54 protein-coding genes, 1 tRNA gene and 1 pseudogene (2 of these 56 cut by a window edge) are annotated in these 57,671 nt (G+C 53.6%); 31 read left to right on the forward strand and 25 right to left on the reverse strand.

Annotated elements, in window-relative coordinates:
- The 4 genes from WFK85_RS13210 to lnt form a co-directional block, all read left to right on the forward strand.
- Positions 1 to 686 carry the 3' portion of a PhoH family protein gene (locus WFK85_RS13210; protein ID WP_008456082.1) on the forward strand. Its footprint begins 376 nt before the window's first position, so only the last 686 of its 1,062 coding nucleotides appear in the window; its start codon lies off the left edge, out of view; the stop codon is at positions 684 to 686.
- A complete protein-coding gene (gene ybeY / locus WFK85_RS13215) occupies positions 683 to 1,150 on the forward strand; it encodes an rRNA maturation RNase YbeY (RefSeq protein WP_008456081.1) in 468 nt (155 codons plus the stop codon). Before WFK85_RS13210 ends, ybeY begins: the two co-directional genes overlap by 4 nt.
- Positions 1,151 to 1,249: 99 nt before the next feature.
- Positions 1,250 to 2,128: a CNNM family magnesium/cobalt transport protein CorC gene (gene corC, locus WFK85_RS13220; RefSeq protein ID WP_008456079.1), complete on the forward strand. Its 879-nt coding sequence runs from the start codon at positions 1,250 to 1,252 to the stop codon at positions 2,126 to 2,128.
- A gap of 7 nt (positions 2,129 to 2,135) precedes the next feature.
- A complete protein-coding gene (gene lnt, locus WFK85_RS13225) occupies positions 2,136 to 3,677 on the forward strand; it encodes an apolipoprotein N-acyltransferase (RefSeq protein WP_336708418.1) in 1,542 nt (513 codons plus the stop codon).
- Positions 3,678 to 3,763: 86 nt separating this feature from the next.
- On the opposite strand, the gene WFK85_RS13230 is transcribed toward lnt, so the two are convergent.
- Positions 3,764 to 4,015: a hypothetical protein gene (locus tag WFK85_RS13230; RefSeq protein ID WP_166866189.1), complete on the reverse strand. Its 252-nt coding sequence runs from the start codon at positions 4,013 to 4,015 to the stop codon at positions 3,764 to 3,766.
- Between the two features lie 46 nt (positions 4,016 to 4,061).
- Between WFK85_RS13230 and WFK85_RS13235 the strand changes: the two genes are divergently transcribed.
- The 4 genes from WFK85_RS13235 to WFK85_RS13250 all read left to right on the forward strand — a co-directional run bounded on the left by WFK85_RS13235 (position 4,062) and on the right by WFK85_RS13250 (position 7,306).
- Positions 4,062 to 4,967, forward strand: coding sequence for an amino acid ABC transporter substrate-binding protein (locus WFK85_RS13235; protein ID WP_008456075.1), 906 nt, complete (start codon positions 4,062 to 4,064; stop codon positions 4,965 to 4,967).
- Positions 4,968 to 5,166: 199 nt separating this feature from the next.
- Positions 5,167 to 5,907, forward strand: a complete 741-nt coding sequence (locus tag WFK85_RS13240; RefSeq protein ID WP_008456073.1) for an amino acid ABC transporter permease — start codon at positions 5,167 to 5,169, stop codon at positions 5,905 to 5,907.
- Positions 5,907 to 6,581: a glutamate/aspartate ABC transporter permease GltK gene (gene gltK / locus WFK85_RS13245; RefSeq protein ID WP_166994531.1), complete on the forward strand. Its 675-nt coding sequence runs from the start codon at positions 5,907 to 5,909 to the stop codon at positions 6,579 to 6,581. Before WFK85_RS13240 ends, gltK begins: the two co-directional genes overlap by 1 nt.
- Positions 6,581 to 7,306, forward strand: a complete 726-nt coding sequence (locus WFK85_RS13250; RefSeq protein ID WP_008456069.1) for an amino acid ABC transporter ATP-binding protein — start codon at positions 6,581 to 6,583, stop codon at positions 7,304 to 7,306. Before gltK ends, WFK85_RS13250 begins: the two co-directional genes overlap by 1 nt.
- A 207-nt stretch (positions 7,307 to 7,513) precedes the next feature.
- Here WFK85_RS13250 and WFK85_RS13255 read toward each other — a convergent pair whose 3' ends face one another.
- The gene (locus tag WFK85_RS13255) at positions 7,514 to 7,996 is read right to left on the reverse strand and encodes a zinc ribbon-containing protein (protein WP_008456066.1); all 483 of its coding nucleotides are present in this window, start codon (positions 7,994 to 7,996) and stop codon (positions 7,514 to 7,516) included.
- Positions 7,997 to 8,260: 264 nt separating this feature from the next.
- On the opposite strand from WFK85_RS13255, the gene leuS reads away from it, so the two are divergent.
- The 14 genes from leuS (at position 8,261) to lipA (ending at position 23,386) form a co-directional block, all read left to right on the forward strand.
- A complete protein-coding gene (gene leuS / locus WFK85_RS13260; RefSeq protein WP_336708414.1) occupies positions 8,261 to 10,843 on the forward strand; it encodes a leucine--tRNA ligase in 2,583 nt (860 codons plus the stop codon).
- A 14-nt stretch (positions 10,844 to 10,857) separates the two neighbouring features.
- Positions 10,858 to 11,469 carry an LPS assembly lipoprotein LptE gene (gene lptE, locus WFK85_RS13265; RefSeq protein WP_008456062.1) on the forward strand — a complete coding sequence of 204 codons (612 nt, stop codon included), beginning with the start codon at positions 10,858 to 10,860 and terminating at the stop codon, positions 11,467 to 11,469.
- Positions 11,466 to 12,497: a DNA polymerase III subunit delta gene (holA, locus tag WFK85_RS13270; RefSeq protein WP_336708412.1), complete on the forward strand. Its 1,032-nt coding sequence runs from the start codon at positions 11,466 to 11,468 to the stop codon at positions 12,495 to 12,497. Before lptE ends, holA begins: the two co-directional genes overlap by 4 nt.
- On the forward strand, positions 12,490 to 13,137 hold the full coding sequence (nadD, locus tag WFK85_RS13275) for a nicotinate-nucleotide adenylyltransferase (protein ID WP_166994529.1): 648 nt from the start codon (positions 12,490 to 12,492) through the stop codon (positions 13,135 to 13,137). Before holA ends, nadD begins: the two co-directional genes overlap by 8 nt.
- A 312-nt stretch (positions 13,138 to 13,449) precedes the next feature.
- Positions 13,450 to 13,767, forward strand: coding sequence for a ribosome silencing factor (rsfS, locus tag WFK85_RS13280; protein WP_008456058.1), 318 nt, complete (start codon positions 13,450 to 13,452; stop codon positions 13,765 to 13,767).
- Between the two features lie 3 nt (positions 13,768 to 13,770).
- Positions 13,771 to 14,241, forward strand: coding sequence for a 23S rRNA (pseudouridine(1915)-N(3))-methyltransferase RlmH (gene rlmH / locus WFK85_RS13285; protein WP_008456055.1), 471 nt, complete (start codon positions 13,771 to 13,773; stop codon positions 14,239 to 14,241).
- Positions 14,242 to 14,268: 27 nt separating this feature from the next.
- Entirely contained in the window at positions 14,269 to 16,170 is a 1,902-nt protein-coding gene (gene mrdA / locus WFK85_RS13290; RefSeq protein ID WP_336708410.1) for a peptidoglycan DD-transpeptidase MrdA, read from the forward strand.
- 2 nt (positions 16,171 to 16,172) lie between these two features.
- Positions 16,173 to 17,285, forward strand: a complete 1,113-nt coding sequence (gene mrdB, locus WFK85_RS13295; RefSeq protein WP_008456051.1) for a peptidoglycan glycosyltransferase MrdB — start codon at positions 16,173 to 16,175, stop codon at positions 17,283 to 17,285.
- A gap of 16 nt (positions 17,286 to 17,301) precedes the next feature.
- On the forward strand, positions 17,302 to 18,531 hold the full coding sequence (gene rlpA, locus WFK85_RS13300; RefSeq protein WP_336708408.1) for an endolytic peptidoglycan transglycosylase RlpA: 1,230 nt from the start codon (positions 17,302 to 17,304) through the stop codon (positions 18,529 to 18,531).
- A 144-nt stretch (positions 18,532 to 18,675) separates the two neighbouring features.
- The gene (gene dacA / locus WFK85_RS13305) at positions 18,676 to 19,887 is read left to right on the forward strand and encodes a D-alanyl-D-alanine carboxypeptidase DacA (RefSeq protein ID WP_008456045.1); all 1,212 of its coding nucleotides are present in this window, start codon (positions 18,676 to 18,678) and stop codon (positions 19,885 to 19,887) included.
- 109 nt (positions 19,888 to 19,996) lie between these two features.
- Positions 19,997 to 20,260, forward strand: a complete 264-nt coding sequence (gene ybeD / locus WFK85_RS13310; RefSeq protein ID WP_008456041.1) for a DUF493 family protein YbeD — start codon at positions 19,997 to 19,999, stop codon at positions 20,258 to 20,260.
- Positions 20,261 to 20,334: 74 nt separating this feature from the next.
- Positions 20,335 to 20,979 carry a lipoyl(octanoyl) transferase LipB gene (gene lipB, locus WFK85_RS13315; RefSeq protein WP_008456039.1) on the forward strand — a complete coding sequence of 215 codons (645 nt, stop codon included), beginning with the start codon at positions 20,335 to 20,337 and terminating at the stop codon, positions 20,977 to 20,979.
- Positions 20,980 to 21,224: 245 nt separating this feature from the next.
- A complete protein-coding gene (locus tag WFK85_RS13320; protein WP_008456036.1) occupies positions 21,225 to 22,181 on the forward strand; it encodes a YbeF family transcriptional regulator in 957 nt (318 codons plus the stop codon).
- A gap of 239 nt (positions 22,182 to 22,420) precedes the next feature.
- The gene (gene lipA, locus WFK85_RS13325; RefSeq protein WP_008456035.1) at positions 22,421 to 23,386 is read left to right on the forward strand and encodes a lipoyl synthase; all 966 of its coding nucleotides are present in this window, start codon (positions 22,421 to 22,423) and stop codon (positions 23,384 to 23,386) included.
- A gap of 86 nt (positions 23,387 to 23,472) precedes the next feature.
- Here lipA and tatE read toward each other — a convergent pair whose 3' ends face one another.
- Positions 23,473 to 23,679: a twin-arginine translocase subunit TatE gene (tatE, locus tag WFK85_RS13330; protein ID WP_008456034.1), complete on the reverse strand. Its 207-nt coding sequence runs from the start codon at positions 23,677 to 23,679 to the stop codon at positions 23,473 to 23,475.
- A 129-nt stretch (positions 23,680 to 23,808) separates the two neighbouring features.
- Positions 23,809 to 24,597 carry a deaminated glutathione amidase gene (locus tag WFK85_RS13335; RefSeq protein WP_008456033.1) on the reverse strand — a complete coding sequence of 263 codons (789 nt, stop codon included), beginning with the start codon at positions 24,595 to 24,597 and terminating at the stop codon, positions 23,809 to 23,811.
- Between the two features lie 103 nt (positions 24,598 to 24,700).
- Here WFK85_RS13335 and crcB point away from each other — a divergent pair, with 103 nt between their 5' ends.
- Positions 24,701 to 25,084, forward strand: coding sequence for a fluoride efflux transporter CrcB (gene crcB, locus WFK85_RS13340; RefSeq protein WP_336708405.1), 384 nt, complete (start codon positions 24,701 to 24,703; stop codon positions 25,082 to 25,084).
- A 215-nt stretch (positions 25,085 to 25,299) separates the two neighbouring features.
- On the opposite strand, the gene cspE is transcribed toward crcB, so the two are convergent.
- The 7 genes from cspE to WFK85_RS13375 all read right to left on the reverse strand — a co-directional run bounded on the left by cspE (position 25,300) and on the right by WFK85_RS13375 (position 33,176).
- A complete protein-coding gene (gene cspE, locus WFK85_RS13345) occupies positions 25,300 to 25,509 on the reverse strand; it encodes a transcription antiterminator/RNA stability regulator CspE (protein WP_004100146.1) in 210 nt (69 codons plus the stop codon).
- Between the two features lie 195 nt (positions 25,510 to 25,704).
- Positions 25,705 to 26,274 carry a lipid IV(A) palmitoyltransferase PagP gene (gene pagP, locus WFK85_RS13350; RefSeq protein ID WP_008456022.1) on the reverse strand — a complete coding sequence of 190 codons (570 nt, stop codon included), beginning with the start codon at positions 26,272 to 26,274 and terminating at the stop codon, positions 25,705 to 25,707.
- Between the two features lie 197 nt (positions 26,275 to 26,471).
- The gene (locus tag WFK85_RS13355; RefSeq protein WP_008456020.1) at positions 26,472 to 29,591 is read right to left on the reverse strand and encodes an efflux RND transporter permease subunit; all 3,120 of its coding nucleotides are present in this window, start codon (positions 29,589 to 29,591) and stop codon (positions 26,472 to 26,474) included.
- A complete protein-coding gene (locus tag WFK85_RS13360) occupies positions 29,588 to 31,054 on the reverse strand; it encodes an efflux RND transporter periplasmic adaptor subunit (protein WP_336708402.1) in 1,467 nt (488 codons plus the stop codon). The genes WFK85_RS13355 and WFK85_RS13360 overlap by 4 nt, the downstream gene beginning before the upstream one ends.
- On the reverse strand, positions 31,051 to 32,307 hold the full coding sequence (locus WFK85_RS13365; RefSeq protein ID WP_336708399.1) for a TolC family protein: 1,257 nt from the start codon (positions 32,305 to 32,307) through the stop codon (positions 31,051 to 31,053). Before WFK85_RS13365 ends, WFK85_RS13360 begins: the two co-directional genes overlap by 4 nt.
- A gap of 11 nt (positions 32,308 to 32,318) precedes the next feature.
- Positions 32,319 to 32,696: a copper-binding protein gene (locus WFK85_RS13370; RefSeq protein ID WP_166994523.1), complete on the reverse strand. Its 378-nt coding sequence runs from the start codon at positions 32,694 to 32,696 to the stop codon at positions 32,319 to 32,321.
- A 66-nt stretch (positions 32,697 to 32,762) separates the two neighbouring features.
- On the reverse strand, positions 32,763 to 33,176 hold the full coding sequence (locus WFK85_RS13375; RefSeq protein WP_336708397.1) for a DUF2946 domain-containing protein: 414 nt from the start codon (positions 33,174 to 33,176) through the stop codon (positions 32,763 to 32,765).
- A gap of 407 nt (positions 33,177 to 33,583) precedes the next feature.
- On the opposite strand from WFK85_RS13375, the gene dcuC reads away from it, so the two are divergent.
- From dcuC to rnk, 5 genes are all read left to right on the forward strand, one after another.
- The gene (gene dcuC, locus WFK85_RS13380) at positions 33,584 to 34,960 is read left to right on the forward strand and encodes an anaerobic C4-dicarboxylate transporter DcuC (RefSeq protein WP_008456010.1); all 1,377 of its coding nucleotides are present in this window, start codon (positions 33,584 to 33,586) and stop codon (positions 34,958 to 34,960) included.
- 87 nt (positions 34,961 to 35,047) lie between these two features.
- Complete coding sequence (gene rna, locus WFK85_RS13385; protein WP_008456009.1) at positions 35,048 to 35,854, forward strand: ribonuclease I; 807 nt, start codon at positions 35,048 to 35,050, stop codon at positions 35,852 to 35,854.
- Positions 35,855 to 35,945: 91 nt separating this feature from the next.
- Positions 35,946 to 36,104, forward strand: coding sequence for a hypothetical protein (locus tag WFK85_RS13390; RefSeq protein WP_157141387.1), 159 nt, complete (start codon positions 35,946 to 35,948; stop codon positions 36,102 to 36,104).
- A 281-nt stretch (positions 36,105 to 36,385) separates the two neighbouring features.
- The gene (locus WFK85_RS13395) at positions 36,386 to 37,762 is read left to right on the forward strand and encodes a GntP family permease (RefSeq protein WP_008456007.1); all 1,377 of its coding nucleotides are present in this window, start codon (positions 36,386 to 36,388) and stop codon (positions 37,760 to 37,762) included.
- 161 nt (positions 37,763 to 37,923) lie between these two features.
- A complete protein-coding gene (rnk, locus tag WFK85_RS13400) occupies positions 37,924 to 38,334 on the forward strand; it encodes a nucleoside diphosphate kinase regulator (protein ID WP_336708394.1) in 411 nt (136 codons plus the stop codon).
- 99 nt (positions 38,335 to 38,433) lie between these two features.
- On the opposite strand, the gene WFK85_RS13405 is transcribed toward rnk, so the two are convergent.
- Both WFK85_RS13405 and WFK85_RS13410 read right to left on the reverse strand, forming a co-directional pair.
- Complete coding sequence (locus WFK85_RS13405) at positions 38,434 to 39,270, reverse strand: NlpC/P60 family protein (RefSeq protein WP_166994522.1); 837 nt, start codon at positions 39,268 to 39,270, stop codon at positions 38,434 to 38,436.
- Between the two features lie 17 nt (positions 39,271 to 39,287).
- Complete coding sequence (locus WFK85_RS13410) at positions 39,288 to 40,091, reverse strand: OmpA family protein (RefSeq protein ID WP_336708392.1); 804 nt, start codon at positions 40,089 to 40,091, stop codon at positions 39,288 to 39,290.
- On the opposite strand from WFK85_RS13410, the pseudogene WFK85_RS13415 reads away from it, so the two are divergent.
- Positions 40,090 to 41,799 (forward strand): annotated as a pseudogene (locus tag WFK85_RS13415) (flagellar biosynthesis protein FlhA); the annotation flags it as partial. The gene WFK85_RS13410 and the pseudogene WFK85_RS13415 overlap by 2 nt on opposite strands.
- Positions 41,800 to 41,890: 91 nt before the next feature.
- On the opposite strand, the gene WFK85_RS13420 reads toward WFK85_RS13415, so the two are convergent.
- The 5 genes from WFK85_RS13420 to folD all read right to left on the reverse strand — a co-directional run bounded on the left by WFK85_RS13420 (position 41,891) and on the right by folD (position 47,032).
- Positions 41,891 to 42,883, reverse strand: coding sequence for a lysozyme inhibitor LprI family protein (locus WFK85_RS13420; RefSeq protein WP_336708390.1), 993 nt, complete (start codon positions 42,881 to 42,883; stop codon positions 41,891 to 41,893).
- Positions 42,884 to 43,065: 182 nt separating this feature from the next.
- Complete coding sequence (gene malI, locus WFK85_RS13425; protein WP_008455994.1) at positions 43,066 to 44,082, reverse strand: Mal regulon transcriptional regulator MalI; 1,017 nt, start codon at positions 44,080 to 44,082, stop codon at positions 43,066 to 43,068.
- A 70-nt stretch (positions 44,083 to 44,152) separates the two neighbouring features.
- Entirely contained in the window at positions 44,153 to 45,652 is a 1,500-nt protein-coding gene (locus tag WFK85_RS13430) for a PTS transporter subunit EIIC (protein WP_008455993.1), read from the reverse strand.
- 298 nt (positions 45,653 to 45,950) lie between these two features.
- Positions 45,951 to 46,163, reverse strand: coding sequence for a ribosome-associated protein YbcJ (ybcJ, locus tag WFK85_RS13435; protein WP_008455991.1), 213 nt, complete (start codon positions 46,161 to 46,163; stop codon positions 45,951 to 45,953).
- A 2-nt stretch (positions 46,164 to 46,165) separates the two neighbouring features.
- Positions 46,166 to 47,032, reverse strand: a complete 867-nt coding sequence (folD, locus tag WFK85_RS13440; protein ID WP_008455989.1) for a bifunctional methylenetetrahydrofolate dehydrogenase/methenyltetrahydrofolate cyclohydrolase FolD — start codon at positions 47,030 to 47,032, stop codon at positions 46,166 to 46,168.
- 196 nt (positions 47,033 to 47,228) lie between these two features.
- Here folD and WFK85_RS13445 point away from each other — a divergent pair.
- Positions 47,229 to 47,305 (forward strand) — tRNA-Arg (locus tag WFK85_RS13445).
- Positions 47,306 to 47,909: 604 nt separating this feature from the next.
- Here WFK85_RS13445 and WFK85_RS13450 read toward each other — a convergent pair.
- The 5 genes from WFK85_RS13450 to ebgR form a co-directional block, all read right to left on the reverse strand.
- Complete coding sequence (locus WFK85_RS13450) at positions 47,910 to 49,343, reverse strand: amino acid permease (protein WP_336708386.1); 1,434 nt, start codon at positions 49,341 to 49,343, stop codon at positions 47,910 to 47,912.
- A 182-nt stretch (positions 49,344 to 49,525) separates the two neighbouring features.
- The gene (locus WFK85_RS13455; protein WP_008455984.1) at positions 49,526 to 50,959 is read right to left on the reverse strand and encodes an amino acid permease; all 1,434 of its coding nucleotides are present in this window, start codon (positions 50,957 to 50,959) and stop codon (positions 49,526 to 49,528) included.
- A 93-nt stretch (positions 50,960 to 51,052) separates the two neighbouring features.
- Positions 51,053 to 51,502 carry a beta-galactosidase subunit beta gene (locus WFK85_RS13460; RefSeq protein ID WP_336708384.1) on the reverse strand — a complete coding sequence of 150 codons (450 nt, stop codon included), beginning with the start codon at positions 51,500 to 51,502 and terminating at the stop codon, positions 51,053 to 51,055.
- Positions 51,499 to 54,591: a beta-galactosidase subunit alpha gene (gene ebgA / locus WFK85_RS13465; protein ID WP_336708383.1), complete on the reverse strand. Its 3,093-nt coding sequence runs from the start codon at positions 54,589 to 54,591 to the stop codon at positions 51,499 to 51,501. Before ebgA ends, WFK85_RS13460 begins: the two co-directional genes overlap by 4 nt.
- Positions 54,592 to 54,767: 176 nt before the next feature.
- The gene (gene ebgR / locus WFK85_RS13470) at positions 54,768 to 55,751 is read right to left on the reverse strand and encodes a transcriptional regulator EbgR (protein WP_336708381.1); all 984 of its coding nucleotides are present in this window, start codon (positions 55,749 to 55,751) and stop codon (positions 54,768 to 54,770) included.
- 493 nt (positions 55,752 to 56,244) lie between these two features.
- Here ebgR and WFK85_RS13475 point away from each other — a divergent pair, with 493 nt between their 5' ends.
- Positions 56,245 to 56,946 (forward strand): EAL domain-containing protein, encoded by a 702-nt coding sequence (locus WFK85_RS13475; protein WP_336708379.1) that lies wholly within the window; start codon positions 56,245 to 56,247, stop codon positions 56,944 to 56,946.
- 213 nt (positions 56,947 to 57,159) lie between these two features.
- Here the strand turns inward: WFK85_RS13475 and WFK85_RS13480 are convergent, their stop codons facing one another.
- On the reverse strand, positions 57,160 to 57,621 hold the full coding sequence (locus WFK85_RS13480) for a hypothetical protein (protein WP_157141386.1): 462 nt from the start codon (positions 57,619 to 57,621) through the stop codon (positions 57,160 to 57,162).
- 3 nt (positions 57,622 to 57,624) lie between these two features.
- A protein-coding gene (locus WFK85_RS13485; protein WP_336708376.1) for a winged helix-turn-helix domain-containing protein crosses the window boundary here: on the reverse strand, positions 57,625 to 57,671 show its 3' end. The gene runs 760 nt beyond the window's last position; only the last 47 of its 807 coding nucleotides appear in the window; its start codon lies off the right edge, out of view — the gene reads right to left on this strand; it ends in the stop codon at positions 57,625 to 57,627.

Raw genomic sequence — 57,671 nt, forward strand, 5'->3', positions numbered from 1 at the left:
CGCAGTACATCGCGAATATTCTCGACCACGACATCACATTCGGCATAGGGCCGGCAGGGACAGGGAAAACCTATCTTGCCGTTGCCGCCGCGGTTGATGCGCTGGAGCGCCAGGAGATCCGCCGCATTCTGCTGACCCGCCCGGCGGTTGAAGCGGGTGAAAAACTGGGCTTCCTGCCCGGCGATTTAAGCCAGAAGGTTGACCCATACCTGCGCCCGCTGTACGACGCGCTGTTTGAAATGCTGGGCTTCGAGAAAGTCGAAAAGCTGATTGAGCGCAACGTTATCGAAGTGGCCCCTCTCGCCTACATGCGTGGCCGTACCCTGAACGATGCCTTTGTCATTCTCGATGAAAGCCAGAACACCACCACCGAACAGATGAAAATGTTCCTGACCCGCATTGGCTTCAACTCCAAAGCGGTGATTACCGGCGACGTGACGCAAATTGACCTGCCGCGTAACCTGAAATCAGGCTTACGTCATGCTATCGACGTCCTGTCCGAGGTGGATGAAATCAGCTTCAACTTCCTTAACAGCGAAGATGTGGTACGCCACCCGGTTGTGGCCCGCATTGTTAACGCCTATGAAGCCTGGGAAGCCGCCGATCAAAAACGCAAAGACGAGCTTGCCGCCGAGCGTAAACGCGAAGCCCTTGCCCTGCAGGCTACCGCTCAGGAGAGCAAATGAGTCAGGTTATTTTAGATTTACAGGTTGCCTGCGAAGCAGAAAGCGGCCTGCCGGATGAAGCACAAATTCAGCGCTGGCTGGATGCGGTTATTCCTCAGTTTCAGCCAGAGTCTGAGGTCACCGTTCGTCTGGTAGACGAAGCCGAAAGCCACGACCTGAACCTGACCTATCGCGGAAAAGATAAGTCCACCAACGTGCTTTCTTTTCCGTTTGAAGCCCCACCTGGGATCGAGCTTCCGCTGCTCGGCGATCTGATCATCTGCCGTCAGGTGGTTGAGCAGGAAGCCAAAGAACAAGAGAAGCCGCTGGAGGCCCACTGGGCACATATGGTTGTACACGGCAGCCTGCATCTGCTCGGTTACGACCACATCGAAGACGATGAAGCCGAAGAGATGGAAGCGCTGGAAACAGAGATAATGCTTGCTCTTGGGTATGCCGATCCGTACATTGCCGAGAAAGAGTAGTCGGCTCAGGGCTTTCCCTTTGCCGCCGTCACGCGCAGGCAGTGCACCATCAGGCTGCCTGTTAGTTTTTGATTTATATGAGGCCTAAAACCTAACGCCATGAGCGACGACAATTCACAGAATAGTGACACGCCGGAAGCCAAAAAGGGATTCTTCTCCCTCATTCTCAACCAGCTGTTTCACGGTGAACCGAAAAACCGTGACGATCTGCTGACGCTTATTCGTGATTCTGAGCAAAACTCTCTGATAGACCAGGACACCCGCGACATGCTCGAAGGGGTGATGGATATCGCCGACCAGCGCGTCCGCGATATCATGATCCCGCGTTCGCAGATGGTGACGCTCAAACACAACCAGACGCTGGACGAGTGCCTCGATGTCATTATCGATTCCGCTCACTCCCGTTTCCCGGTGATAAGCGAAGACAAAGATCACATCGAAGGGATTCTGATGGCGAAAGATCTGCTGCCGTTCATGCGCAGCGACTCTGAGCCTTTCAGCATGGAAAAAGTGTTACGTCAGGTGGTTGTCGTGCCTGAAAGCAAGCGGGTTGACCGCATGCTAAAAGAGTTTCGTCAGCAGCGCTATCATATGGCGATTGTCATTGATGAATTTGGCGGCGTTTCAGGTCTCGTGACGATCGAAGATATTCTCGAACTGATTGTCGGGGAAATTGAAGATGAGTACGACGACGAGGAAGACGGTGATTTCCGTCAGCTGAGCCGCCATACGTGGACGGTGCGCGCCCTCGCCTCTATTGAAGACTTCAACGAAACCTTCGACACGCACTTTAGCGATGAAGAAGTCGACACCATCGGTGGTCTGGTGATGCAAGCCTTTGGGCACCTGCCAGCCCGTGGCGAAACCATTGAAATAGATGGTTACCAGTTCAAAGTCGCCATGGCCGATAGCCGTCGTATTATTCAGGTTCATGTCAGAATTCCGGACGACTCGCCGCAACCTAAACTGGACGAATAACTCAGCTATGGCTATAGCTCAACTTCTTCAACGCCAGCGCGTTCGCCTGCTGCTGGCGCTTTTCTTTGGGGCCTGCGGAACGCTGGCTTTTTCCCCTTATGATTTCTGGCCTGCAGCTATTGTTTCTCTTGCTGGCTTGCAGGGCCTGACGCTTAACCGTCGCCCGGTACAAAGCGCCGCGATTGGCTTCTTCTGGGGGCTTGGGCTGTTCGGCAGCGGGGTCAACTGGGTCTATGTCAGCATCGCACAGTTTGGCGGCATGCCGGGCCCGGTGAACGTGTTCCTGGTGGTTCTGCTGGCCGCTTATTTGTCGCTCTACACAGGTTTGTTCGCCGGTATTCTCAGCAGGTTGTGGCCAAAAACAACGTGGTGGCGCGTAGCTATTGCCGCGCCGGTCGTCTGGCAAATTACCGAATTCCTGCGTGGCTGGGTGCTGACCGGCTTCCCCTGGCTGCAGTTTGGCTACAGCCAGATCGATGGCCCACTAAAAGGCATCGCGCCGATTTTGGGCGTCGACACCATTACCTTCCTACTGATGATTATCAGTGGCCTTCTGGTGTACGCCCTGCAGGCACGGAAATGGGCTCCTGCGGTGGTTTCTGCGGCTTTACTGTTATTACCCTGGCCACTGCGCAACATTCAATGGTTCCAGCCTCTGCCAGAGCGTTCCGTTGACGTAGCGATGGTACAAGGCAACATTCCCCAGTCTCTGAAGTGGAATGAAAGCCAGCTGCTGGACACGCTGAAAATTTATCTGGATAAAACAGAGCCGGAGATGGGCAAAGCCAAGCTTATCATCTGGCCGGAATCGGCTATCTCCGATCTGGAAATTAATCAGCAGCAGTTCCTCACCATGATGGATGACCTGCTGCGGGCAAAACACAGCTCATTAATCACCGGTATCGTCGATGCGCGTCTGAATAAGCAAAACAGGTACGATACCTACAACACCATTATCACGCTCGGTGAAGGTAGCCCTTACAGCTACACCAGCAGTAATCGCTACAACAAAAACCACCTTGTGCCATTCGGTGAGTTTGTGCCGCTTGAATCGATTCTGCGCCCACTGGCCCCGTTCTTCGATCTGCCCATGTCATCGTTCAGCCGTGGGCCCTATGTTCAGCCGCAATTGCTCTCTAACGGCGTCAAGCTGACGGCGGCAATCTGCTACGAAATTATCCTGGGTGAACAAGTTCGGGACAATTTCCGGCCAGACACTGACTTCCTGCTGACTATCTCCAACGATGCCTGGTTCGGTAAATCCATCGGCCCATGGCAGCACCTGCAAATGGCGCGTATGCGCTCGCTGGAGCTGGGGCGGCCTTTGCTGCGCAGCACTAACAATGGCGTAACTGCCGTGGTCAACGCCGAAGGTGAGATCACTAACATCATCCCGCAGTTCACTCGCGAAGTGCTGGAAGCGAAAGTCACACCGACCACTGGCTTAACGCCTTATGCACGCTTCGGCTTCTGGCCGCTGTGGGTGGTGACCGCTTTATTCGGTTTCACCGCACTGGTGATAAGCCTGCGTAACCGCAGCAAAAAGTAGCACACCCTTCTCGCTCATAGAGGCCGGCAAATTTGCTGGCCTTTTTCATTTCTGGCACAAGCTTTGCTAGATATAAACAGTTGAAATCAAATAGCTGGCGCAAAGACGCCCTGTGGCCTGGCTGTATCGGGCAGTGAAAAATGCATGCACCAAAAAGCGACATCGCAAGCACCGTTATAGTGCACTGGCATATCTTTGCCTTTAAATGGTGCGGCGCGCTTCGCAAAAATAAACATCTTATTAGCAATTTCTTTACATTCAGCTAGGTTAGATGCTAACAAAAGGGCATTGCATGACGCTTTTAGCAGCATGAAAAAACAACAAAACACAACACTCACATCGGATACCGGTGCCTCCTCTGGCACTAAGATTAAGGAGTTGGATATGCAACTACGTAAACTGGCCACGGCAATGCTGGTGATGGGCATGAGCGCCACAATGGTTCATGCAGAAGACGCGACGCCTCAGCAGTCAACGCTGGATAAAATCAAAGCCAACGGCGTTATCGTGGTCGGCCACCGTGAATCATCTGTACCTTTCTCTTACTACGACAATCAGCAAAAAGTGGTTGGCTACTCTCAGGACTACTCTAATGCCATCGTAGAAGCGGTGAAAAAGCAGCTGAATAAGCCCGATCTGCAGGTAAAACTCATTCCTATCACCTCTCAGAACCGTATTCCGCTGCTGCAAAACGGCACTTTCGATTTTGAATGTGGTTCCACCACCAACAACGTAGAACGTCAAAAGCAAGCCGCATTCTCCGACACCATCTTCGTTGTCGGCACCCGTTTGCTGGTGAAAAAAGGCGGCCCAATTAAAGACTTCCCTGACCTGAAAGGGAAAACCGTTGTTGTGACCTCTGGCACCACTTCCGAAATCCTGCTCAACAAGCTGAACGACGAGCAGAAAATGGGCATGCGTATTATCAGCGCCAAAGACCACGGTGACTCCTTCCGTACCCTGGAAAGCGGCCGTGCCGTTGCCTTTATGATGGATGATGCCCTGCTGGCCGGTGAACGTGCGAAAGCTAAACAGCCGGATAACTGGGAGATCGTCGGCAAGCCACAGTCCCAGGAAGCCTACGGCTGTATGCTGCGTAAAAATGACCCAGAGTTTAAAAAGCTGATGGATACCACCATTGCGCAGGCACAAACCTCCGGTGAAGCCGCGAAATGGTTCGATAAATGGTTTAAACAGCCAATTCCACCGAAAAACCTCAACATGAACTTCGACCTTTCTGACGAAATGAAAGCGCTGTTCAAGGAACCAAACGACAAAGCTCTCAACTAATTAGAAACACAGGGGCCGGAAAAATCCGCCCTCCCGATTGACGAACTGAAGCCAGGACAGACTATGCGTTGGTGGGTCGTTCCCCCACCAGCGTGAAGGTGCCCAAAAATGCAGACAAAGATCTGCTTCAGGGCACCGGCTTCTCATCAATCTTCGAGGGTAGCCTGCGCTACCCTCTTTTTTTATCTCGGAGTAAGTTATGTCTATAGACTGGAACTGGGGAATCTTTTTACAGCCCGCCCCGTTCGGCAACACAACCTATCTGGGCTGGATTTGGAATGGCTTCCAGGTCACCGTCGCCCTGTCAATAACCGCATGGATCATTGCTTTTCTGGTGGGGTCTCTGTTTGGTATTTTGCGTACGGTCCCTAACAAATTCCTGTCCGGGCTAGGTACGCTCTACGTTGAACTCTTTCGCAACGTTCCCCTGATCGTCCAATTCTTTACCTGGTATCTGGTGGTGCCTGAACTGCTGCCGGAAAACATTGGCATGTGGTTTAAGTCCGAGCTGGATCCCAATATTCAGTTCTTCCTCTCGTCAATGATTTGCCTCGGGCTGTTTACCGCCGCTCGCGTTTGTGAACAGGTACGAGCCGCCATTCAATCCCTGCCTCGCGGCCAGAAGAACGCGGCTCTGGCAATGGGACTGACGCTGCCTCAGGCCTATCGCTACGTGCTGTTGCCTAATGCCTATCGCGTTATTGTGCCGCCGATGACCTCCGAAATGATGAACCTGGTGAAGAACTCGGCCATCGCTTCAACCATTGGTCTGGTGGATATGGCGGCGCAGGCTGGCAAGCTGCTGGATTACTCGGCACACGCCTATGAATCCTTTACGGCGATTACCCTTGCCTATGTACTGATCAACGCCGTCATCATGGGCGTGATGTATGTGGTAGAACGTAAAATTCGCCTGCCTGGCAATATGGGGGGCAAATAATGCTCAATCTTGACTGGAGTTCTATTCTTCCTGCCCTGCCTTACTTAATGCAGGGGCTGGTCATTACGCTCAAAATCACCGTTACCGCCGTGGTGATCGGTATTGTCTGGGGTACGCTGCTGGCCGTCATGCGCCTGTCGAGCTTCAAGCCGATCGCGTGGTTTGCTACCGCTTACGTGAACGTTTTCCGCTCCGTGCCGTTAGTGATGGTACTGCTGTGGTTCTATCTGGTGGTGCCTGGCTTCCTGCAGTCGGTGCTTGGCCTGTCGCCAAAAACCGATATCCGCCTGATTTCCGCGATGGTCGCCTTCTCCATGTTTGAAGCCGCCTACTATTCGGAAATCATTCGCGCCGGTATTCAGAGTATTTCCAGAGGGCAGTCAAATGCCGCCCTGGCGCTGGGTATGACCCACTGGCAGTCGATGAAACTCATCATCCTGCCGCAGGCCTTCCGCGCGATGGTGCCGCTGCTGTTAACCCAGGGCATCGTTTTGTTCCAGGATACCTCGCTGGTGTACGTTTTAAGCCTGGCAGACTTCTTCCGCACCGCCTCCACCATTGGCGAGCGTGACGGTACACAGGTCGAGATGATCCTGTTTGCCGGCCTGGTCTATTTTGTGATTAGCCTCAGTGCATCGCTGTTGGTCAGCTACTTGAAGAAAAGGACTGTGTAATGATTACCCTGAAAAATGTTTCTAAATGGTATGGTCACTTTCAGGTGCTGACCGAGTGCTCCACCGAAGTGAAGAAAGGCGAAGTTGTCGTCGTGTGCGGGCCTTCTGGTTCTGGCAAATCCACGCTGATTAAAACCGTCAACGGCCTTGAGCCCGTACAGAAAGGCGAAATCCTGGTGAACGGCACCCAGGTGAACGACAAGAAAACCAATCTGGCGCAGCTCCGCTCCCACGTTGGCATGGTGTTCCAGCACTTCGAGCTGTTCCCTCACCTGTCGATTATCGAAAACCTGACGCTTGCCCAGGTCAAAGTGCTGAAACGTGATAAAGCCGCTTCCCGCGCCAAAGGGTTAAAATTACTTGAGCGCGTAGGGCTGGCCGCACACGCCGATAAATATCCGGCGCAGCTTTCCGGCGGCCAGCAGCAGCGTGTGGCGATTGCCCGCGCCCTGTGCATGGATCCGATTGCAATGCTGTTTGACGAACCAACCTCAGCGCTCGATCCGGAAATGATCAACGAAGTACTGGACGTTATGGTTGAGCTGGCCAATGAGGGCATGACCATGATGGTGGTGACCCACGAAATGGGCTTTGCCCGCAAAGTGGCAAACCGCGTGATCTTTATGGATGAGGGGAAAATTGTCGAAGACTCAAACAAAGACGACTTCTTCAATAACCCTCAGTCTGAACGTGCCAAAGACTTCCTGGCGAAAATCCTGCACTAAACGTAACGCACCACAGTCAAAAGCCTTCCTTGCGGAAGGCTTTAATGTTGATGACAAAGAGGAAAAAAGCGTGGTTTTTCCCTCTTTGTGGTTATCAGCCGAAAATCAATGAATTGATTTTCCAGTTGGTTAACGAGCCGCCGGACTTTTCTTTTCTCGCCAGAAGTTGGTATCCGTCTGAAAGCCTTCCTTACGGAAGGCTTTTTTTTAAGGCTCAAACGGCCGACGATGAAACTGATTATGGCCGCATTTCGGGCAAACCGGCAGCACATCAGGCGTGTAAATCGCAATGTGGTGGTGACAGTTTTCACACACCAGATTGCCTAACCCAACAACTTCCCCGCTGTGATACACCCCGTGATGGCTGAGATCTTTAAACACTTCCCGCCACTCAAGCTGCGTTTTGTCGGTAATGTCCGCCAGCTCCTGCCATAAACTCTCTTTAATCACCCGCATAAAAACGCTGTCGGTGAACTCTTCCTGACTTTCCCCGTAGCTACGAGCAAACTCTTCAAGGTCACGGCGCACCGCACGCGTTACCTCTTCTATCTCCGTTCGGGTCAGTTCGCCTGTATCATTCATCTGCTTACGGGCGCTGGCAACCAGCGCATCAATATCGCGCTCACCCTTGCGTAGCCGTTCACTTAGCGATTCGACCAGTTCCCGATAAAATTGAGCAACCTTGTTCATCGTTAGCCTGCCTCCTTGAAGGATTCCCGCGTTTGCGGCGTGGTAACTGACTCTAATAGTAGACGTTAATCCGGCAACGCTTTGTTAGATTAGCCACACCCTGGGTAAAAAACTGCAAGCGTTACGGAACGGTGAAATGGTTACTGAGGGCGTTGAAAGGCTGTTTTGCCGCTGTCGAATCGGCTATGCTATGGCGATCTAAACTCGAATTCATTAAAGGCTACGTTTCGTAGCCGTCTTTCATACACAGGACTACTGGCTGCCATGCAAGAGCAATACCGCCCGGAAGAGATAGAATCCAATGTCCAGCAACACTGGCAAGAGAACCGTACTTTTGAAGTGACCGAAGACGAAGGCAAAGAGAAATACTACTGCCTCTCCATGTTGCCCTATCCTTCCGGCCGACTACATATGGGCCATGTCCGTAACTACACCATCGGCGACGTTATCGCACGCTACCAGCGTATGCTGGGTAAAAACGTCCTGCAGCCGATCGGCTGGGATGCCTTCGGCCTGCCGGCTGAAGGCGCCGCGGTAAAAAACAACACCGCGCCAGCCCCGTGGACCTACGACAACATCAATTACATGAAGAACCAGCTGAAAACGCTGGGCTTCGGTTACGACTGGAGCCGTGAACTGGCTACCTGTACGCCTGAATACTATCGCTGGGAACAACAGTTCTTCACTCAGCTGTACAACAAAGGTCTGGTTTACAAAAAAACCTCCGCGGTTAACTGGTGCCCGAACGATCAGACCGTGCTGGCGAATGAGCAGGTTATCGACGGCTGCTGCTGGCGCTGCGACACCAAAGTTGAGCGCAAAGAGATCCCGCAGTGGTTCATCAAAATCACCGCCTACGCCGACGAACTGCTGAACGACCTGGATACCCTCGATCACTGGCCGGATCAGGTTAAAACCATGCAGCGCAACTGGATTGGCCGTTCCGAAGGCGTGGAAATCACCTTCGACGTACAAAACAGCGCCGAGAAGCTGACCGTTTACACAACTCGCCCTGATACCTTTATGGGTGTGACTTATCTGGCCGTTGCCGCCGGTCACCCTCTGGCGCAGCAGGCTGCAGTCAATAACCCTACCCTTACCGAATTCATTGAAGAATGCCGTAACACCAAAGTGGCCGAAGCCGACATGGCGACCATGGAGAAGAAAGGCGTCGCCACCGGCATTAACGCCATTCATCCGCTGACCGGCGAAAGCGTTCCGGTTTGGGTGGCCAACTTCGTGCTGATGGAATATGGCACAGGTGCCGTGATGGCCGTTCCAGGCCACGATCAGCGTGACTGGGAATTCGCCACAAAATACAGCCTGCCAATCAAGCCGGTAATTCTGAATGCCGACGGCAGCGAGCCGGATCTTTCCGCCTCCGCAATGACCGAAAAAGGCGCGCTGTTTAACTCTGGCGAGTTCGACGGTCTGGACTTCCAGCAGGCGTTTAACGCCATTGCCGATAAGCTGGCCGCTAAAGGCGTGGGCGAGCGTAAAGTGAACTTCCGTCTGCGCGACTGGGGCGTTTCCCGTCAGCGTTACTGGGGCGCCCCCATCCCAATGGTCACCCTGGAAGACGGCACAGTGATGCCAACCCCGGAAGATCAACTGCCGGTTATTCTGCCGGAAGATGTGGTCATGGACGGTATCACCAGTCCGATTAAAGCCGATCCTGAGTGGGCGAAAACCACCGTCAACGGCATGCCTGCGCTGCGTGAAACCGACACCTTCGACACCTTTATGGAGTCCTCCTGGTACTACGCGCGCTACACCTGCCCTCAGTACGACAAAGGCATGCTGGATTCCAAAGCTGCTAACTACTGGCTGCCGGTGGATATCTACATCGGCGGGATTGAACACGCCATCATGCACCTGCTTTACTTCCGCTTCTTCCACAAGCTGATGCGCGATGCGGGCATGGTGACGTCCAACGAACCAGCCAAACAGCTGCTTTGCCAGGGCATGGTGCTGGCGGACGCCTTCTATTACACCGGCGTTAACGGCGAGCGTAACTGGGTTTCCCCAGTCGACGCTATCGTTGAGCGCGATGATAAAGGCCGCATTGTCAAAGCCCGTGACGCAGAAGGCCGTGAACTGGTCTATGCTGGCATGAGCAAAATGTCGAAGTCGAAAAACAACGGCATCGACCCACAGGTCATGGTTGAACGCTACGGCGCGGATACCGTGCGTCTGTTTATGATGTTTGCTTCACCTGCAGACATGACGCTTGAGTGGCAAGAATCCGGCGTTGAAGGCGCCAACCGCTTCCTGAAACGCGTCTGGAAACTGGTCTACGAACACACCAACCGTGGTGCTGCGCCAGCGCTGGACATTGCTGCCCTGGGCGAAGATCAAAAAGCCCTGCGTCGCGATGTGCATAAAACCATTGCTAAAGTGACCGACGATATCGGCCGCCGTCAGACCTTCAACACCGCCATCGCTGCCATCATGGAGCTGATGAACAAACTGGCAAAAGCACCGCAGGACGGCGAACAGGATCGTGCGTTGCTGAACGAAGCGCTGCTGGCCGTTGTACGTATGCTGTATCCGTTCACCCCGCACGTTTGTTTCGATATGTGGCAGTCGCTGGGCGGTGAAGGTGATGTGGATAACGCACCGTGGCCGCAGGCTGACGAAAAGGCAATGGTCGAAGACTCTCGCCTGGTGGTCGTTCAGGTTAACGGTAAAGTACGCGGTAAAGTCACGGTGCCTGCCGATGCCACTGAAGAACAAGTGCGCGAGCGCGCCGGTCAGGAACATCTGGTCGCGAAATATCTTGAGGGTGTAACCGTACGTAAAGTGATTTACGTTCCGGGTAAACTGCTCAACCTGGTTGTGGGCTAAGCGCAGGAGGAAGCGTGCGACATCCCTTTATCACCCTGTTAGTAACCCTGGCGGTGCTGGTCACCGCTGGATGTGGTTTTCACCTGCGTGGCAACACGCAGGTCCCCTCAGAGATGAAGACGCTGATCCTCAACTCTGGCGATCCTAACGGTCCGCTAACGCGTGAAATTCGTAAACAGTTGCGCTTAAACGGCGTCACGATTGTTGACGATACCGGCACTGGCGTGCGTAAGGATATTCCGTCCCTGCGCGTGGGCGCCTACGGTCTTAGCCAGGACACCGCTTCAGTATTCCAGAACGGCCAGACCGCGGAATACCAGATGGTGATGGTTGTTAATGCTCAGGTCCTGATCCCAGGGCACGACATTTATCCGATCAGCGCGAAGACCTACCGTTCGTTCTTTGATAACCCACTGACTGCCTTGGCAAAAGACGCCGAGCAGGATTTGATTATCAAAGAGATGTACACCAACGTTGCCCAACAGCTGATCCGTAAACTGATGGCAGTACACGCGGCCGATCTTGCAGCAACGAAAGACGAAGTAAAGCCCGTTAGCGCAGAGAAACCAGCCGTACCTGCAGGCCGGGTGTCCACCACTCTGCCGGCAACCTCTGGTAGCAAATGATCCGAGTGTATCCGGAACAACTCCACGCGCAGCTCAATGAAGGGCTGCGCGCGGCGTATCTGCTGTTAGGTAACGATCCTCTCTTATTACAGGAAAGCCAGGATGCGGTGCGCAAACACGCCCAGCAAAACGGCTTTGAAGAACATCACGCCGTTCAGATAGATGCCTCCACTGACTGGCAGGCTCTGTTTGCTATTTGCCAGGCGCTCAGTCTGTTTGCCAGCCGCCAGACGCTGCTCTTATTGCTGCCGGAAAACGGCCCAAATGCCGCCATTAACGCTCAGCTAGAAACGCTGGTGAGCCTGCTCCACGACGATATTTTGCTCCTGGTTCGCGGCAACAAACTGACCAAAGCGCAGGAAAATGCCGCCTGGTTTACCCAACTGGCAAACCGCTCCGTGCTGGTGACCTGCCAGACGCCAGAACAGGCCAATCTGCCCCGCTGGGTATCTCAGCGCGCAAAACAGATGAATCTGACGCTGGACGAGGCTGCTAACCAGCTGCTCTGCTACTGCTATGAGGGCAATTTGCTGGCGCTTTCTCAGGCATTAGAGAGGCTGTCGCTCATCTGGACAGACGGTAAATTGACGCTACCGCGCGTTGAGCAAGCCGTAAACGATGCCGCCCATTTCACGCCTTTTCACTGGGGAGATGCGCTGCTTGCCGGAAAGAGCAAACGAGCACTGCACATATTGCAGCAGCTTCGTCTGGAAGCCAGCGAGCCGGTCATTCTGCTGCGAACCCTGCAGCGGGAACTGCTGCAACTGGTCAATCTCAAACGTCAGTCGGCAACGACGCCCTTACGGACGCTGTTCGATCAGCAACGCGTGTGGCAAAACCGCCGCCAGTTGGTTACTGAAGCGCTCAATCGCGTTTCTTCGGAACAGCTTTATCAGGCCGTTCGTTTACTGACGCGTATCGAACTGACGCTGAAGCAGGACTACGGGCAGTCAGTCTGGGACGAACTCGAAGGCCTTTCTCTTCTGATCTGCCATAAAGCCTTACCGGAAATCTTTATTGATGCCTGATTCATCTCTTCTGGCGCTGTATGGCGGCACCTTTGATCCTATCCACTATGGTCATCTGAAATCCGTTGAAGCCCTTGCCAGGCTGGTGAAGCTGAAAAGCGTCACCATCATGCCCAATAATGTGCCGCCGCATCGCCCACAGCCGGAAGCGAGCAGCGCGCAGCGCAAAGAGATGATTGAGCTAGCAATAGCAGGCAACCCGCTTTTCACGCTGGATGACCGGGAGCTGAGCCGGTCGACACCGTCATGGACCGTGGAAACGCTGGAGCAGCTTCGCGCCGAGCTGGGGCCAAAACAGCCGCTGGCCTTTATTATTGGCCAGGACTCATTGCTCAGCCTGCACCGCTGGCACCGCTGGGAAACGCTGCTCACGCTGTGCCACCTGTTGGTCACCCAGCGGCCCGGCTATCCGCTAACCATGGAAACACCCGAACAGCAAACGTGGCTCGCGCAAAACGTCACTGATTCAGTCGTAACGCTGCACCAGCAGCCCGCCGGGAAAGTCTTTCTAGCCCCAACCCCGCTCTACGATATCTCCGCAACCACCATTCGCCATCGGCTTGAGAGCAATCAGCCCTGCGACGATCTGCTCCCGCCTGATGTACTGGCTTTTATTCTCCAGCACGGGCTTTATCGCTAAGCGTTGGGGCTCGTCTAAATTACGGGAGGAGAACAGTGAAGCGCACTGGATTACGCTATTATGATTCACCGGGAAAGCCAGCCATTGACACCACTTCTCAGGCTGTTATGCTCCGCTGCCATAATTTCCTGCCCGTAATCCGGCTTTTCTGAAATAGTTTTACAAAAATGGCAATGCAAACTCCGGCGCGCAATGGGATGATAGCCCGCGATTCGCGCTGGTCGGCCAATTTTTCAGCCAAAGCCGCCTGCCCTGCTGGTCCAGGGTTATTACGGGTTAAACCAAACACTCTCATTCTCTCAGGGGGAACACTTGCAGGGTAAAGCACTTCAGGATTTCATTGTCGATAAAATCGACGACCTCAAAGCCCAGGACATCATCGCAATTGATGTTAAAGGCAAATCCAGCATCACCGATTGCATGGTTATCTGCACCGGGACATCTAACCGCCACGTCATGTCAATTGCTGAACACGTTGTGCAGTCCTCCCGCGAAGTTGGCCTGTCGCCGATGGGCGTGAAAGGCATCAACGCTTCCGACTGGGTTGTTGTCGATCTTGGCGAAATTATCGTTCACGTCATGCAGGAAGAGAGCCGCCAGCTGTACGAACTGGAAAAACTCTGGAGCTAACGGGTGAAGCTGCAACTGGTGGCCGTTGGAACCAAAATGCCTGACTGGGTGCAGACAGGCTTTACCGAGTACCTGCGTCGCTTCCCGAAAGATATGCCTTTTGAGCTGGTAGAAATTCCGGCTGGAAAACGCGGCAAAAATGCCGATATCAAACGTATCCTCGAAAAAGAGGGTGAAATGATGCTGGCCGCCGCGGGCAAAGGTAATCGAATCGTGACGCTGGATATTCCCGGTCAACCGTGGGATACCCCCCAGCTTGCCACGCAGCTCGAGCGCTGGAAGCAGGATGGCCGCGATGTCAGCCTGTTAATCGGTGGCCCCGAAGGATTAGCACCAGCCTGTAAGGCCGCTGCCGAGCAAAGCTGGTCGCTCTCCACGCTAACCATGCCTCATCCGCTGGTCAGAGTGCTGGTGGCGGAAAGTCTCTATCGGGCGTGGAGCATTACCACCAACCACCCTTACCATCGTGAGTAAACCTGAGCGGGTAATACTAAGCAGCGAATGAAATTACAGAATTCTTTTCGCGACTATACTGCTGAGTCTGCGCTCTTTGTGCGCCGGGCGCTGGTCGCTTTTATCGGCATTTTGCTGCTTACCGGCGTGCTGATCGCCAACCTTTATAATCTGCAAATCGTTCGCTTTAACGACTATCAGACGCGGTCCAATGAAAACCGCATTAAGCTGGTGCCCATCCCGCCCAGCCGCGGCATTATTTACGATCGTAACGGCACCCCGCTGGCGCTAAACCGCACCATCTATCAAATCGAGATGATGCCGGAGAAAGTCGATAACGTTCAGGATACGCTGGAGGCGCTGCGCCCGGTGGTTGACCTGACCGATGACGACATCGCGAATTTCAAGAAAGAGCGTGCCCGCTCGCACCGCTTCACCTCCATTGCGGTAAAAACTAACCTGACGGAAGTTCAGGTTGCCCGCTTTGCCGTAAACCAGTACCGCTTCCCGGGTGTGGAAGTGAAAGGCTACAAACGCCGCTTCTATCCTTATGGCTCCGCGCTAACCCACGTCATTGGCTATGTTTCTAAAATCAACGACAAAGACGTTGAGCGCCTGGATAAAGAAGGCAAGCTGGCCAACTACGCCTCGACCCACGACATCGGCAAGCTCGGTATCGAGCGCTATTACGAAGATGTCCTGCACGGGCAAACGGGCTACGAAGAGGTTGAGGTTAACAACCGTGGCCGCGTCATCCGCCAGCTTAAAGAAGTGCCGCCTCAGGCCGGGCATGACATTTATCTGACCCTCGATCTGAAGCTGCAAACCTACATCGAAACCCTGCTCGCAGGGAGTCGTGCTGCGGTGGTCGTTACCGATCCGCGTACGGGCGGCATTCTGGCGCTGGTTTCTATGCCAAGCTATAACCCGAACCTGTTCGTCGACGGTATCTCCAGCAAAGACTACTCTGGCCTGCTAAACGACCCGAACACGCCGTTAATTAACCGTGCGACTCAGGGTGTGTATCCACCGGCCTCTACCGTGAAGCCTTATATGGCAGTTTCTGCATTGAGCACCGGAGTGATCACCCGCAACACCTCGCTGTTTGACCCCGGCTGGTGGCAACTGCCCGGCTCGGAAAAACGCTACCGCGACTGGAAAAAATGGGGCCACGGCCGCCTGAACGTCACAAAATCCCTGGAAGAATCGGCGGATACCTTCTTCTACCAGGTCGCCTATGACATGGGGATCGACCGCATCGGCGAATGGATGAGTAAGTTTGGCTACGGTCACCTGACGGGCATCGACCTTTCAGAAGAGCGCGCGGGCAACATGCCGACGCGCGAGTGGAAGCTGAAGCGCTTTAAAAAACCGTGGTATCAGGGTGACACCATTCCGGTCGGTATCGGCCAGGGTTACTGGACGGCCACGCCAATCCAGATGAGCAAGGCGATGATGATCCTGATCAACGACGGCATCGTTCGCGTTCCGCACCTGCTGATGAGCACCACCGAAAACGGTAAACAGGTTCCCTGGCAGCAGCCGACTGAAGCGCCGGTGGGCGACATCCACTCGGGCTATTGGGAAATTGCCAAAGACGGGATGTATGGCGTAGCCAACAGGCCTAACGGTACTGCACATAAATACTTCGCGAATGCGCCTTATAAAGTGGCAGCAAAATCAGGTACTGCGCAAGTCTTTGGCCTGAAAGCCAACGAAACGTATAACGCGCATAAAATTGCCGAACGCCTACGTGACCACAAGCTGATGACAGCATTTGCGCCGTATGACAACCCACAGTACGCCGTGACCATGATTCTGGAGAACGGCGGCGCAGGCCCGGCCGTCGGGAGCATCATGCGTCAGATCCTCGACCACGTCATGTTAGGGGATAACAACACGGTACTGCCGTCGGAAGCACCGGCCGCCTCGGCCGCAGAGGATCAATAAGCATGACTGACAATCCTAATAAAAAAACAATTTGGGATAAGGTTCACCTCGACCCGACCTTCCTGGTGACCATCCTCGCGCTGCTGGTGTTCAGCGCCCTGGTGGTATGGAGCGCCAGCGGCCAGGATATGGGCATGATGGAGCGTAAAATCGGCCAGATCCTGATGGGGCTGGTGATTATGGTCGTCATGGCGCAAATTCCGCCTCGCGTCTACGAAGGCTGGGCGCCCTATCTCTATATCTTCTGTATTATTCTGCTGGTGGCGGTTGATGCCTTCGGGGCCATTTCAAAAGGGGCCCAGCGCTGGCTCGATCTGGGCTTCGTGCGTTTCCAGCCTTCGGAAATCGCCAAGATTGCCGTTCCGCTAATGGTTGCCCGCTTTATTAACCGCGACGTTTGCCCGCCCACGCTGAAAAACACCGGCATTGCGCTCGTCCTGATCTTCATGCCGACCCTGCTGGTCGCCGCCCAGCCGGACCTGGGTACCTCCATTCTGGTCGCCGCATCGGGCCTGTTTGTGCTGTTCCTTTCCGGCATGAGCTGGCGACTTATTCTGGTTGCCGTTCTGCTGGTAGCCGCCTTCGTGCCGATCCTGTGGTTCTTCCTGATGCATGACTACCAGCGCGCGCGCGTGATGATGCTGTTAGATCCAGAAAGCGATCCGCTCGGCGCGGGCTATCATATAATTCAGTCCAAAATCGCCATCGGCTCCGGGGGCCTGCGCGGCAAGGGCTGGCTGCACGGCACGCAGTCGCAGCTAGAGTTCTTGCCCGAACGTCATACGGACTTTATCTTCGCGGTGCTTGCGGAAGAGCTAGGCTTAGTCGGCATTCTGGTGCTGCTGGCGCTCTATCTGCTGCTGATCATGCGCGGCCTGTTTATTGCCGCTCGGGCACAGACCACCTTTGGCCGCGTAATGGCCGGCGGGCTGATGCTGATCCTGTTCGTCTATGTATTTGTAAATATTGGCATGGTTAGTGGTATCTTACCGGTGGTCGGCGTACCGCTACCGCTAGTCAGCTACGGGGGGTCGGCGCTAATCGTGCTGATGGCCGGGTTTGGTATCGTCATGTCGATACATACTCACAGAAAAATGTTATCAAAAAGCGTGTAACTGGATGAGGTGCGCAATGGGTAAGCAAAAACGGTGGGCTGGCGTCTGCATCGCAGCAGCGTTACTGGCAGCATGTTCGTCAAATGATGAGAGTCAGCAGCCGGTTAATCAGGCGCCACAGCCGGCCGTGTGCAACGGTCCAGTCGTGGAAATCAGCGGCGCCGAGCCACGTTACGAGCCGCTGAATCCGTCAGTTAACCAGGATTACCAGAACAACGGCAAAAGCTACAAAATTGTTCAGAATCCGGCAAACTTCAGCCAGGCAGGCTTCGCGGCTATCTACGACGCCGAACCAGGCAGCAACCTGACCGCCTCTGGCGAAGCGTTCGATCCTAATGCGCTGACCGCAGCACACCCAACGCTGCCTATTCCAAGCTATGCGCGAATCACTAACCTCGCGAATGGCCGCATGATTGTGGTTCGCATCAACGATCGCGGCCCTTACGGCAACGATCGGGTGATCTCGCTGTCTCGCGCGGCAGCAGACAGGCTGAACACCTCAAACAATACTAAAGTCCGTATCGACCCTATTATCGTTGCACAGGATGGCACCATGTCCGGTCCAGGTACGGCCTGTACGACTATCGCCAAACAGACCTATGCGCTGCCGGCCCGTCCGGATCTTAGCGGCGGCATGGGAAGCGCCTCCTCCCCTGCTCAGCCAGCGGCACCACAGGGCGATGTGCGCGCCATCAGCAACTCGACGCTGCAAAGCGCAGATACCACCGGCGCACCTGTTCAGAGCAGCGGTTTTCTCGGTGCTCCTACGCCACTTGCGGCAGGCGTGATAGAAACACCTGATGCTCCGGCCACGGCTGCAGCAGCCCCCGGGACGCAGCAACCTGTCGCAGCAACAGCGGCACCAGCCGTGGCGCCTACTCCGCCAGTAGCCCCACAGCCAGCGCCGATCGTTGAGCAGCCAGCGCCTGCCGTTTCTGCGCCAGTCACCGCACCTGGTTCAACTCAAGGTCACGTTCAGCGCAGTGTAGCTACAGCAAGCGTACCCGCCACCAGCGGCCGTTACGTTGTTCAGGTCGGTGCCGTGAGCGACGGCGCACGCGCCAGCCAGTGGCAGCAAAAGTTAAGCCAGCAGTTTGGCGTGCCGGGCGCAGTGTCTCATAACGGCACCGTGTATCGCGTTCAGCTTGGCCCGTTCAGCAGCCGTACTGAAGCCACCGCCCTGCAGCAGCGCCTGATGTCGGAAGCGCAACAGCAGTCATTTGTGACCAACGCTCCCGCTATGTAAAGCTATGACTGGCCTGTTTCTTGCCCGTAAATTTGTGTAAAGACCATTAACAAACTCACGCGCAAAGTCAGATGCCAGTCAAAAATGCTTTTGCTATAGTAAGGCACTTTTTTTTAATTCCATCACGGACGTCGTAGTTCCATCATGAATACAGCTCCTTCTGCACGTTTTGTTAAGCGCCTGGCGCTCACCTCGGCTTTCGCTCTTGCGACTATGGCCTCTGCTCAAGCTGACGACCTCAACATTAAAACTATGATCCCGGGCGTCCCGCAGATTGATGCAGAAGCGTATATCCTGATTGACTACAACTCAGGCAAAGTGCTGGCCGAATCAAATGCTGACGCACGCCGCGACCCGGCCAGCCTCACCAAGATGATGACCAGCTATGTCATTGGCCAGGCGATGAAAGCCGGTAAATTCGACGACAATGCGATGGTCACCATCGGCAAAGATGCCTGGGCCACCGGTAACCCGGTGTTTAAAGGCTCCTCGCTGATGTTCCTGCAGCCGGGTATGCAGGTGCCGGTCAACAAACTGGTTCGCGGTATTAACCTGCAGTCAGGTAACGACGCCTGTGTGGCGATGGCCGACTTCGTCGCCGGCAGCCAGGATGCTTTCGTAAGCCTGATGAACGGCTACGTTTCTGCCCTGGGCCTGAAAAACACCCACTTCCAGACCGTGCACGGCCTGGACGCTGAAGGTCAGTACAGCTCCGCGCGTGATATGGCGCTGATCGGCCAGGCGCTGATCCGCGATGTGCCGAACGAATACGCTATCTACAAAGAAAAAGAGTTCACCTTCAACAACATTCGTCAGACCAACCGTAACGGTCTGCTGTGGGATACCAGCCTCAACGTTGACGGCATTAAAACCGGCCACACCGATGCCGCAGGCTATAACCTCGTGGCTTCCGCTACCGAAGGCCAGATGCGCCTGATCTCCGCGGTTCTTGGCGGGCACACTTACAAAGGCCGTGAAACAGAAAGCAAAAAGCTGCTGACCTGGGGCTTCCGCTTCTTTGAAACGGTTTCTCCGCTGAAAGCCGGCAAAGAGTTTGCTTCTGAGCCAGCCTGGTTTGGCGATAACGACCGTGTTTCTCTCGGCGTGGATAAAGATGTTTACCTGACCATTCCTCGCGGCCGCATGAAAGATCTGAAAGCCAGCTACGTGCTGACCACCACTGAACTGCATGCCCCGCTGCAGAAAAACCAGGTTGTGGGCACCATCAACTTCCAGTTGGACGGTAAAACCATCGAGCAGCGTCCGTTAGTTGTGCTGCAGGAGATGCCGGAAGGGAATTTCTTCAGCCGAATCATTGATTACATCAAGCTGATGTTCCACCACTGGTTCGGTTAATTATTGAACACTTGAAAGTGTCGAACCTGACCTCATATACTTAGCATCAAAGCAACTCCCGCCCGCCGGCGGGAGTTATTATTTTTATTGCCGTAACGCTGGAGCTACCATGAAAACCAAACTGAACGAACTGCTCGAATTCCCCACCTCTTTTACTTACAAAGTAATGGGCCTGGCGAAACCGGAGCTGGTTGATCTGGTCGTTGAGGTGGTGCAGCGCCACGCCCCTGGTGACTACACGCCGCAGGTTAAACCAAGCAGCAAAGGGAACTACCACTCAGTTTCTATTACCATCAATGCCACCCACATTGAGCAGGTTGAAACCCTGTATGAAGAATTAGGCAACATCGAAATCGTTCGTATGGTGCTGTAATCTGATAACCCGGCTCAGGCCGGGTTTTAGCTGTGATATACTTCCCGCCACCCTTTTCTCCCGGAGACGTTGTTTTGTCTCAAGACACTATCCTGATCCGCACCCTTGGCCTGCAGCCTTATGAACCTGTCTCGCAGGCAATGCATGACTTTACCGACACCCGTGATGAGACGACGGCCGACGAGATCTGGCTGGTTGAGCATCCTCAGGTTTTCACCCAGGGCCAGGCCGGTAAAGCCGAGCACGTCCTGATGCCGGGCGATATTCCCGTTGTGCAAAGCGATCGCGGCGGCCAGGTGACCTTTCACGGCCCTGGCCAGCAGGTTATGTATTTCCTGCTGAACTTAAAACGACGCAAGCTGGGCGTACGGGAACTGGTCACCATGCTGGAACAGACCGTGGTGAACACGCTGGCAGAATATGATATTGAGGCTTACCCCCGCGCCGACGCGCCGGGCGTGTATGTCGACGGACGCAAAATTTGCTCTCTGGGGCTTCGTATTCGGAGGGGATGTTCCTTCCACGGTCTGGCGTTAAACATCAACATGGATTTATCCCCTTTTCTGCGGATTAACCCCTGCGGCTACGCCGGGCTGGAGATGACCCAGGTCAGCCATTTTGCAGAAGGCATCACCGTAGCGGATATCCAGCCCCGGCTGGTAGAAAACTTTATCTCCCTGCTAAACCATCCGCCATACGAATACCGCGAAGTGGAGTAAACGTCAGGCCTGCCTCCCGCAGGCCTGATATTGTCTTTTTATCACTTTTTCACCCATCGGTTATAATCACTAATTGGATAATTCAGCAACGTCATTATTTAAATAATATGACAGCTGGGAATAGCTTCTGAGGCTTAATTTTTCTCATTCGTGCTTGGGTTGGCAAAATAACTATGCTAATTCCCCCAAACGGTCTATTTGTATCTATAAATATAATATTCTTTATTTTTTAGCGGAGACCTGACATGGGGCAAAACCCACTGTCTGAGAAAAAAATCGTGGATCGCGATGGTGAAAACAACTATCCCGTATTCAAGACATTACGCAACATAGATTTAAACTTGCTGACCATTTTTGAAGCTGTCTACATTCATAAAGGCATCGTCAATGCAGCCAGAGTGCTAAATCTCACGCCCTCGGCTATCAGCCAGTCTATCCAAAAGTTGCGCTATATTTTTCCCGATCCTTTATTCATTCGCAAAGGCCAGGGCGTCACGCCGACGGCGTATGCGGCACACCTGCACGAATATATCAGCCAGGGCCTGGAATCCATTCTCGGCGCGTTGGATTTCAACAACAGCAATGACCAGCAGCGCACCATCACCATTGCCACCCAGCCGTCTATTGGGGCTTTAGTTATCCCTAAAGTCTATTCGGCGATCCGCAAGGTCAATCCAAATCTGCTTATTCGCAATGTGCCCATTAACGATGGTGAGTCCCAGCTCAGCCAGTTTCAAACCGATTTGATTATTGACACCAGTCGCCACTATGCACGCACCATCACCAGCGTGCCGCTGTATCAGGAAAGTATCGCCGTGGTCTGCCGGGAAGGTCATCCCTGTCTTGAACAGCGGCTCACTCGCGAAGATCTGCAAAATATGGAGCACACCTTCCTGATCATGCAGGATGATTTGCTGCGCGACCTACGCCAGGAGATCAGCGAGCGGCTGCCCAACAGGCAGATAGCGTTTAGCAGCTACAACTATGTCACCCTGTCTTCATTACTTGGCAGCAGCGATTTGCTGGGCTTCATGCCCTGGCGGCTGTACGAAATGTTCAAAGAGACCTGGAACCTGCGAGCCGTTGACTGCGATCTGTTTGCTGATAAAACAATGGAAACCAGCATGCATTTTAACAAGCTAAGCATCCGGGACACGGTTCTGCAGGAGATAATCAAAGCCATTCACACCGAGTTCGCTTGATCCTCAGTGGTTTTCACCTCTTGCCGGACGTTTCAGAGGTGAACACCATGCCCGTTAACCTCGTATTTAGCACAAAACAACAACCCATTTACAATTCTTTCTCCATTTCACGTTGGGGTATACTGATTCTCCCTGGCCGTGATGATATACTTCCGGCCATTAATTCAAAAATAGTTGATAGATCCTAACTTAGCTTGAATTAGCCTGACTTCATTATCCGCAACTGGAACACGCACCCTATGAGCAAACCCATTGTGATGGAACGCGGCGTTAAATACCGCGACGCCGATAAAATGGCTCTGATCCCGGTTAAAAACGTGGCGACAGAGCGCCAGGAGCTGTTGAGAAAACCAGAATGGATGAAAATCAAACTCCCGTCTGACTCAACCCGTATCCAGGGCATTAAAGCGGCGATGCGCAAAAATGGTCTGCACTCCGTTTGCGAAGAAGCTTCCTGCCCTAACCTCGCTGAATGTTTTAACCACGGCACCGCGACCTTCATGATTCTGGGCGCAATTTGTACCCGCCGCTGCCCATTCTGCGACGTCGCACACGGTCGCCCTGTTGCGCCAGATGCTAACGAGCCCGAAAAACTGGCACAGACCATCGCCGATATGGGTCTGCGTTACGTCGTAATTACCTCCGTTGACCGGGACGATCTTCGCGACGGCGGTGCCCAGCACTTTGCTGACTGCATCCGCGCTATTCGCGAAAAGAACCCGACCATCAAAATCGAGACGCTGGTGCCTGACTTCCGTGGGCGTATGGACCGTGCGCTGGATATTCTGACCGCAACGCCGCCGGACGTGTTCAACCACAACCTGGAAAACGTACCGCGCGTCTACCGCAACGTCCGCCCAGGTGCTGACTACAACTGGTCTCTGAAGCTGCTTGAGCGCTTTAAAGAAGCTCATCCGAATATTCCAACCAAGTCCGGCCTGATGGTGGGCCTGGGTGAAACGAACGAAGAGATCATCGAAGTGATGCGCGACCTGCGTCGTCACGGCGTAACCATGCTGACGCTGGGCCAGTATCTCCAGCCAAGTCGTCACCACTTGCCGGTACAGCGTTACGTTAGCCCGGATGAGTTTGAAGAGATGAAAGCCGAAGCGCTGGCCATGGGCTTCACCCACGCCGCCTGTGGCCCGTTTGTTCGCTCCTCTTACCATGCGGACCTGCAGGCAAAAGGGATGGAAGTGAAGTAATGCTGGTTACATCTTGTTACTTATAAACTGACATTCATAAAAAAACCGGCCATTCTGAGCCGGTTTTTTTATTTTGCCGTCGTCGTTCAGTCTTTATGAACGATGCGTTGCTCTGCAGCGGCTTCAGCTTCGGTATCGGGCTTTTTGCCATTGTCGTCTTCAGCCATCGCTTTCTTAAAGCCTTTGATGGCAGAACCGAGATCGCCGCCCAGCGTGCGCAGCTTCTTGGTACCAAACAGCAATACGATCAGCGCGCCGACAACCAGCAGCTTAGTAATACTAATCTCTCCCATACCTACCTTCTTTTGTGATGCGTGCCGTGGCAACGGCGAATAAAAGACCTGATTGCATTAACGGACATTTGTCCGCGCGACACAATAGCAATCTGTAACAAGGTGAATCAAGATTTGATTAAAAAAACATCATAACATTTGCGGTGGCGCAAACCGGCGGTTACGCAGCACCGGCAGCATTTGCCTTACGTCCAGCACTCGCTCTGCTGTCATCTCGGCAAAAATCAGCGCAGGCACCTCGGCTGCTGCCGCGACGGTCACGCCCAGCGGGTCAATGATTCGGCTCTGGCCGATATTTTTATTGCCGCACTCCCCGGAAGCAACCATGTAGCAGGTTGAATCCAGCGCGCGAGCGGCGAGCAGTGTCGCCCAGTGAGCCTCTTTATGCGGCCCTTTTAGCCACGCTGCAGGCAAAACCAGCACTTCTGCTCCGCTAAGCGCCAGGCTCAACGCCATGTCAGGAAAACGAAGATCGTAGCAGGTCATCAGCCCGACGTTCATGCCGGCAACCTTAATCAAGGGGGCCAGGCTTGCTCCGGCATCCACCTGCTTAGATTCCTGCACGCTGAAAGCGTCATACAGATGAACCTTCTGGTAGCTCGCCACAATCTCACCGCCACGAATGGCCAGCAGAGTGTTTGCCGCCCGTCCATCACGGGTAGGGACATGCAGCGTTAGCACCGTTGTCATCTCGTTCTTCCGGCTTTCAGCCCGCAGCTGTTGTACATAGCCGTCATCCAGCTTCTGGGCGGACTTGACTGACATATCCGGGTCAGTATCACTCCGGGCTAGCACCGCTTCGGGTAAGACTAACAAATCGGCCTCTTTGGCCGCCGCTTGCGCCATAAGACTGACGCAGGTCGTCGCATTTTCCTGCCAGACTGGCCCCACCACAAACTGCCCGACCGCCACCTTCATATTCGCCTCGCCGTTCAAAGGATTAATTACAGCACATTGGGTATAAATCTCCCGACCTGAACGCTACACTTTTCCCATTGTTGATGTTTAATAAGGATTAACCGTGATTCAGATGCTATTCGCCGTCTTTATCGGCGGCGGGATGGGCAGCGTAGCACGCTGGTTTCTTAGTATGAAGTTCAATCCCCTGCATATGGGGATCCCCATCGGGACGCTAATCGCTAACCTGACCGGGGCGTTTATCATCGGCCTTGGGCTGGCGCTGTTCAGCCGCTTCAGCAACGTCGATCCGATGTGGAAGCTGCTGATAACCACCGGTTTCTGCGGAGGCCTGACCACGTTTTCGACGTTTTCTGCGGAAGTGGTTTTGCTGCTGCAGGATGGGCGATTGATGTGGGCCAGCATGAACGTCCTGCTCAACCTGGCCGGCTCGTTTATCATGACCGGGCTCGCATTTTGGCTGGTTTCTCTCTTCGTGACCCAATAAGCCCTGAAGCGTTAATGTTAGCTTAATTTTTCTCTGCCACTATCCCAGCCATATCTTTGGGGGAGCGGGCAATGAAAGAGCAAATAACCGGCTGGGCGAGCGTGCTGATAAGCGTCGTTATCGTTGGGCTGTTTTTGAAAACCTATCTGTTTGCCTAAAATCACAGGCAAAAAAAAACCCGCCTTGGCGGGTTTTTATATTCTACTGGTAATGACTTAGATAGGCATTACGTTTGCAGCAGAAGGGCCTTTGGCACCGTTAGTGATTTCAAACTCAACGCGCTGGCCTTCAGCCAGGGTTTTGAAACCATTGCTCTGGATTGCAGAGAAGTGTACGAACACGTCTTTGCTGCCATCTTCCGGAGTAATGAAGCCGAAGCCTTTGGATTCATTAAACCACTTAACGTTACCTTTAATCTTAGACATCAAAATTACCTTTACATGAAAAAACGACACAAATGCTGTGTCGGGCATCAGTACAACAATTGTGGTGGCTTTTGTCCAGTCCAGAATTGCTAAAAAGTGATAAAAGTCGCTAACTTTTTACTAGCTTGCGCATTACACCTTGTTTTTTAAGGGGTATAAAAACCCTCAATTTTCACCGGCTTCAGGCCGACAAAATCAGAACTGGAAACGCATCCACGCGAAGTAGACGTTACCGTTGTTATAGGTGCCTGGAATGTAGGTCATCTGGAAGGTTGCCGGGCCGTAGCCAATAGACGCCAGCGGCAGCACTACCGGAATTGGGATGTATTTCCAGTTGTCGCGAGCAGTAACCCCGACGGTGTACCCCAACCCTAAATGGAAATTATCATCGCTCAGCGGGCGCCAGGTTTTCTCCCAACCATAGCCGCCGATTGGCTCCCACTTATTGAAGGAGTCCTTGAACGCCATCAAATAGATGCCGTTCCAGTTACCATTTTCATCCCAGCGGGACTGGCCAAAACCTGCACCCCACGGCCGCTCGTTGTAGCGATCCGTTTTTTCTTTGTCATAGGCAAAGCGGGCGTGCCAGGTAATCGCCGGCACGTAAAGATCGTAGTGTTCTGGCTCACTCCAGGTTTTAGACACCTGGCCCGAGAAAGTTTCCCATGCATTGCTGAAAAAGCCGCCTTCCGCAGCAGCAGAAGCGCTCAACCCAAGCGTGCAAACAAAAATCAAAATTGAGAACAGTTTATTTGCGTAAGTCACGTCTTTATTACCATATTAAAATTCGACAGGTACCTTACTGAATTATATCTCAATGAAGGCTAAATCAGCACATGACTTGTAAAGAAAATTGTCCACTGCCAGTTGTCAATACGCTGAATTCCCAAACAGATGTCAGACAACGTTGAACAAAATTGCAAGCCGGAGCGCATAACTATATCCGCTCCGGCGAACAACACTTATTTCCGTTTTTTAATCAGCATATATACCGCAGGGATAACCAGCATCGACAGCAATGGCGCCGTCACCATCCCCCCAATCATCGGGGCGGCAATACGTCGCATCACTTCCGATCCGGTCCCGTTGCCCCACATAATCGGCAGTAAACCTGCCATAATAGTGGCCACCGTCATCACCTTTGGCCTGACGCGCAGGACAGCCCCCTCGTGAATGGCGCGCCGCAGCATACCGTCATCCTGTACCTCATCGGCTTTTTGATGCTTAGTCAGTGCCTGGTTTAAATAAAGTACCATGATCACGCCAAATTCAGCGGCAACTCCCGCCAGGGCAATAAAGCCTACGGCTCCGGCCACCGACAGGTTATATCCCAACAGGTAAAGCAGCCACACGCCGCCAATTAGCGAGAACGGTAAAGTCCCCATAATTAATAGCGCATCCTTCACTCGCGAGAAGGTGACATATAACAGTACAAATATGATTAACAAGGTAAAAGGCAGAACAACTTTTAATTTCGCCGTCGCACGTTCCAGGTATTCAAACTGCCCTGACCATGAAAGAGAAACGCCTTCAGGCAATTTCACCTGCTCGGCCACCGCACGCTGCATATCCTCCACGGCTGACTTCAAATCACGGCCACGCAGATCGACATAGATCCAGTTTGAAAGACGCGCATTTTCGCTTTTCAGCATCGGCGGCCCTTCTGTAATCGCAATATTTGCCAGCTCAGAAAGCGCTACCTGGCTGCCGTTGGAGGTAATAACCGGTAAATCACGCAGTTTCTGCAGGTTATCGCGCAGTTCACGCGGGTAGCGCACATTTATTGGGAAACGCTCACGCCCTTCGATAGTTTCACCCATGTTTTCCCCCCCGATAACCGTGGCAACCAGCGACTGCAGTTCTTTAACCGAAACGCCATAGCGCGCCGCTTTACGCCTGTCGATGTCAATGTCCACATAGCGCCCGCCGCCCAGGCGCTCAGCCAGCGCGGACGTCACACCCGGCACCTGCTTGACCACATGTTCAATCTGCTCGGCGACCGACTCAATGGCGGCAATATTATTGCCGTTCACCTTTATCCCAACCGGACTTTTAATCCCGGTGGCCAGCATGTCCAGTCGGTTACGAATAGGCGGCACCCACACGTTGGCAATGCCCGGCACCTTCACCACGCTGTCCAGCTCATTCACCAGCTTGTCCATCGTCATTCCCGGCCGCCACTGGTCGCGTGGCTTAAAGCGAATGGTGGTTTCAATCATTGTTAGCGGCGCAGGGTCGGTGGCCGTTTCAGCGCGTCCCGCTTTGCCAAAAACGGTTTCAACTTCCGGCACCGTTTTGATCAGGCGATCGGTCTGCTGCAGCAATCGTCCTGCCTCACGCGCCGAAATACCTGGCAACGTGGAAGGCATATACAGTAAATCCCCCTCATCCAGCGGCGGCATAAATTCGCTGCCCAGTTTGCTCAGCGGCCAAAGCGTGGCGACCAGCAACACACCGGCTACCGCAAGCGTGGTTTTCGGCCTGTCGAGCACCTTTTCCAGTACAGGCTCGTAGGCCGCAATCAGCCAGCGGTTAATCGGGTTGGCCTTTTCATCGGGGATCTTGCCGCGAATAAACCAGCCCATCAGCACCGGCACCAGCGTAATTCCCAGCCCCGCGGCCACCGCCATAGAATAAGTCTTGGTGAAGGCCAGCGGCGAAAACATCCTTCCCTCCTGCGCTTCAAGAGAGAACACCGGGATAAACGACAGGGTAATAATCAGCAGGCTGCAAAATAATGCCGGCCCCACTTCTACCGCCGCCTGCTGGGAAATTTGCCAGTAATCTTCGCTGCGCGGCTGCTCTCCCGGATGATCGTGCCGCCACTGCTCAAGCACTTTGTGCATGTTTTCAATCATCACTATCGCCGCGTCGACCATCGCGCCAATGGCAATTGCTATCCCGCCCAGCGACATGATATTGGCGTTCACGCCCTGGTAATGCATGACGATAAACGCCCCTAAAATCCCCAGCGGCAAAGTAATAATCGCCACCAGCGCAGAGCGGAAGTGGAACAGGAACAGCGAACAAATAATGGCGACCACGATAAACTCTTCCAGCAGCTTGTGGGAGAGCGTTTCAATCGCGCTTTCAATCAGGTGCGAGCGGTCGTACACCGGCACAATTTCAACGCCGGCGGGCAAACTCTTCTGCAGCTGAGCCAGCTTTGCTTTTACCGCGTTAATCGTTTCAAGGGCGTTTTTGCCGTAGCGCATCACGATAATGCCACCCGCGACTTCGCCTTCACCGTTAAACTCCGCCACGCCCCGACGAATTTCAGGCCCAAGCCTCACGGAAGCGACATCGGAAAGCAGCACCGGCACGCCGTCCCGGCTGGTGATAACCACCTGCTTGAAGTCATCCAGATTTTTGAGATAGCCAGAGGTCCGCACCATATACTCGGCTTCGCCCATCTCGATCACCGAACCACCGCCTTCCTGGTTGGCGCTTTTCACCGCGTTAATGATCTGCTCATGGGTAATATTCAGCGCCTTCATGCGCTCCGGATCGAGCACAATCTGGTACTGACGCACCATGCCGCCGACGCTTGCCACCTCAGAGACGTTGGGCACGGTTTTCAACTCAAACTTCAGCGTCCAGTCCTGAAGAGCTCGCAGATCCGCCAGGCTGTGCTTGCCGGTTCTGTCCACCAACGCATATTCGTATACCCAGCCAACCCCGGTAGCATCTGGCCCCAGCGAGGCTTTAGCCTCCGGCGGCAGCTGAGACTGCACCTGGCTCAGGTATTCAAGTACCCTGGAACGGGCCCAGTAAGGATCGGTCCCATCATCGAACAGAATGTAGACATAAGAATCGCCAAACATGGAGAAGCCACGCACCGTTTTGGCTCCCGGAACGGACAGCATGGTGGTGGTCAGCGGATAGGTGACCTGATCCTCCACGATTTGTGGCGCTTTGCCCGGGTAGCTGACCCGCACAATCACCTGCACGTCGGAGAGATCCGGCAGCGCATCCAGCGGCGCTCTCTGCAGCGACCAAAGCCCCCACGCCGCCATAATGATGGCGGCCAGCACCACCAGCAGACGATTTTTAAGCGACCAGCGAATAACGGCGGCAATCATTTGTGCGCCCCCGCCATCGGCATCAGGTGAGTAATAACGACCCCTTTTTCATCGTCCATTGTAAAGCTGAACATGACTGCATCACCCGGTTTCAGGCTGGTCGGCGATGTCAGCGCGAAAGGCATCACCATAGCGCCCCAGTTCAGCGCGGGGATAGGATGATGGGCAATAGTAATAGCGTCCGCGCTCACCGCTTTGACCACGCCTTCGCCGTCGTAGGTCTTTGCTGTAGGCGGCGCTTTTGGCTGAGCGTCTGTTTCAGGCAACGCGCTGCGCAGGCTCGCCTCTGAGTCGATAAGGAACTGGCCGGAAGTGACCACTTTCTCGCCCTCATTCAGCCCGGAACGAATCTCCACCCAGCCCTTGTCGCTGATGCCCGGCACCACGTTCACCGGGCGGAAATGGCCGCCGTCTTCGGCAACCAGCACCCGGCTTTGGCTTCCGGTTTCAATCAGCGACTCCTCCGGCACGGCCAGAACCGCGGCGCGGGGCTGCTGATTTGCCAGATGCACACTGAGGTACATGCCGGGCTTGAGCTTCATTTGCGGATTATCCAGCACAATGCGCGCCTTCAGCGTGCGGGTGGTGGTTTCGAGGTTCGGCAGCAGTTCGCTTACTCGCCCGTGGAATACCTCTCCAGGCCAGCTGTCGGCGGTCGCCACAATCTCGCTTCCCGGCTGCAATGCCTGAGCCTGAGACTGCGGGTAATCCACCACAATCCAGACGGAATCAAGGCTTGCCACTTCGAACAGCGGGGCATTCGCGGTCACCTGTTGCCCTTCCCGCGCCTCCAGTTTATTTACATACCCGGCAAGCTTTGCGCGAACGGTAACGCGGGTTTGCGGCTTGCCGCTGCGCTCAACCTGGCGAATCACTTCCGTGGGCATAAACTGCAGCTGCAGCCGCTCTCTGGCCGCCGCGGTTAAAGCGCTGTCTCCCAGCTTGCGCACCGCCAGAAACTCCTGCTGTGCGGCGGTCCATTCCGGGAACCACAGCTGCACCAACGGTTCCCCGGCTTTCACGTACTGCTGAGGGGCTTTGACATACAGCGTTTCCACAATACCGTTAGCGCTGGCCGGGATGATTTGTACGCTGCGTTCGTCCAGCGTTACGGTGGCAAAAGCGGCGAACGGCACGCTCAGAGCCTTGCGCTCAACGGCGGCAGTCTTAATGCCCAGGTTTTGCTGCTGGCGGTTGCTGACCGTCACGCCGCCATCGTTGGCCACTTCATCGGCATAGCGCGGGACCAGCGCCATATCCATAAACGGCGATTTCCCCGGCTTGTCGAACCGCTGACCGGGCACCATAGGATCGTACCAATACAGCACTTTGCGGCCGCTTTCCTGCTGGGGCTGAGCTTCGGCATGTTGGTGAAAGGTTGGCTGCTTCCCTGCGTAATATCCCGCGGCCAGCGCGGCAACAACCGCCCCTGCCAACAGGGAAAAAGTGAGTGATTTTTTCATTGGTTAACATCCTGAGGCGTAAGGTAGCGGATCGCCGCCCAGTTGGTGGCCACGGCTTTTTCCGCACTGCTGGCGGTCAGCTCGGTGTCCAGAAGATCCCGGCGAGCGGCCAGCAGCTCAGTCAGAGAGGATTGTCCGGCGCGGTACTGCGACGCCAGCAGAGACAGGCGTTGGCGCTGAAGCGGTAAAGCCTGATCCTGCTGCCGCTGCCAGACGTTTTGCGCAGCCTGGTAATTAGCCACCAGCGAGTGAACCAGCGCAACACGCTCCCGACGAGCCAGTGCCAGTTGATCGTTCGCTTCCATCGCACGGGAAACGTCGGCGGAGTAATCTTTATCCTGCCGCTGAGGCTTAAACAGAGGCAGATCGACGGTGAACATCACGCCCGCCATATCGTCATAACCTTCAGCGCGGCGTCCGTAATACACCTCAATCCCAACATCAGGTTTAGCGGCTACGGCGGACTGGGCTGATTTCGCACGAGCAACGTCGGCTTCACGGGCGGCTTCAATCACCTCCGGATGCTGCATCACGCCTTCTTCAAGCACTGCCGGATCGGCCGGTAACCGCTGGTAGCGGGGCAATGTCCCCACCACGCTATCGACCGTCTGCCCGGTCAGCTGCAGAAGCCGGGTCTGCGCCAGGGTGACATCCCGCTCGGCAAGCGTGACTTTGTCCTGCATGGAGAGCAGCGTCATACGGATATCTACCACGCCGGAAGCGGGCGAGCTGCCGCTGGCCACGGTGGCTTTCTGGACGCCAATCTGCCGCTCGGTTTCGCTCACCAGCTTACGGGCAGCCGTCAGCACTCGCTCAGATAAAGCAAGATCCAGCCACGCCTGCGCGGTATCGCGCTGAAGATTGGCGCGAATCACCTCCGCTTTGGCCTGGCTACTGGCCGACTGCGCCAGAATAGTGTCCGCTTTACGGTCGCGTTTATCTTCGCTGACGTAGTCCTGCATGATGCCGATACGCTGCATGGTCATGCCGTCACGGCTAAAGCGATGGTTATTACTTCCCCCCACCGGCACGTTTTCGATACCAAACTTCAGCTTTGGATCGGGCAATTGCCGGGCAGAGTCAGCCATGGCGTTCAGCGCATCGCTCTGATTACGGTTGGCGGACAGCGCCGCAGAATAGTGCTCGGCGGCCAGCAGAGTCTGTTGCAGGCTGAGCTCCGCCGCCTGAGCGGCGGAGACAGACGTAGCCAACAGCACTCCACCAAGCCAGAGGCTCAGGGTGTGTTGTTTCATAGCAACCTCGGTTAGTTAAGCGGGGTTGCGGAAGCCAGCTGATACCCGGCCGCATGCTGGGTGAAAGAGAAGGCAATCTTCTCCCCCACCTTAAACGCCGGCAGCGAACCGTCTTTCGGCAAAGTGAACGTCATCGTCATGGCTGGCCAGCCAAGCTCGGCGACGGGATGATGGGCAATAGACACGCTATCGGCGGTGATGGTCTTCACCACGCCTTCGGTTTTGTAGACCTTGATCGCCGAAGTCGCATCAGAAGACATCGTCATGCCAGGCATGTCAGACATCCCCTTCATAGAGGACATATCGTGGGAAGTTTCAGCGGAAAAAGCAGGGAAAGCGGCAACAACAAGCAGCGCACCGGCCGCAGCAGAACGAATAGCGTTAAACATGATTTATCTCCAAAACACAGTCAAAAAGGGAATGGGCAAAGCCCCAAAACATTGACGGTGCTGGAGTTATTCTCTAAAGCGGCAAAAACGAATGGTTGCCGGAGGTCCTGTTGCGGGAGGGGTAACATAAGGGGCGGATTCAACGACCGTTGAACACTGAGGCTCAACCAGCGCAAGGGTATCTGCAACCGGTAACGCCACCAGCGAGCTGTGCCCGTTGTCTTTTTGCATTACGTCAGGCACGCAGTGTTTTTCACACAGCGGGTTACTGAGTTTCGCCTGCATCGCCTTGTCAGGCATCTGCATGGTGTCGGCATGCGGGGCTGCCATGGGGCCAGCGGTCATATCAACCGGGCAATCGTAGGACGCTATCGCCACCTGACTGTTGACAAAAAACCAGCCCAACGCCAACAGCAGCATCAAAAGATGCTTCCTGATAAAGCGCCAGCGGCTTGTCGACCAGAGGGAGGTGTGCAGCATAAAAACCCCGACATAAAAGAGATCGGCAGTATAGGCGGCAGCCTGTCGCGTTTTAAAGTTTTTTTTAACTGGTTTACGAAAAAGCCATTCGTTAACAATCAGGCAAAACAATCATTGTTTTTACATAACCGATCGCCGGTTATACCGCCAAAACTCGCACAATTTTTATGCCTTATTTTTTATCGACCACGTCGATAAATGTAATGCAGCCAACAAAAGCTTTGCCTAAAGTTGATCCGTTGCAACGAAAGTTGATGCTTATCAGAAACTCCAAACGGGTTCTGAGGCAAATTCTTAGCCCTTTACAGTCGCCTGTAAAAAATCACTATTTTAATTTCTGAGAGAAAACCACTTACAGCCGCAAGCGTAAGGACGCCGAAGAGCGCCTTAGCGTATCAGGGGATATCATGCTTACCATTCTGGAACTTATTATCGGGGTCGTGGTGATTGTGGGCGTTGCCCGCTACATCATCAAAGGCTATTCCGCCACCGGCGTGCTGTTCGTCGGCGGGTTATTGTTACTTATCGTCAGCGCGTTGATGGGGCATAAAGTGTTGCCCGCCAGCGCGGAAAGCACCGGCTACACCGCCACGGACATCTTTGAATACGTCAAAATCCTGCTGATGAGCCGCGGCGGCGATCTTGGCATGATGATCATGATGCTCTGCGGGTTTGCCGCCTACATGACCCATATCGGCGCCAACGATGTGGTGGTCAAACTGGCCTCTAAGCCGCTGAAATTCATCAACTCGCCTTACTTACTGATGATTGCCGCCTACTTCGTCGCCTGCCTGATGTCGCTGGCGGTCTCTTCCGCAACCGGGCTTGGGGTGCTGTTAATGGCTACGCTGTTCCCGGTCATGGTCAATGTTGGTATCAGCCGCGGAGCTGCCGCAGCCATTTGCGCTTCCCCGGCGGCGATTATTCTGGCTCCAACGTCCGGAGACGTGGTGCTGGCCGCTCAGGCTTCTGAAATGTCGCTGGTCGACTTTGCCTTTAAAACGACCATTCCTATCTCCATCGCTGCCATCATCAGCATGGCCATCGCGCATTTCTTCTGGCAGCGCTATCTCGACAAGAAAGAGCACATCAACCACGAAATGCTGGACGTGAGTGAAATTCAGACTTCCGCGCCCGCTTTCTACGCCATCCTGCCGTTTACGCCGATTGTCGGGGTACTCATTTTCGACGGCAAATGGGGCCCGCAGCTGCATATCATTACTATCCTGGTGATATGTATTCTGATTGCCGCGCTGATTGAGTTTTTCCGCAGCTTCAATACGCAGCACGTCTTCTCCGGGATGGAAGTTTGCTATCGCGGCATGGCGGACGCCTTTGCCAACGTGGTGATGCTGCTGGTTGCCGCCGGCGTTTTTGCCCAGGGCTTAAGCACCATCGGCTTTATTCAAAGCCTGATCTCTATTGCCACCTCGTTTGGTTCCGCAAGCATTATTCTGATGCTGGTGCTGGTGGTGCTGACCATGCTGGCGGCCATGACCACCGGCTCCGGTAACGCACCGTTCTATGCCTTCGTCGAAATGATCCCGAAACTGGCTCACTCTTCCGGGATTAACCCGGCATACCTGACCATTCCGATGCTGCAGGCTTCCAACCTGGGCCGCACCATTTCTCCAGTTTCCGGCGTGGTAGTGGCCGTTGCCGGGATGGCAAAAATCTCACCTTTCGAGGTGGTGAAGCGTACCTCTGTGCCGGTCGCCGTCGGTCTTATTGTGGTGATTATCGCCACGGAGATTCTGGTTCCTGCTGCAGCGATCGTTCACTAACCCGCAGCCATCATTGTTTCAAGCGCCTGCATCAGGCGCTTTTTTTATGCCTATAATAAGCCCGCCTCCAGGACAGATAAGAGAATAATGATGAATTTCACACCGCGACATTTACTGCTTTGCACGCCGCTTTTACTTAGTCCACTTGCGTTTGCCGACGCCCTGCAGCCCAGCCAGTACGGGGATTTTGATCGCTACGTGCTGGCGCTCTCCTGGCAAACCGGCTTCTGTCAGAGCATGCACGACCGCAATCGCAACGAACCCGCGGAGTGTAAAGCCCAGCAGGAACAGGCGGATAAAAGTGCCTTCCTGACCGTTCACGGCCTCTGGCCCGGTCTGCCAAAATCTGTCGCGTCACGCGGCGTCGATGAAAAACGCTGGATGCGCTACGGCTGCGCCACTCGCCCGGTGCCGAATATGGCCGAAGCCAGGGCTTCAAACAAATGCGCCGCGCCGGATACCGGGCTTTCCGTTGAAATGGCCTCAAAGCTGGCCGGCGTGATGCCCGGCGCCGGGGGCCAATCCTGCCTGGAGCGCTACGAATACGCCAAGCACGGCGTTTGCTTTGGCTTTAACCCCGACGATTACTTCGGCACGATGGTGCGCCTGAATGGAGAAGTGAAACACAGCGCTTTTGGCCAGTTCCTGGCTCAGCACTACGGCCAGGTGGTGACGCGTAAGGCGTTTAACCAAGCCGTGAAGCAAACCTGGGGCAGCGATGCGGTGAATGCCATCAAGCTAACCTGTGACGGTAATCCCGCCTACCTCACGGAAATGCAGATCTCCCTGCTGGCAGACAAGATTAACCAACCGCTGCAAACTGCCTCCTTTGCCCCGCAAAAACACCCCGGCAACTGCGGGAAGAGCTTCCGCCTGGACGCAGTTGGCTACTGACAGAATAAATACTGAAGTCAAAAATTAATCGCATCACTATTTGTTCCGGTTTTTTGGTTATAGCCTTCAGGTAACGAACCTGGAGGTGACCATGAACAGAACAAAACGGTACTTACTGCAGCTAAGGGCGCAGTTCGAGCGTGAAGGCAGCCAGCAAAAACTGCTGGGGTTTATCTGGCTCTCGCCGCAGCAGCGCTATGAAATTCTCAAAGAGCTCTTGTTGCCGATAGCGGAACACCCTGCTCGTTAAAAGCCGCCGGGCCCCGTGCTACACGGTGGCCCCCGCAGTATTTCGCTCCCTGATGGTGTAAGTCAGGCGCGTGTCAGACTTTTCCCAGCCAAACAATTCCCCCGCTCACCTTTCGCACTGATTATTTTGATTGTTTGAACTTCGTCCCAGAATGTTAACAAACATTACAGAGTTCATTTACAGGCAACCGGATGTTACCGATATCATGTTACCGGTATCAGCATCACCCAATAACACGCTTTTGGTGCATTCATCTGAGAATTTGCCACTGGGGAAATAAAATGACCGAAATAACAACAAGTTTAGGCGCAGGAAGCCTGCTGGGTATTGCCGCCTGTTCCGTCGTGCTCCTGCTCGTATTGATCATGCGCTTTCGCGTACATGCCTTCCTGGCGCTGACCCTGGTCAGCGTCATTGTGGCACTCGTCACAGGCGTGCCGTTCGACAAAATTGTACCCACGATCCTGGGTGGCTTTGGCAGCACCCTGGCAGGCGTCGCTTTATTAGTTGGACTCGGCGCCATGATTGGCCGCCTGTTGGAAATTTCCGGCGGCGCAAAGGTGCTGGCGGACACCCTGGTTGGGACCTTTGGCGCTCACCGGGCACCTTTTGCCCTTGGCGTCGCGTCACTGCTTTTTGGCTTCCCGATCTTCTTTGACGCGGGTCTGGTGGTGATGCTGCCGATCATCTTCAGCGTCGCCAAGCAATTCGGCGGCTCAACGCTGAAATATGCGCTCCCGGCGGCCGGTGCTTTTGCGGTGATGCACGCGCTTCTGCCGCCGCATCCAGGCCCGGTGGCCGCCAGCGAACTGCTGGGGGCGAACATCGGTTTGCTGGTTGTGGTAGGGCTGATTATCGCCATCCCGACCTGGTATCTCGGGGCCTATCTCTTCGGGCTGTATGCCGGGAAGAAATTCGATATTCCTCTGCCGAGTTCTTTCCTCGGTAAAGTCGAAGTGGATCAGAATCACCAGCCGCCGTCATTCGGCATGGTCATGACAATTTTACTGATGCCGCTGGTGCTGATCTTCCTCGATACCGGCCTCAACACCGCCACTGTGCTCGGCTGGGTCAGCGCCGACAATACGCTGGTGAACTTCTTGCGCATGCTGGGCAAAACGCCTATTGCGCTGCTGATTACCGTCTTTTTTGCCCTGATGGTCTTCAGCGGCAAACATAGCCGCCAGCATCTTGAAAAGGTATGTGACGGCGCACTCGGCCCGATTTGCGGCATTATCCTGGTGACCGGAGCGGGCGGTATGTTCGGCGGCGTGCTACGCGCAAGCGGCATTGGTGACGCGCTGGCTGGCGTCCTCTCAGACACCGGCATGCCGGTTATCGTTGCCGCCTTTGTTATCTCGACTGCGCTTCGCGTTGCTCAAGGGTCAGCCACCGTTGCCCTGACCACTACCGCCGCGCTGGTCTCACCGATGGTCGAAGCCACCACGGGCCTGAGCCAGTTTGACCTGTGCTTTATCGTTATCGCGATTGCCGGGGGCGCTACCGTCCTGTCTCACGTGAATGACTCCGGCTTCTGGCTGGTGGGGCGTTTCCTGGAAATGGATGAGAAAACGACGCTGAAAACCTGGACCGTGATGGAAACGCTGATCGGCACCATCGCCTTCCTGCTGGCGGCGCTGGGGAGCGTGATTCTGTAAGGGAATCGGGGGAAGTCAAAATGTGACTGATCTCGCTTTCAACTCCGGGCTAAGCTCAGTATCATCGTTCCTACGTGAACAACCCTCGCCGGTTTCGGTGGGGGTTTTTCTTTGTACGATTTCAGCACATGAGTGCCCTGCTTTTTTACACGGAGAGAACTATGTCCAGACCTGCCATCATCATTAACGAACTAGACGCCGAACGCCTTGACCACCTGCTGGAACAGCCGCAGTACGCCAAAGCCCCGGTGGCAGAGGCGCTCAACGCCGAACTGGATCGCGCGGAGATGTGCAGCCCGGAGAAGATGCCGTCGGATGTGGTGTCCATGAACAGCCGCGTAGAGTTTCGCGATTTAAGCACTCAGGAAGTCCACGTACGCACGCTGGTTTACCCGGCGAACCTGACCGACAGCGATAACCAGCTTTCTGTTATGGCTCCAGTCGGTGCCGCGCTGCTCGGCCTGCGGGTTGGCGATAGTATCAACTGGACGTTGCCAAACGGCAGTCAGACTCACCTTGAAGTGCTCGCTTTGCACTACCAGCCTGAATCTGCCGGTGAATTTCACCGCTAATTCAATTCGCGGCGGCGGCCTCTCTTTCGGGAGAGACGGCTTCTTACCCTCACCCTAACCCTCTCCCTCCGGGAGAGGGCCGGGGTGAGGGGTCTGACCTCACAGAACCGCCTCCTCGGTCAAAATACGCTTCGCCCCCAGGTAATGATCCTGCCAGTAATTGTCTGCCAGTTGGCTGATGCGGATATTCAGCCCGGTTCTGGGCGCCTCGATAAACTGCCCTTCTCCCAAATAAACCCCGACGTGATCGGCGCGATCCTGGCTTTTGATACTGAAAAACACCAGATCGCCACGCTGAAGCTGGCGCTGACTTATTCGCTTTAATCGCCGATCCTGAAACATACCGTTGGCGGTACGCGGCAGCTTTTGGCTAAGCAGCTTGTTATAGGCGTAATAGATTAGCCCGCTGCAGTCGAAGCCCTGCTCGGGCGTCTGTCCACCCCAGACATAGGGTTTGCCCAACTGTTGCTTGAGCCGCGCTATCACTTTGTGGAGAGTGGCTTCCACACGCGGGCTTACCATCTCAGCCATAAGCGCTTCGGTCGCCAACGGCCACAGACCTTCTGAGCCCCCCATCAGCCCAGGACGCCAGCGAGTGTGCATGGCGAGCTGCTCACGGTTCAGGGCACGAGCGACCAGTTTTTCAGCAGCCTGACGCTTTTTCTGTTCGGGCGTAGGCGGGACAACTGCAAGGCGATTTTTGGCACGGGTAAGCAGCCTTGCACGATTTTTCATCCGTTCACGGGCTTCTTTACTCTGCGGCTGCGCGATCTGTGTGCGCTTCACGCTTGCTTTAGACTTTTTCGCGGGTGAAGCCCAGGCCTGGGACGAAAACAGGACGAATAGCAGCAGAAAAAAAAATCCCGCCCTACGCCGGGAGAGTTCGGACGCAGGCGAAAAAGTGGAGACAATTGAGGTGGAAATAGACATAAGCAACACAAATACCTGAAAACTTAGCGTGCCGCGGAGGGCTGCTGCGCCACGCGCTCGGCCAGCGGCTTAAGCACTTTTTCGCCATGCTGACCAAAGAATTGATACAGCGAAGCGCTAGCGGAATGGGTCAACACCATGATCTCAATACGGCGATTGGCCGAACTGAGCGGATGGTCAGGATCGAGCAACATCTGGTCAGCCATCCCGCTAACCTGCAGCACTTTTCCGGTATCCAGCCCGCCCTTCGCCAGCGCTTTGCGCGCCTGCATGGCACGCTCGCCGGAAAGGTTCCAGTTGTTGTAAAGCTCCTGGTCACGAAAACGCGTCGCATCGGTGTGTCCGGTAATAATAATTTTGTTGTCAATGGCGTTCAGCGCCGTAGCAAACTCCGTCAGCAGGCGGTTAAAAAAGGGAGTCAGAATGGCGCTGCTGCGCTGGAACATTTCTCGTTTTTGATCATCCTGCACCAGAATACGCAGCCCCTGCGGCACGATCTCGATTTGCAGATTAGACTGCGCCTCATAGGCTGAAGTGATCTTCATGATCACCCGGGCCAAATCTTCAATTTCCTGCTCTGAGCGGCGGTTCACGTCTTCCAGACTTTCCCCATGGCTTGCCGCATTGGTCAATGCCTGTAGCGCAGCAACATCCTGCTGAATAGCCTGGCTGGCATCATCCGGCTTTGGCTTCCCGGCCAGAACAGTAACGCTGCCTCCGGAGCCGTTTAGCTGGGTAATCGGCATCCCGGACATGCCGTCAAACAGCGAGTCGCTGTTAAGCAAAGAGACAATCTCTTTCCGCTCTTCTTCGGTGACCGCCCCCATAATTAACTTCGTGGTGGTCACCAAAGGCGCAGAACGTATTTCTGAAGTGTCCGCCCGTTTTACCCTTGACGCCCTGCCCGGCAAACAGATGGCGATCGATGCCGACCTGAATGCCGGATTAATCAATCAGCAACAGGCCAAAACCCGGCGTAAAGACGTTGCCAACGAAGCCGATTTCTACGGCGCGATGGACGGGGCCTCAAAGTTCGTGCGCGGCGACGCCATTGCCGGGATCATGGTGCTTATCATCAACGTGATCGGCGGGATTTGTATTGGTATTTTTAAATACGATCTTTATGCCAGCCACGCCTTCCAGCAGTACGTGTTGCTGACGATTGGTGATGGCCTGGTCGCGCAGATCCCATCCCTGCTGCTGGCGACTGCGGCCGCTATTATCGTGACCCGAGTAAGCGACGATGCCGACGTTAGCCACGAAATTAAAACGCAATTGCTCGCCCGCCCGAACGTACTTTATACCGCTGCGTTCGTGATGTTTATTCTGGCCATCGTGCCGGGTATGCCGCATATCGCCTTCCTGAGCTTTACCGCTCTGCTGCTGTTTGCCGCCTGGCGGCAGAGCAAAGTGGTACAGCCTGCGCAGCAGCAGGATGATGACATTCTGGCGATTCAGGAGGCGCTCAGCCCCGACACGGAACCTACCGTCAGTTGGGACAGCATTCCGCTGGTCGAGCCGATTGGTCTGAACCTTGGCTACAAGCTGGTTTCGCTGGTGGATACAGCCAAAGGCAGCCCGCTTTCGCAGCGTATTCGCGGGGCGCGACAGGTTATCTCTGAGACCTGCGGCGTGCTGTTGCCAGAGATCCGCATCCGTGAGAACTTCCGCCTCAAACCCGCCCAGTACTCCATCCACATCAATGGTATTCGAGTGGCGCTGGGGGAAGTGAACTCGGAAAAACTGATGGCGATCCCCGGCAGCGAACTGTACGGCGAGATTGACGGCGTGCTGGATACCGATCCGGCTTACGGCATGGCTATCGTCTGGATTGATCCCGACCAAAAAGCGCGGGCGTTAAATCTTGGCTATCAGGTGGTGGATTGCGCCAGCGTGGTGGCCACGCACGTCAACAAAGTGGCGCGCCAGCATTTGCCCGATCTGTTTAATTATGACGATATCACGCATCTCCATGCGCGCCTGGCGCTGCAGGCTCCCAAGCTTGCGGAAGACTTAAATGCTGCGCTGAATTTCAGCCAGTTGCTGAAAGTGTACCGGCAGCTTCTGCTGGAACAGGTGTCGCTGAAAGACATTGTCACCATTGCCGCCACGCTGCTGGAAAGCGCCGCGGTGACCAAAGATCCGCAGCTGCTGTGTGCCGATGTACGTTACGCCCTGCGGCGCGCTATTTTGCATAACATCAACGGCGATCGCGGTCAGCTTGCCGCCTACACCATGGATAACGAGCTGGAAAACCTGCTGCTGAACGCTCTGAATCAGGCCCAACAGGCCGGGAAAGTGGCACTGGACAGCTTCCCGGTTGACCCCAATATTCTGTCGCAGCTGCAAAATACCATGCCGATGATTTACGAGCAGATGAGGGCGAAAAGCCTGCCGCCTTTGCTGCTGGTTACCCCACAGCTTCGCCCGATTCTGGCGCGCTATGGCCGCCTGTTTAGCACCGGGCTGCATGTGTTGTCTTATAACGAGGTGCCGGACGACAGTGATTTGAAGATTGTCGGGACATTGGCGTGATTTCCCCCTCACCCCGCCCCTCTCCCTTCCAGGGTGAGGGTAACGACCTGAAGCGACGTTAAGTTTGAAAGAAGTGGCGGCTTGAGCAAAGCTACTTATCTAAAAACCGCAGCTTCCAGCCCCGTATAGTGCGCGGCAGCGGGTCTGCCTCATTGCTCTTCGAGCGGTAAAACTTGGCTTCCTGCCCCCCTTTTTTACCCGGCGACGTTCGCGCCGCCCACATTTTACCTTCCGGGGTGTACATGATAATTGCCGTATGGCGATTGGCTTCACCCCGTACCCACATGGCAATCACCTTCGCGCCAATATTATCTATATCATCCTGATAGATATAGACATTTGCGGCATCCACAAAATTCTGGTAGTCATTGCCCACCATCTCTCTGAAGCGATTGTCGGTTTCAACATCCGGGAATATACCAATGGACAGCAACGTGGCTTTCGGACGTGGGTCCTTGGCGCTTTTCACATAGCGTCCGTCAACAAATACCCCCACCGGCATCGACAATTTACAGCCCCATTTGCCATTACTGTGCACCTGGATTGAGCCATTCTGCCTCGGGATAAGCAGCAGTTTACAGTTACTGGTGCTTTGTACTTTCTCCACTATCACCATGCCGTATATTTTCTGGGCCTCTGCTGTGAAGTCGTCATGGTTTATGCCAGCCCAGGCTCTGATATCAAGGGTTAATGACCATTCTGCATTACGGCTAAAGGTTAATTTGCCCCCGCTTCGATTAGCTTCCGTGATGTTCCACCATGTACCCTGCCAGTCAAAGCCCTCTTTCACCCCGGAAATTCGGCTGATGCCTTCATAGTAGGCTCGTTCAATACAGCCGTCGGTGGTACAGTTTTCAAGCGATTTTTCCCACTCAAGATAGTCTTTATGCACCTGCGCGCCATTACCCTTCACCAGCATAGAGCGATAAATGGCGCCCATCGTGCTGTCCAGCCAGTGCAGGGTGTCGTTATTGCAGATGGTGTTTTCCAGCGGCCTGGCCGCTCGCTGGCAATCAACCGCCAGCGCGTTTCCGGTATAAAAACCCAGCATTAATAATAGAGAGGGAAGAATTCGCTTGAGCATATTTAAGAGAAAATTCTGAAAGAAAAGCGACTATTCTGACCAGAATATATGCGGTTTGCAATCTCAGGCTGATTTCATGATTAATTGAAATAAAAATGAAAATAATGCGTTAATAATATGCCATTAATGTGGGTGGAAGAGATTAATAGCATAATAATAACGGACGGATAATATACTTCCCGTTATGCAGATTCGCGCGGCACCAGTTCACCAGAAATGATAATTCTCTGGGCAGGAAGTTCCGGCTGTTTAATTTTGCTGACAATTAATGCGGCGGCTTGTCGCCCGGTCTCTTCACTGGAGGCAGAAACATAGGTAAAGCTCGGCGAGGTCAGATTAATGTACATCATATCCTCAAAACCAATCAGCGAGACCTGCTGCGTTAAGAAAACGTCTTTCCCAACGGTACGACCCACTTGCTGAATACCGGTGATGGCGCCGATGATCGCCGCCGGAGAATGACACAGCATGGCGGTAATTTGGTTGCTCTTTTCCAGCATCAGGCGCGTGGCAAAAGCCGAAGCCGATGTGTCGTCTGCACATTCCGGCGCCCACTCTTCTCTGAACGGCAAGCCGTACTGCTGCAAGGCGCTTCGGTAGCCAGACAGCCGCTCGGCGCGGATGAGACAGCTTTTTGTGCCTCCCAGCCAGGCAATATTGCGGTGGCCGCGCTCAATGAGAAAACGCGTGGCCTGGTTACCGGCCTGACGATTATCCCGCCCAATCACATCACGGGTGCTGGTAATGGTTGATTCAGAGATAACCACCGTGGGCAGCGGGCAGTCGGTAATGGCCTGGGGAACCTCAGCGGAGTGGCAGTCGGCGGCCAGATAAATGACCCCGGCTACGCCCTGCTGGCTAAACGAGGTCAGGCAGTTGCGCAGCTGTTGCTCTCCGTCGCGCGGCTGGCCAAGAAACACCATGTAGCCTTGTTTTTCGAGCTGCTGAACAACGCTCGCGGTGACGTTGACGGAGAAAGAGTTGTTAAAGTCACGAATAATCAGGCCAATCAGGTTAGAGGTGCTGGAACGAAGGTTGGCGGCGGCAACGTTATGCACATAGCCGAGTTCCTTGATAGCGGCATTGACCTTATCAATGGTCGCCTCAGAGATCTTGCCCTTCTGGCGAAGCACCAGCGAAACTGTCGAAACCGATACGCCCGCAAGCTCAGCGACATCAATGATGTTGACCTTTTTCATTCCACCCCTGTAACCGCACATCCATAAATTTCAGCCCCCTGAAACATACAGGAGGCCGAAAGGTATTACATTATTTACCGATCATCGTCGACATTGTCTGTGCAATAAATTGCGCTCTGGCACCAAATATGACCTGGATACCCGAATCGCCGACGAATACCACGCCGCGAGCGCCCAGGCTGTTCAGGCCGTCCTTGTCGACCATCGAACTGTCGTCCACTTCAAGGCGCAGGCGGGTAATGCAGGAGCCCACAGAGTTGATGTTTGGTGCCCCGCCCAGCAGGCCGATGATATCGCCCGCCAGTTCGGTGTCGGTTTTGTCTCCCGCGTTAGCGGTGACTTCGGTACGGCCCGGCGTTTTCACGTCGAAACGGCGAATCACGAAGCGGAAAGTGAAGTAGTAAATCAGCGCCATCGGCACGCCCACGACCACCGCCATCAGGAAGTTAGTCTGGTAGCCGTTGAACGACGGCAGGATCCCGAAGGAGATGTAGTCGATCATCCCGGCGGAGAACGATTTGGCGATATGGGCATGTAGCAGGTACATGCACATATAAGACAGGCCGGCCATCACCGCGTTGAACACATACAGAATCGGAGCCACGAAGATGAAGGTGAACTCAACGGGCTCGGTGATCCCGGTGAGGAAGCAGGTCAGCGCCGCGGAGAACAGAATACCGGAGGCAATTTTCTTATTCTTGGTGTTGGCTTCATGGTACATCGCCAGACAGGCCGCAGGCAGCGCGAACAGCATCAGCGGGAACTCGCCCTGCATGAATTTACCCGCATTCTGGTAGCTGTCGCTGCTGAAGGACTTCACGCCCTCTTCCAGCATTTTGAACCAAATCGTCTGGTCGCCGTGAATCACCTGCCCTGTATGGGTGGTGTATTCCCCGAAGGAATACCAGAAGGACGGATACCAGATGTGGTGCAGGCCCAGCGGGATTAATGCGCGCTCAACCAGCCCGAAGATAAAGGTTGATGCGGCCTGATTATCCCCGTTAACCACCACCGACAGCGCATCAATGCCGGACTGAATGTACGACCACACCCACGGCAGCACCATCCCCAACAGGAAGGAGAGAAACGCCGTCGCGATGGCGACAAAACGCTTTCCGGAGAAGAAGCCGAGGAATTCCGGCAATTGCATGGTGTGGAATTTGTTGTAGCACCACGCCGCCAGGATACCGGAGATTAGCCCGCCAAAAACGCCCATTTGCAGCGTCGGGATGCCGACCACCATGGCATATTTCCCGCCCGCAGAGGCCATTTCCGGCGTGATGTGCATGACGGTGCCAATGGTAATGTTGATGATAAACACCGACACCGCCGCCGACAGCGCGGCAATACCCGATTCTGCAGCAAGACCCACGGCAGAACCGATGGCAAACAGCATTGGCAGGTTATCGAAGATAACCCCACCCGCGTTCATCATTAGCGGTAAGTGAAACTTATCGCCGAACGCCAGCAGTAAACCTGCGGCAGGCAGCAGAGAGATAGGCAGCATTAACGCACGGCCAATCATGGAAAGCTTTGATAACGATTTAACAACACTGGACAACAGACTCATGGACGTTTCCCCCGGTGCAGACGCAGTAACCGCGTTTTGTCTGTTCACGCGTTTTTATGGTAGGTAGAACGTTCTAGTAGAACGTTCTACCTAGAGTGCCGAAACGGTTTTTGCCCCGCAACTGAATTCTGCGCTGTTGCCATATTGTTATCGAATATTTGAAGTGACGCAGGTTTTTAAGCCTGGTATTGATAAGGTAATTTGGTTCTGAGGCGGGAAAGGCTCTGCAACTCTCCTTCACCCAAACGGCAAGGAGAGTTGATGCCAGCCCTTTTCGTTCTGAAAAGGGCGCGCGCGATTAAGGCTGAACGGTAATGCTCAGGCTCTCAAAGACGACGGTCTGCCCCGCCACAATTTTGCAGCGCTTGCGGGTTTCAACTTCACCGTCCACCTTCACGAGGCCTTCGGCAATCACCGCTTTTGCCTGCGCGCCGCTTTCACACCAGCCTTCCAGCTTGAGCAAGTCGCACAGTTCAACGTGAGGGTGTTTACCTAATGAGAAGGTCGCCATTATTACTCTCCATCAACATCATGATATTCCTCGCAGGCCTGCAAGGTATTCTGAATTAGGGTGGCAACCGTCATTGGGCCTACGCCACCCGGAACCGGCGTAATATACGAGGCTTTGGCGGCTGCTTCATCATAAATTACGTCCCCGACCACTTTCCCGCTTTCCAGACGGTTGATGCCGACGTCCACCACAATAGCGCCTTCTTTAATCCATTCACCCGGAATAAAGCCAGGTTTGCCCACGGCGACAATCACCAGGTCGGCGTTCTCAACGTGCTGGCGGAGGTTTTTAGTGAAACGGTGCGTTACGGTCGTGGTGCAACCGGCCAGCAGCAGTTCCATGCTCATCGGGCGACCCACGATGTTGGACGCGCCAATGATGACCGCGTTCAGGCCGTAGGTGTCGATGTTGTAGCGCTCAAGCAGCGTCACGATACCGCGCGGGGTACACGGACGCAGGCGCGGCGCACGCTGGCACAGGCGGCCAATGTTGTATGGATGGAAGCCATCCACGTCTTTGTCCGGGTCGATACGCTCAAGCACTTTGACGTTATCGATCCCGGCAGGCAGCGGCAGCTGTACCAGAATGCCGTCAATCTCGGCGTCCGCGTTTAGCGCATCGATCAGCCCTAACAGCTCCGCTTCGCTGGTGGTTTCCGGCAAATCATAAGAGCGGGAGACAAAACCAACCTCTTCGCAGGCTTTGCGTTTGTTCGCGACATAAATCTGGGACGCAGGGTTCGCTCCCACCAATACAACGGCCAGACCAGGGGCACGTTTTCCTGCGGCAACTCGGGCTTTTACTTTTTCAGCAACTTCAAGCCGGACCTGCTGCGCAATCGTTTTACCGTCAATAATCTTTGCTGCCATCAGAGAGAGAATTCCATCTGTAAACTTAAAGGAAGGGGGTTGCTGCTATTTTGTCAGATGCGCGGCCCGCTGTCAGGCACTGATGTAGGTTTATGCTCATTTGTCGCGCAGGTGGTTGAAAAGCCATTGACTCAAGAGGTGCTGACCGTATAATCCACCCCGCATCAAGCCGTAATGTTTCTCTGCATTACTCCGTGCGCCCTTAGCTCAGCTGGATAGAGCAACGGCCTTCTAAGCCGTAGGTCACAGGTTCGAACCCTGTAGGGCGTACCATTTTGACGTCAACACACCTCTACTGAATTCTTTTTTTCTCTGCCCCATTATCGTTCAGGCTCCCTTGTTGCAAGCCACTGTGAAACAACGCCACCACCGCATTGTCCATTCTTTTTTGCCAGAACGTCCTGCTGCATGGCCTTGTTAAGGCTCAAGCCTGCCCCCCTATTTAAGGCGAAAATTTTCCTCTTAGAGCAACCTATATGTTTCCGGTCTGAAGGAGAGTGAGACGTTTCCATTCTTACCCACCCGGCATTGAATTAAAAAGCAAGAACCAGGGTTTTTATTGCACAACCCGAACACAGGCTTACGGATAATCCGTTGAAATCACCCGGCGACACACATCAGGAAAATTAACAGAAAGATTCACACTGAGATTCGGAATCTCATGAATGAAATGGGGAACGTTATGAAGTTACTTGCCGGTAAAGTCGTTGCTATTACTGAGCCTTCGGCCGGGCGGTTGCCGTTTTGTTTGCCCTGCCGGTTTGTCAGTTTTAATTAATGATGTTCCGACCCAGTATGTCAAACTGCCCCCGGCTATTCTGGCCGGGGGCATCCAGCCTTTATGGAAACCAGCGTCTGCGATGACGTGCCGTTGAGATCAGACCGAATGCACCACCGGCCTGGCTTCCTTTACTTGCTCTTCTGTAGTTAATCCTTTGATGTATATGTTGTATTTCCACCATGCAAAGCCCAGGAAAATCACTATTCCCCCCACGTTATAGAAAACGATCGTCAATATATTGCCGCCGGTTGGGAACGTGGAGGCGATAAAACCGACGGTGAAAATCGCAATGAGCATTGAGACGATGGCCATGCCGGTTCTCTGCGATCCCATTTTAAAATCACGCGGCAGATGATCGTATTTACGGCGTAAATTGAGATACGCCAGCATGATGAACAGCGGGGGTAACATGGAAGCAGCGGCTGTCATGTTGATTATGGTGTTCATTAAATCCTGGACGGTGCTGGAGCCCAGCATGGGGATAATCATCAGCGGGATCACAATCAGGAACTGAATCCAGGCGGCACGCGCGGGCACGCCGTTTTTATTTAGCGCCACGGTTTTTTCACCAAAAATACCGCCGGGGATTTCCGAGAAGAAGATTTTCACCGGCGTTGCCGTCCACATCAGCAGCGACCCAAACATCGCGGTAAATGACACCTGGCCCACGAAGCGGTTGACCACGATTTCCGGGAGACCGAAATAGACCGCCATGCCGTGGAAAACCTGTACCGATCCCCCGGTAAATTTCAGCTCTTTACTGCTGATAAAAACATTAATCAGCACCGAGGAGACGGAATACAGTACGCCGATAAATATTCCGGCCAGGATTATCACTTTCACAAAGGATTTAGACCCGCCTTTCACGTCGTTGACGTACACGGCCACCGATTCGGCCCCGCCCGCCGCCATAAATATCCAGGTTGTGATCCCAAGAAATGCCCAGTTAAAGTTGGGAATCATCGCCTCTACGGAGATGGGGTCTGCCGGTTGAATACCGCCCACCAGCGCCGCCCCTGACAATAAGACATAGGAGAGCGTCAGCAGTAGCATCAGGGAGGATGTCACCGAGGTGATTGGCCCCAGCATTTTTGCCCCATTGGTTGAAACCCACGTTGATAAGGCGAACAGCGCCATGCTCAGCACCGTGGTGGCGACCGGCGTCAGCATGTATTCATACCCGAGGAACGCGTAGGATGCATAGGCGATAACGCGCGGCAGCAGAGAAGTGAAAAAGAACAGGTTAACAAACCAGTAAGTGTAGGCCGTAATAAAAGCCCAGCGGCCCCCCAGCGCGCTTTTAACCCAAGCATAAACCCCGGCCTCCGAGTTTTTATTCAGCGAAACAAACTCAGCGATGATTAAACAGAACGGAATGAAATAAAGCAGCGTGGCCAGGAAAAACATCGGCGCTGACGCTAACCCAAGCTCGATATTGTTATTAATGACGTTATTAAAACTGTACACGGCCGCGAACGTCAGGGAGAGCAGACCGAATTTACCGATAGTATTACGCTTCGTCTCAGACATAACACATCTCCACGCAGTCTTCAGGGCTGCGTTCTTTTGTAGGGAAGAGGACGTTAATTTTTATAATTTATTTTGGTAAAATTTTAGTAAAAAACACAAAGCCAGTTTGCTTTAACCCCATCGCGAAAATGGCGGGAGGGTGAAGGCTTAGCCAGCCGCAAAACGGCTGGCCAGGGGCGGGATTATTTCGATGGTCGGGAGGCGAAATCCGGGCTGCTCTGCCGCTTTGCCTTCTGTTTATTCTCAAAGCGACTGATCCACCACCAGGCCAGGCCCGAGAATACTGCCGTCATAAAGACGTTAATAAAGAACGCGTTGACCAGATCGACCCCCGGTGGGAATGCCGAGGCGGTCATGCTGACGACAAAGATCAGCATCAGCATGGAGACAACCCCCATCCCCACTTTTCTTGACCCCATACGGAAATCTCGCGGCGTGTCATCGTGTTTCCAACGGAAGACAAAGTAAGCCGCCATAATAAATATTGGCGGCAGCATGGCCGTGCCCGCCGTCAGGTTAATGGCCGTGTTCATCATTTGCTGGACGCTGGCGGAGCCGAAGCCGTTGACGATAAGCATTAACAGTACGAAGACAAACTGCCACCAGGCCGCCCGTACCGGCACGCCGTGCTCATTCAGCTCAGTGGTTTTCTTGCCATAAATGCCTTCCGGAATTTCCGAGAAATGGATTTTGACCGGCGCGGCAGTCCACATCATCATGCTGCCGAAAATGGCAATAAACAGAATAATGCCGACAAATCGCCCCATTAATGCTTCAGAAACATGGAAATATGCGCCCAGGCCGGTGAAGATTTCCACCATACCTGCCGCATAGGTGAGATCTTCCCGCGCGACAAAAACGTTCACCAACAGCGAGCCCAGCGCGTACATGCCGCCAATCAGCACTCCGGCGGTAATGATCACTTTGATGAAGGATTTCTGGCCCCCTTTGGTGTCGTTCAGATACGCCGCAACGGTTTCTGCCCCGCCTGCCGCCTGGAAAATCCAGCACATAATGCCCAAGGTGGCCCAGTTGATGGTTGGTGCCATCGCTTCCAGCGTGATCGGCTGCGCAGGAACGTGCCCGCTGCCCAACGCCGTTAATGCCCCGACCACGTAGATAGCAAACAGCGCAAAGACACCATAGGCCACGCACTCTGAGATTTTCCCCAGCCACGTCGCCCCTTTGGTCGAGATATGCGTCGCCATCGCAAACAGCACAATCGAAATCAACGACGTGATCATCGGTGAGAACGGAATGGCGTAGCCCATGATGGCGTAGGAGGCGTAGGCCACCACGTTTGGCAGCAGCGACAGGAAAAAGAACAGGTTCACAAACCAGTACAGAAACGACCCCAGATAGGCCGCCCGCGTGCCCAGCGGCTGTTTCAGCCAGGCGTACATGCCTGATTCAGAATTTTTATTCGCCGAAACAAATTCGGCGATGATAAAGACGAAGGGAATGAAGTACACCACCGTCGCAAATAAGAAAATCGGCGCCGAGCTTAGGCCTAACTCAATGTTGTTATTGACGATGTTTCGTACGTTAAAGACCGCCGTAAACGCCATCGACAGCAGGGCAAACTTGCCTATTTTTGCCCGAATGGATGTGGACATACGTCCTCCGAAAATTCACATCCCCGTCATGGGGAGGGTACAGGGAAGACCAGCGGAGTATACCGCTGGCCGTGGTACGCATCGAAACTGGCGTTATTTATTAAGGAAATAGCCGTCTTCAATCGTGACTCTGAGGACCACTTTTTTTACCCACTCATCGCTGATGAAACGGTAAGCTTCCTCGGGGTCGCAGATCACCATCTGCCCTTCGGTCACCGTCACGATGTCGCCGATGCCTTTCAGGTATTCCCGGTCGGTTTCGTCCCGGTAGCAGGCCACCGTTTTCAACTGCTCTTTCGGCGCAAACTCAATTTTTTGCCGACCCTGCAGGTAGTAGTGCACGTCAAAATAGCGACGACTCCCCACAAACAGCGCGTCGGTGCTGCTGTCGGTACTCACCCGGTATGAGAGGGAATCACCAATGGAATGGGCCACGCCGGGAAGAATGTTGTCGACGTTATTGATAGCTTCCACGCAGCGCTGCCACTTCCGGCCGCTGTGATAGATCTGCTTAAACTGTTCTAAATTCTCGAGAACTCTCATTGTTCAGCCTCGCTATGTGAAACAGGAGAAAAGAAATCTGCGCCGAAATCGTGATTAACCAGCGCCTGCGAGGTGTTACGCCCGCCTTCCAGCGGCAACAGCGTAAAACCGTATCTGAAGGCGTGGAGCCACACGCGCCAGCTGTCCAGCACCTCGCTTCCCCACGAGTTGGAGCCGAGTCCGAGCACTTGAACGTCAAGGTTTAGCGTGATGTCGTCGCTGCGCTGCAGCTCATTGCAGTGCTGCGCGGCGTGCAGATTTTCAGCGGTGTAATGCCAGGCACTGAGGTTGATAGGCTGGCGCGGCACAACCAGCAGGCCGCTGCCGTGGCGATCGGTCAATGAAGCCCAGCGCACGTGCTGGCGATTGCCGTTATTCTGTGGGAAGGGATAATTGACGAACATGTCGTCCACGGTGGTATGCCAGAGGTCAATGATGTTGCTTTGCTGGCTGTCGGCGTAGTTCTCGCCCGGGCCACGGCCGTAATAATCCACCTGTTCAAAGGCGCCGTTAATCCCTAACGTAAAGCCAATGCACGGCACAATATGCGGGTAATCACCATAGCGCTCGCCCTGCACTTCGACGTTGATATGCCCTTGCGGGGTGACCTGCCAGCGGTAGGTACAGCGCATACCAAAATCAAACACCGGCGGGGCGATGATAGTCTGCGTAACTATCGTCACGGCATCGCCGTGCATTTCAGCGCTGAATCCGCGTAAATGCTCCTGCATAATCGGCAAATGTGCCGGCTGCCACAGCCCCTCGAACTCCTGCTTGTGGTTATCTATCATGGGCTTGAAGAAGTTAATCTTCGGCTCACGCGTCACCTGTTCGACCCCATTGACCAGCCACGCCGTAAGCTTGCCGCTGACTTTTGAGAACACAGCCTGGAAATTGTGGCCGATGACACGATAGCTCAGGCGGTCATCAACGATTTGCAGCGGCGTCGCGCTGGTATTGCAGTGCGGTACTTTTGCCAACGTGCTCGCTTTTAACGGGAACTGATAAACCGCAATCGGGTGGTTGGCTTCGCTATAGAACGTGCGGGAGTCTTTGGTCACGGTGATATTGACGAAGGTTTCGCGTTCGTCGAGCGCAGGCAATGTTATGGCTACATCGCGGCCGCTGTTGGCCGCCAGCCCCTCAACTTTTAGCCGCTGGCTGGAAAGTGTCTGGCCTTCGGCGCGCACTTCGACGTTCAGGGTGTAATCGTCCAGGCTTGAGAACCACAGTTTATTTTCAACGTGCAGCAAGCCGCGCGAAAGATCTTCGGCCCGGACCTTAACCGGCGCAATAACCTGTTTGTATTCCTGCAGCCCCGGCCCGGGCGTTTGATCGGAGAAAATCAGCCCGTCCATGCAGAAGTTATAGTTGTTAGGGTAATCCCCATAGTCACCGCCGTAGTTGTACCGCACCGCGCCAGTTTCATCGGTGGCCTGGATACCATGATCGCACCATTCCCAGACGTAATGCCCCTGGATACTTTCGTGCTGATAAAAGACGTTCTGGTACTCCGTTAACCCACCAGGCCCGTTGCCCATGGCGTGGGCGTATTCACAGATAATGCGTGGTTTGGCATGGGGATATTCGCCAAACTCATTCATCAGCGGAACGCGGGTATACATGGTCGAGATAATATCGACGACCTCCGCATCACGATCTTCTTCGTAATGCACAAGCCGGGTGTCATCCAGCGCCTTTGTGGCGCGATACATCGCGCGGATATTGCAGCCGTAGCCAGATTCATTTCCCAGTGACCAGATGATGATCGACGGGTGGTTCTTCTGGGCATGGACGTGACGCACAATGCGCTCTACGTAGATGTGCTCCCAGGCGGGGTCGTCCGTGATGCGGCTCAGGTCACCGACGTTGGCAAAACCGTGCGATTCCACATCCGTTTCCGCCATGACGAACAGGCCATAGATGTCACACAGCTCATAGAAACGTGGATCGTTTGGATAATGTGCCGTTCGCACTGAGTTGATGTTGTACTGCTTCATTAGCTGCAGGTCTTTTTCAACGCGATCCATCCCCACGGCCCGGCCTTTGAGGTGGTCATTGTCGTGGCGGTTAACGCCGTGCAGCATCACATAGTGATTGTTGATGTAGAAAAGGCCATCGCGGACCTTGATATCGCGGAATCCCACGCGCTGGGGAATGATTTCCAGCACCTCACCCATCGCATTTTTGAGCGTTATCACCAGTTGGTAAAGATAAGGATTTTCCGCCGACCACTGCTGAGGTGCTTTGACGTCAATCGAAAAGTCGATATTGAGCTGCCGATCAACCGTTAAATGCTCTTTCACCCCGCGATAAAGCGCGGTGTCGCCATCAAACAAGGTGTATTCCAGCGTGGCTCCTGCAGCCTGGGTTGTGAGGTTTTCCAGCATCAACTGGCAGGCAAGCGTCGCGTTGCGGTAGTCGTCGCTGAAATCGGTACGCAGCGTGAAATCCTGAACATGCAGGGGATGCTTCCCAACCAGGTAAACATCGCGGAAAATCCCCGCCGTCCACCACATGTCCTGGTCTTCAATATAGGTCGAGTCCGCCCACTGCATGACGCGGACAGCCAGCAGGTTATCGCCGGTTTTCACCGCCGCGCTGATATCAAACTCGGCCGTCAGGCGGCTCCCTTTGCTGAACCCAACGTACCGGCCATTCACGTAGACTTCAAAGTAAGTTTCTACGCCATCAAATTTGATAATCGTTTGTTTATCCTGCCAGTTTTCGCCCAGCGTAAACATCCTCTGGTACGCTCCCGTTGGGTTATCGCTCGGCACAAACGGCACATCAATAGGGAAAGGAAAACCTTCGTCGGTGTACTGCAGCTGGCCGTGGCCTTCCATCTGCCACATTCCCGGCACGGTAATCGTGCCCCACTCCGCCATCAACTCTGTGCTAAATGCCTCTGGAACTAAGAGCGGATTAGTAAAGAAACGGAAGTTCCACTGCCCGCTAAGGGACAAAAAGTGGTTACTGTTTTCACGTACAAACGAGCGGGCCTTCGCCAGTGAATCATAAGCGAAGAAATAGGCGCGCGGCGGCAGCCTGTTTTCATGAGTAAGTTGCAGATTTTCCCAGCGATTCATCTCGCCTCCCTGTACTGACTAAATAATTACGCTTAATTTTAGTAAAACTTTTACTAAATAAAACGAGCGAAGGCGATTTGCTTTAACTCGATCACAAAATGAGCGTTCAGGACAGGGGGATATCGACAGACCAGGGAGACCACCGGAAAACGATTGTTCTCCGGCGTGAAAGTAAGCTAGTGCGTGGTACCGCGTAGTTTAAGCACGCTGGGAACAAAGACATTGAGCGGCAGGGCCCGGCCATCGCGGGCCTTTTCAACCAGCAGATTAACGCCCTGGCTGCCCATCATTTCGGAATGGATGCGCACCGTGGAAAGCGGCGGGAAGGTAAAACGTGCGGTGGGGATATCGTTCACGCTGATCAGCGAAATATCGTCCGGGATCTTTAGTCCGCGCTCGTGAATGGCACGTAATACGCCAATCGCAATGGAATCAGATGCCACAAATAGCGCAGAGGGGTAATCTTCCTGGGCGAGCATCGTTTTTGCCAGTTCGTAACCTGATGAGCTCGAGAAACCACCGCGCCAGATGTCGTTCTCGGACACCACTCCCTTCAGGCGGCCATATTCAGCAAATGCTATCTCACGAATATCGGCTTTTCCCGGCCTATCCTGACCGCCAATAAAACCGATGCGCGACATGCCCTGGGCAATAAAGAAATCGATCACCTCTTTAGCAATGCGCACCAGGTCAATGTCTACGGCATCGTACTGGCTACCCGGTTCATGGAAGTCAATAAAGCAGAGATTATCTGTCATCGCGCGCAAAGTTTCGCGCGTCGCGTCGGAAGGCTGGCCCACCACCAGGACGCCGGTCACCTTTTTCATTTCAGGCAAAGAATGCCCGAGATAACAATTCGTTAGTTCGATCCCGAGTTTCTCACATTGCGTCTCAATACCGTGGCGAATAGCCAGATAGTAGGGATCGTTAATTTCCAGATCTTGCTGATAGCTGTAGAGAGCCAAAAAATGATGCTGTCCAACGGGATTAGCCAGCATTCTGCGCGAACTGCTGTTTTTGTATTCCAGCTTTTCCGCGATTTCAAGGATCCGCCGCTTGGTCTCTTCTTTCACATTCAGGCTGGGGTCGTCATTCAACACCCGTGAAACCGTCGCCAGCGAAACGCCCGCCTCAACCGCAATGTCTTTCAATGTCGCCATCTTTTTCCCTATCGGACGCAGCTCTTTGTTTGCCACATAGTGTAAAGCAAGCCAAGGGACATGCATCTGTTTTTAGTAAAAATAACCGTTTTTTCAGTCCTAACGGCTAGTAAACTCGATGAAAAAATACCGACGGTAAGCCTTTATGCATAGCAAACGGCGAAGTTCTCTTTTTCACGGACTACTGCGCATAAATCGCCCCATTAAGACTCTTTTTTCCGATGATAAAAAAATAAGAATTATTTTTAACACCCTCACGTTGTTCCACCAGGTGCTTAAGACTAAACAGGGAAAATTAAGTTTGTATTTATTTACTGGTAACAATTTTATCGTTAAAGTTTAGCCCTGCTTAGGGTCATTAAAAAGGAGCCAATCATTAAAAAAACATCAAAAAGACTGAAGACAATAAATAACAACTTCACCTGAAATTATCTGAAGGGAAATTATGCGGTATTACTTTCTATTAGATTCAATACACTTATAAAGGCTTACAGTGTTTAAATATATTATAGAACCGTATTCACAGCCAGTGACAAACTGTAACACAGGCCACATTATTGGCTTTGAAATATTACTTAGGGTGATGAAGGAAACGCCCATTAAAAAATACCTATCACCAGACTCACTGATACACACCTTCAAGTCAAACGTAGAATACAACCACTTGACGATATGCTTAATGAGCCATGTCAATGAGCGAATAGAGGAGATCACTGACAAGCTACCGCCTGATGGCTTCATCAGCTTCAATATTATTCCCAATCAACTATTATCCACCTCTTTCATGAAGTATTTGCTCTCGTTCAGGAAAAAGATAAGAGAAGACATAAAACTCGTTCTGGCGCTGGTGGAAAGCAATGGAGCAATACTGACAGATAGCATGATTGATGCAATAAAATCACTGTCAGAAAACAATATAGATATTGCAATTAATTTTTGCAACAACTCCATATCCATAAAATACATTGAAGCAATGGGGTTTTATATGCTCAAACTCGACAGGGAATTGTCTCTAACGCATGGTAACAGTCTGATTTATGAAAGTACGATAAAATCGTTAGTTTATTTATCCTCTCTGGTCAATACCATACTTGTTGCTGAGGGTGTTGAAACAAAAACCCAAAGAGATTTACTTCATAAATGCGGAGTAAATTATATGCAAGGATACTATTTTGGTGCGCCGATATCAATTTAGAAGACACTACCATCCAGGTCAACTAAATAAATAGAACAATGCAAAAGAAATGGCATTCACTGAATAACAATGACATTCTAATTTAACATTAAGCTACACCATTCCACCACTATTAAATAAAAATTAAATATATAGGAAAAGACCACCCCACGCTTGAGGTGGCATAACGTGTTTTTTTTAAGGAAGCCTGAACCATAAATAAATGGAGCTATATTATCGCTTGCAGAAAAATACCGGAATCCCTCCTCTTAAAAAAAGGTAATCGTCTCCCTGAGGAAGAATATCATAAATCACACTCGACCCTTTGTTATAATAAAACTCCGGCAAAATCCTTTCAATCTTTTCTTTTTCATCACTTAGTTCAACTGTATTTTTTGTTGCAGTCAGTACAAATGATTCTTTAACCCTCTTAACATCAAACATTGTAGAAATAACAATATTACTGACTTTAGTTGAATCACTTTCGAGTACTCCACTTAGAACAGCCGTTCCTTCACTGCCGGAAAATGTCATTCGCGCATTAGCATGAAGCACAACGTCATTGTAGGATACAGAATATACCCCATTACAGCTAAAGTGATTGGCATGATAACGCCGTAGCCCGCCCACCGAGATGACAACAATAAGTAAAAAAACAAGAAATGATATCATCATTAAATATCGTCTATTATTCACACATCAACTCCCCACAAAAAAATAAGCTGACTTGCAACTATTTTTTTTAT

Origin of the sequence: Cedecea sp. VD22 (assembly GCF_037150195.1) — a bacterium.
Taxonomy (GTDB): domain Bacteria; phylum Pseudomonadota; class Gammaproteobacteria; order Enterobacterales; family Enterobacteriaceae; genus Cedecea.

Bases quoted from the DNA above. Each gene is read 5' to 3' on its own strand.
- ybeY (WP_008456081.1), top strand. From the start codon at position 683: ATGAGTCAGGTTATTTTAGATTTACAGGTTGCCTGCGAAGCAGAAAGC.
- corC (WP_008456079.1), top strand. From the start codon at position 1,250: ATGAGCGACGACAATTCACAGAATAGTGACACGCCGGAAGCCAAAAAG.
- lnt (WP_336708418.1), top strand. From the start codon at position 2,136: ATGGCTATAGCTCAACTTCTTCAACGCCAGCGCGTTCGCCTGCTGCTG.
- WFK85_RS13235 (WP_008456075.1), top strand. From the start codon at position 4,062: ATGCAACTACGTAAACTGGCCACGGCAATGCTGGTGATGGGCATGAGC.
- WFK85_RS13240 (WP_008456073.1), top strand. From the start codon at position 5,167: ATGTCTATAGACTGGAACTGGGGAATCTTTTTACAGCCCGCCCCGTTC.
- gltK (WP_166994531.1), top strand. From the start codon at position 5,907: ATGCTCAATCTTGACTGGAGTTCTATTCTTCCTGCCCTGCCTTACTTA.
- WFK85_RS13250 (WP_008456069.1), top strand. From the start codon at position 6,581: ATGATTACCCTGAAAAATGTTTCTAAATGGTATGGTCACTTTCAGGTG.
- WFK85_RS13255 (WP_008456066.1), bottom strand. From the start codon at position 7,996: ATGAACAAGGTTGCTCAATTTTATCGGGAACTGGTCGAATCGCTAAGT.
- leuS (WP_336708414.1), top strand. From the start codon at position 8,261: ATGCAAGAGCAATACCGCCCGGAAGAGATAGAATCCAATGTCCAGCAA.
- holA (WP_336708412.1), top strand. From the start codon at position 11,466: ATGATCCGAGTGTATCCGGAACAACTCCACGCGCAGCTCAATGAAGGG.
- nadD (WP_166994529.1), top strand. From the start codon at position 12,490: ATGCCTGATTCATCTCTTCTGGCGCTGTATGGCGGCACCTTTGATCCT.
- mrdA (WP_336708410.1), top strand. From the start codon at position 14,269: ATGAAATTACAGAATTCTTTTCGCGACTATACTGCTGAGTCTGCGCTC.
- mrdB (WP_008456051.1), top strand. From the start codon at position 16,173: ATGACTGACAATCCTAATAAAAAAACAATTTGGGATAAGGTTCACCTC.
- rlpA (WP_336708408.1), top strand. From the start codon at position 17,302: ATGGGTAAGCAAAAACGGTGGGCTGGCGTCTGCATCGCAGCAGCGTTA.
- dacA (WP_008456045.1), top strand. From the start codon at position 18,676: ATGAATACAGCTCCTTCTGCACGTTTTGTTAAGCGCCTGGCGCTCACC.
- ybeD (WP_008456041.1), top strand. From the start codon at position 19,997: ATGAAAACCAAACTGAACGAACTGCTCGAATTCCCCACCTCTTTTACT.
- WFK85_RS13320 (WP_008456036.1), top strand. From the start codon at position 21,225: ATGGGGCAAAACCCACTGTCTGAGAAAAAAATCGTGGATCGCGATGGT.
- lipA (WP_008456035.1), top strand. From the start codon at position 22,421: ATGAGCAAACCCATTGTGATGGAACGCGGCGTTAAATACCGCGACGCC.
- tatE (WP_008456034.1), bottom strand. From the start codon at position 23,679: ATGGGAGAGATTAGTATTACTAAGCTGCTGGTTGTCGGCGCGCTGATC.
- WFK85_RS13335 (WP_008456033.1), bottom strand. From the start codon at position 24,597: ATGAAGGTGGCGGTCGGGCAGTTTGTGGTGGGGCCAGTCTGGCAGGAA.
- cspE (WP_004100146.1), bottom strand. From the start codon at position 25,509: ATGTCTAAGATTAAAGGTAACGTTAAGTGGTTTAATGAATCCAAAGGC.
- WFK85_RS13355 (WP_008456020.1), bottom strand. From the start codon at position 29,591: ATGATTGCCGCCGTTATTCGCTGGTCGCTTAAAAATCGTCTGCTGGTG.
- WFK85_RS13360 (WP_336708402.1), bottom strand. From the start codon at position 31,054: ATGAAAAAATCACTCACTTTTTCCCTGTTGGCAGGGGCGGTTGTTGCC.
- WFK85_RS13365 (WP_336708399.1), bottom strand. From the start codon at position 32,307: ATGAAACAACACACCCTGAGCCTCTGGCTTGGTGGAGTGCTGTTGGCT.
- WFK85_RS13370 (WP_166994523.1), bottom strand. From the start codon at position 32,696: ATGTTTAACGCTATTCGTTCTGCTGCGGCCGGTGCGCTGCTTGTTGTT.
- WFK85_RS13375 (WP_336708397.1), bottom strand. From the start codon at position 33,176: ATGCTGCACACCTCCCTCTGGTCGACAAGCCGCTGGCGCTTTATCAGG.
- dcuC (WP_008456010.1), top strand. From the start codon at position 33,584: ATGCTTACCATTCTGGAACTTATTATCGGGGTCGTGGTGATTGTGGGC.
- rna (WP_008456009.1), top strand. From the start codon at position 35,048: ATGATGAATTTCACACCGCGACATTTACTGCTTTGCACGCCGCTTTTA.
- WFK85_RS13390 (WP_157141387.1), top strand. From the start codon at position 35,946: ATGAACAGAACAAAACGGTACTTACTGCAGCTAAGGGCGCAGTTCGAG.
- WFK85_RS13395 (WP_008456007.1), top strand. From the start codon at position 36,386: ATGACCGAAATAACAACAAGTTTAGGCGCAGGAAGCCTGCTGGGTATT.
- rnk (WP_336708394.1), top strand. From the start codon at position 37,924: ATGTCCAGACCTGCCATCATCATTAACGAACTAGACGCCGAACGCCTT.
- WFK85_RS13410 (WP_336708392.1), bottom strand. From the start codon at position 40,091: ATGGGGGCGGTCACCGAAGAAGAGCGGAAAGAGATTGTCTCTTTGCTT.
- WFK85_RS13420 (WP_336708390.1), bottom strand. From the start codon at position 42,883: ATGCTCAAGCGAATTCTTCCCTCTCTATTATTAATGCTGGGTTTTTAT.
- malI (WP_008455994.1), bottom strand. From the start codon at position 44,082: ATGAAAAAGGTCAACATCATTGATGTCGCTGAGCTTGCGGGCGTATCG.
- WFK85_RS13430 (WP_008455993.1), bottom strand. From the start codon at position 45,652: ATGAGTCTGTTGTCCAGTGTTGTTAAATCGTTATCAAAGCTTTCCATG.
- ybcJ (WP_008455991.1), bottom strand. From the start codon at position 46,163: ATGGCGACCTTCTCATTAGGTAAACACCCTCACGTTGAACTGTGCGAC.
- folD (WP_008455989.1), bottom strand. From the start codon at position 47,032: ATGGCAGCAAAGATTATTGACGGTAAAACGATTGCGCAGCAGGTCCGG.
- WFK85_RS13450 (WP_336708386.1), bottom strand. From the start codon at position 49,343: ATGTCTGAGACGAAGCGTAATACTATCGGTAAATTCGGTCTGCTCTCC.
- WFK85_RS13455 (WP_008455984.1), bottom strand. From the start codon at position 50,959: ATGTCCACATCCATTCGGGCAAAAATAGGCAAGTTTGCCCTGCTGTCG.
- WFK85_RS13460 (WP_336708384.1), bottom strand. From the start codon at position 51,502: ATGAGAGTTCTCGAGAATTTAGAACAGTTTAAGCAGATCTATCACAGC.
- ebgA (WP_336708383.1), bottom strand. From the start codon at position 54,591: ATGAATCGCTGGGAAAATCTGCAACTTACTCATGAAAACAGGCTGCCG.
- ebgR (WP_336708381.1), bottom strand. From the start codon at position 55,751: ATGGCGACATTGAAAGACATTGCGGTTGAGGCGGGCGTTTCGCTGGCG.